This window comes from Roseomonas genomospecies 6, from assembly GCF_008365375.1.
Taxonomy (GTDB): Bacteria; Pseudomonadota; Alphaproteobacteria; order Azospirillales; family Azospirillaceae; genus Azospirillum.
In genome coordinates this window covers 1-57,671 of record NZ_QOKW01000026.1, presented here as the reverse complement: position 1 = coordinate 57,671, position 57,671 = coordinate 1, and the positions used below count along the sequence as shown (strand labels likewise).

The window sequence follows — 57,671 nt, the reverse complement described above, 5'->3', positions numbered from 1 at the left end:
TTGAAGCCCCGTACGAGCGGGAAGCGGGACGATGTTGTTTCGCTCTTCCCGGGCGGAAACGCCCGGGCCTCATTGAAGCAGGCTGTCGGCCAGCCCCTCGACGGAAAGGCCGAGCTTCTCCTCTTCCCGGGCGGAAACGCCCGGGCCTCATTGAAGCTCGCCGCCCTGAACGCCGCCCCACCCGCCGCCAGGGCCTACTCTTCCCGGGCGGAAACGCCCGGGCCTCATTGAAGCTCCGCCACCGGGTTCGGCTCGAACCGGACGTGGTTTCCCGCTCTTCCCGGGCGGAAACGCCCGGGCCTCATTGAAGCGACAGCATGGCGACAGCCATCCGAAGGTGCGCGACGGCGTGCTCCTGGCCGCCAGGGCCAAGGTGCTGGGCAACATCGAGGTGGGCCACCACGCCACCACGCCGCCCGCCGCCGGGCGCCGGGGAGTGGCGCGGCGATTGCCGGTCACGCCTTCCGTCGTCGCGGTCACGCGGCCCGCCGTTCGCCATCGGTCTCGCCGGCTTTCCGGCTGCCGCGGGCCAGCGCCGCGGCGATGCGGGCGTACTCCCGGCCGCAGTCCGCCGACCCGCGGTCGCGCGGATAGGGCAGATCGACCGTCAGATCCTCGCGGATGACGCCCGGCGCCCATCACCACCACCCGCTGGGCGAGGAAGACCGCCTCGTCGATGTTGTGGGTGACGAACAGGACCGACACCCCGGTCTCCCGCCACAGCCGCAGCAGGTCCTCCTGCAGGGTGGTGCGGGTCATGGCATCGACGGCGAAGGGCTCGTCCATCAGACCACCTCCGGCTCCACCACCAGGGCGCGGGCGACGGCGACGCGCTGGCGCAGCCGCCCGACAGCTCGTGCGGGTAGCGGTCGGCGGCGTGGCGCAGCCCGACCCGGTCCAGCGCCCGGCGGCGCCGGACGGGGGCGGAGACGCGCTGCATGCGCAGGCCGAACTCGACGTTCTGCCGCGCGGTCATCCTCGTCGACACGCTCGGACTGCTCCTGAACGTCGCCGTTCATCGTGCCGATGTCCAGGACCGCGACGGCACGGCCCTGGTTCCGGACAAAACCACGCGCTCCCGCTTCCCATTCCTCCAAGTCATCTTCGCCGACGGCGGCTACCAAGGGAACGTCGCGGCCACCAAGGTGAGGGACACCGGTGACTGGCGGTTGGAGATCGCGTCAAGCGCTCCGATCAGGCCAAGGGCTTCGTCGTCCTCCCCAAGCGGGGGCTCGTCAAGCGAACGCTGTCATGGCTCACCCGATGCCGTCGCTTGGTACGCCATTACGAATGGTGCGTGGCGACATCCGTCGCCTTCATCCGCATCGCCATGATCCGGGTGATGCTTCGGCGCCTCACGCGGAAATAATCTTTCAGGACAGACTCTCAGGTCTGAGGCGGCCTCACGATCATCCAAAGAGATGGATTGCAAGGAACAGAATCCCATATCCAATACAAAAATAAACATACAAATGAATATCATAAACGTCGCCGAGCATCATCAACACACAATAGCATGACAACCGGTAACATTATTCCAAAACCTGTTGACTGCTCGAATATTTCAGCGGTACCACCATACGAAGCTGAATGAATTTCCATTTCATGATAGCCGCGCAACACAGATGTATTGATTGACAAAAATGACGCATCGACACCGATCATCTTATTCGGATTGCCTTCCAATTTGGCAGGCCCCCAGAATCCATAAAGATTTTTGGTTGTTTCCCGCCTACCGCGCGGACCGTGTTTTCCTGGCGGTTCCCCGTTCCGTGGAGCTTGCCAGCCGCGCGGACCAGTCGCCCGATTTCTTCCTGGAGTTCTTTTCAGACGAGAACGCGCCCGATGACGATCAGTCCTTGTCGGCAAGCCTGCACATGGGCCTCGTTCGTGGCGGCGACCACGCCAGCCTCCGGGACGATCCTTCTCTCTTTCCGACCGGTTCCGCGCCCAATTCCGCGCACGGCCCCGTGGTGTTCCCCGCTTCGCTGGCTCCCGGCGCCACCTGGTATTTCGAGTGCGGCGCCCATCGCGCCAGCGCCCCGGCCACCTGGGACGGCGCGCAGCGCGCGGCGCTGGACGTGCGGCTTCCGGCAAAAACGGCGGACCTTCTCTACGCCCAGCTCGCGCAAGGCACGCTCGTTTCGGCGCGCATGGCCTTGGAATGCGCGGTCGCGGGCTTTCTGCCGATGGTCGCAGCGACGGCCACATTCGATCCCGGCGTCCTGATCGCGCATCTGCGCGCGCTCCATCACGACGCTCCCAGCCTCCCCTTCGGCGATCTGGTCGCGGCCCTGGAGAGGCCAGCCGGCCTTGTCGGTTTCGAAGCGGCGGAGCCCGGAATTCCCACCCGCGACCGCGCCCTGGCGCTTGCCGGACGGCTGCTGCGCCACTTCGGCGGTCCGGCGCCCTGCCCGCGCGTTTCCGACGGCCCGCATGTGGCGTTGCGCCCTCCCCCGGAGGGCACCGGCCCGCTTCGCTGGGATTTGCGCACGCCCTTCCTGATGGAGATGCCGCAGCTTCTGGCGCTCGACCCGTTCGCGCCGATCGTCGCGGCCGGCGGACGCGACCGCGTGACCGCCTTCACCCGCGTCGGCCCCTTGCCGGAGGACCGGCTGACGATGCGGGTGGCGGTCGCCTCGGGGTTCCCGGCGAACATCCGCAACTGCGACGCCATCGACGTCACGCTGCGCGTCGACAAGTCGCTGTCCCGCTCCGGGATGACGACGGCGCAGGCGGTGACGCTCGATCCGGGCGACCGGCGGAGCCAGACCGTCGCGCTCGCCTTCCGAAAGGGCACGGGACAGGCCTACAGCGCCCGCCTCACCCTCGTCGTCGATGGGGAGGTGCTGGAATTTCCATGGTTCGACGGTCCCGGAGGCTATCTCCATCTCGGACCCGCCGACAGTCCCCTGGACATTCTGACGGTCCGGGCGGCGCCGGCGCTGCTGGCCCAGGCGGACATCGCCGTTGCCGTGACCGGCACGCCCCACACGGCCGGACTGACGCCGGACCAGCCATCGGCGAGCGTCCTCCTCCGACCCGGCGGCGATCACCGCCTCGCCGTGACGGCGCGCGACCGGAGGGGAAAGCGGCCTCCCATTCACCTCGACCTTCCCGGCCAGTCCGTCAGCAGCCGCCCGGTCGAACTCGACCTCTGGAGCTTTCCCGGCTACGGCCCGCAGACCGTCCGCGTCCACGTCGCCTTCTCCCCCGGCGTGCGCGAGGCCCGGTTCGAGTTCCGCCGCGAAGCCGCGCCCGACGACGCCGACGGGTCGGTCATCCTCGACGTCACGCCCGAGCAGCCGACCGCCAGCGTCCATTACGTCTCCGATCACCTCTTCGACAACCGCTACCGCCACCGCCGCCTGCTGGACGGGGGCGGCGCGACCGCATGGTCCGACGGCCTGCCGCCGGGCGAGGACCTGGAACTGGCCGCCACCGAGACGCACGACACAGGGAGAACGCAGAATGTCCGAAACGCCTGATCTGCCACAGGGATTCCTGGCCGGGGGCCTCTACTGCTACCCGACCGGGGACTCGGACGCGGGGATCTTCGAATATGTTCCCGGCCTCCCCCGCATCGATCGGGAGGACGGGCGGCTCCGGGCCACGCTGATGCAGCTTCCCTCCGGCGCCGTCTTCGCCTGCGAAACCGTCTGGGCGGCGACGGAGGAGGAGGTCGCGGCGGCGGTGGAGGCGATCCGGGCGGCGCGCCCGGATCTGGACTACATCAACCTGCAGATCGCCGACCTCGGCGAAACCACCGCCACGCTGGTCATCACCCCGGACGACGGCGACCCCGCGACGCTCGGGCCGAGCACGAGCAGCGGCTGGACGTCCTACCGCACCGTGTTCCAGGAGACGCTGAGCGCCGCCCAGGCCGAGGCCGTGGCGGCGGCGCTGGAGGGCAAGGCGGGCGTCCTGACCCTCGAATACAGCGGATCTCTGGAATTGCGGGAGACGGCGGCGGTGGAGATCGCCGGCGATCTCGCTCCTCTGTTGCGGGCCCTGGCGACCAAGCCGCCGCCCGCCCCCGACGCCTTCGCCACGGCGGTGGACCGGGCGCTGGCGGACGGAACCCTGACCCTGACCCTCCTGAGCGGCGCCGGCATCCCCGAGGCGCGGCTGCGGACCCTCCACGCCAAGGCGCGCGCCGCGATCGCCCAGGATCTGCGCGACCGGCTTCCGGGCTTCCAGACCGCGCCCCAGGCGGCGGGCGGCTTCATGGTCAGGCGGAAGTTCTCCGAACGGGTTCGGGTCGACTTCGACATCCGGCGGACGGCGGACCTGGGCGCCGCCTGACGCCCGCCTCCGGACCGCCGCATCCCTCAAAACTCAGCCACCCATCTGAACAGTTCGGAGAACATCATGCTCAAGATCTCTCCCGCCATATCGGTCAACAACGTCCCCGTTGGGAGCAGCAAGAACAATTACACCCTGTTCCCCGATGACGAAGATCAGAATCTCTATTATGCCATGGCGGAGCGCCCGGATTTCTTTCTCAATTCGGAAGGGAAGCCGAGCTTCAACATGACCTGGTATTTCGGCGGCGGCGCCACGCCGGGCGGCATCTGCACGATGACCCTCGCGCTTCCGATGCCGGACATGAACGTTCAGGGGGTTCGCGACCAGCTCGCGGCGGCGGTGAACAACAACCCCACGATGAGGAAGATCGCCCAGCTCACCTTTCAGCTCTGTCAGGCGATGGTGGCGGGCGAGACCGAGCGCGTGACGCAGTTGAAGGGCGAACTCGGCTACACCGACGAGGTCGCGGCGTCCAAGAAGGCGGGCTTCGACCCGAACCGCGACTGGGCACAGTTCCTTCCGAACCGCGACGCCATCGACATCCGTCCGATCCCCTTCACCAAGGGAAGCGTCACGGTCAAGGCCTTCGCCGGCGAGCAGAACTACATCGAAAACAAGCCCGAGGTGTCGAGCGGCGAGCTGAAGACGACCCCCTCCCTGGTCAACAGCAACGCCGCGGTCGTCACCTTCAACCTCAAGGAAATCGGCGCGAACCTCTTCTGGCACGGTCTGGGCGGCCCCAAGCTGGACAAGGGCTCGCAACCGGACGGCTACGACGCCCAGAAGGGCGGCGACAGCATCATCTCCGTCGTCTACAACGTCAGCTTCGAAGGTCTGCTGCCCCACGCCAAGGCGGTCGTGACGCTCGACAAGGCGATCTATGCCAAGCTCGAGGTCGGATACAACATCCGCCGGGGAACCTGGGGAACCCACTACCAGGCGGTGAAGCGCGGCGAAACCTACAACAACTTCAGCGACGGCACGATCGACATCACGCTGCCGTCGGTGGCCTCCAAGGACGACAAGAAGAGCGTCGAGGAGATCCTCACCACATGGGCCGCGAGCCAGCTCGAGAACATGGTCCAGACGCAGATCCCGGACGTCAAGCTCGAGGATCTGACCATCGAAGGGCTGCACAAGCTCGAACGCGGCAGCAAGCAGACCCGCACCTACAAGCTGACCAAGGCCATCGAGGTCGCCAAGACCCCGCAGGGACAGCTCGCCAAGCTGGAGAAGCTGGTTCCGCAAGCCGAGCTGACCAACTACTTCCACCTCATCGACCTGAACAAGACTCCCTACTTCCACGCCGACGTGACGGTCAACCCGCCCAGCTTCGGGCGTATGGCCAACCAGAAGGTCGAGCGCTTCGTCGTCACCCAGCTCTCCTACGCCAATGAACGGCTGCGCGACGAGTCCGGCAAGGAAGTCACCATCCTCGAATACGTGACGCCCACCCCCCAGAAGGCGCAGGGCAGCCAGCCCCTGGCGCCGAAGCTGAAGGGAACCTTCAGCAAGCAGTCCCCGAACAAGGATATGGAGTACGAGTATCTCATCACCTATTCCGACGGAACCCGCTCCCTTCAGGCGTCCGGGGCGGTGCGGAACAACGGCGACGACAGCAGAAACCGGAATTACCTCAATCTTTCCGACGTCGATCTGGGCGTTCTCAGCGTCAAGCTGGACAGCACCGATCTGCCCTGGGACATCATCGGCAGCGCGTACGTCACCCTCAGCTACGGCGATTGGGAAAAGCGCGTCACGCTCGTGAGGAACGAGGTGATTTCCATCGTCCAGCCGTTCGGCAAGGCGATGGAGGGGATGGTGGGCCACCAGCTCACGCTCAACCTGAACACCGGCGCCCCGTTCGTCGACATCCCGCGGCAGAGGAGGCTGAAGGACGGCAACGCCGAGATCATCCTGGTCAACCCGCTGGGCGACGCGACCTACGAGGTTCACGTCGCCCTCGATCCGGGCGTGACCAAAGCCCAACTGCGCATGGAGTACGTCTTCAAGAGCACCGGACCGGATCGGACCTTCGTCCACACGGTCACGCTCGACGCCGCCACCATGAAGCCCAACGAGCCGGTGTGGAAGGTGCCCGGCTTCCGCGACATCCCGTCGTCGTTCCGGGTGACCAGGGCTCGCGTCACCACCAGCGCGGGGGCGACCGATCTGAAGGACCTGAGCGGCGGCACGATCGGAGATGTCAACGCCGGCTTCGAGATCACCGTCTCCAAGGACTCGCTCTCCAACTTCTGACCGGCGGGGCGGGCATGCTGACCGACGACCACATCATCGAACTCGCCGGTGCCGAGGGGCTCCTTCTCTATGGGGACTCCGCCGTGCCCGAGCAGTTCTATTACGCGGCGACCCGGCCACGCATCGCCCGCGACGCGGACGGACACCGCTTCACCCTGGTGCGTTACGACCGGCCGCGGGACGGACAGGCGGGCATGCTGTCCTTCGTGGTCGATCTGGCGCCCGACCCGGCGGAACTCGCCACCGCGCTCGGGACGCTGCGGCGCCGGACCCCCGGCGCCCAGCTCAGCCCCGTGCCCTGGCTGTCCGGCACGGTCACGGCGGCGATCATCGGGGGCGATCCGGTCCACACGGTGCCGTCCCTTCTCAACGACAACAGCGCGGTCGTCTGCCTGGGCCTGACGACGGAGCAGTATCTGCTCCTGAAGCATTCCCTGGACGACCCGTTGTCGGTGCCGATCTCGGTCGTCTACGATCTGAGGTTCGAGGCCCTGCGTCCGGCCTACAGCTTCTCCATCCGGTTCGACGAGGAACGCTTCCGCGACTGGCTCCAGAAGAAGAAGAAGGCCGGCCTGCTCTTCTTCAGCGTCGAGAAGATCGAAACCTTCGAGGAATTGCGCCACAGCGGCGCGATCGAGATCATCTTCATCGACGAGCGCGAGGAGGAACCGCCCACGGCGCTGAAGCGGGCTTTCCTGCAAAGCCTGAAGGCCCTGCTGACGCCGTTGCCGGCCTTCACCCGCCCGACCGGGGACGACGACGGCGGCTGGGAGATCGGCTATTCCTCCAGCACGCTGCATGAGATCCAGACCTACACGCGGAAGCTGGACCTCAACATGACCATGCGTGCCGCCGTCGCCCGTTCGATCCACGTCCAGGGCGCGCTGACCGATCTGGCCGACGCGCTGAGCAGCAGGCCGGTGGTCGAGTTGCCGACGTCGGGAAGCTTCCTGCAGGACGTCACGATCCGCTGCCACGGGCCGTTCGACGGCGACCCGCTGGAGGCGCTCAGTCTCTCCGTCACTCCCGCCGCCATCCAGCCCTCGGCCCGCGTGTTCGGCGCGCGGGGCGGCGGGGAGTGGCGGGTCAGCCTGCCCCACAACCCCTACCGGCCGGTCGAATACTCCTGCAGCTGCGACCTGGACTTCGTGGGGGAAGGCCGGGCATCGGCCACCGGCGCCGCCGCCATCCGGCGCGACCAGGCCTTCGTCGACATCCTGCCGTCGGCCTTCTACACGTTCCGCCGCTACCACGTCACCGTGGCCGACGATTTCCCCTGGCGCCTGATCCGGTCCGTCACCGTCCGTCTTTGCGGGATCGACGGGATCGATGGGATCGACGTGTCTCCGGCCACGCTGATCCTGAACGGGGCGCGGCCTTCCGGGACGATGGAGCTGTTCGCGCCGGCGCCGGTCGATCTGGACGAGGTGTGGTTCGAGGCGGTCCACAAGGCCGTCAACGGAATGCTCCACACGGAAGGCGGCTTTCCCTCGGGCACGGCCATCTTCCTGAACCCCTTGCGGCAGCGCCGCGTCACCTTCGCGGCGTCGCCCAGCGTGGACTGGGGGCGCTGCCGGACGATCGCCGTGACCCCCAGGGGCGGGCGCGCCTTCCAGATCTGGGACCCGTCCCAGAAGATCGCCCTGACCGCGGCCGCTCCACGGGCGGCCTTCACCTACTGGTTCACGGACGACGGCACGCTCTCCTGCCGCACGACCCTGGTCCTGACGGCCGGCGGCACCGCCCCCGGCCCCACCATCGCCGGCGCCGGCCCCCGCATCGCGGTGTCGGACCGCAACGAACTCCCGGAAGAGGAAACCTGACATGCTGCTGATCGGCTCCACGAAGTACACCGTCGACGGCGTCGACGTCTATCCGGACCACGCGTCTCCCTTCCAGTACTGGTACATCCCGGGCCGGGTGCGTCTGGCCGAGCGGGACCGGCGCAAGGTCCTGTCCTACCTCTGGTACACCGACTCCGCCGCCGACGCGGAGGGGACCGGCTTCCTCAACTTCGAGGTCAACACGGCCGTGCCGCCCGCGACCCTGGAGAAGATCCGCGGCGAGATCGCCGGGCGCACCGGAATCAGCGCCTCCAAGATCAATCTGGCGACCGTTCCCTACAAATCCGGCGCGGTGAACTTCTCGGTCCTCGGGCCGCTCGCCACGCAGGCCGCCGGTGCCAGCGAGGCGAACCCCTCGGTGCTCTACCAGAGCACGGAACAGGTCGTGTGGTCGGCGGGCTCCTCGTCGCTGGTCGGCGACAACGCCGCCGTCTGCTCCGTCAAGTTCACCAAGGAAGGCCGGCTCGCCGCGGCGATGAAGGAGGCGATCCTCAGCCGCTCCAACATGATCGCCGCGCTCTACCGCCTGGAATTCCTCTCCATGCGGCCGTCGGTGACGTTCCGGGCCACCGGGTCGTTCGAGAAGGTGGTTTCCGATTTCCAGATCAGCATCGGCGGCCAGATTCCGCTGCAGGCCCTGCTGCTCGACGTCGGCGTCAACGGGCACCTGCAACGCATCATGCAGGACGCCGGCATCAACATCGAGGTCATCAACTTCACCGGCGAGGAGGAGGAGGGCCAGAAGTGGGCGATGCAGTTCCTGATCGACTATTTCATCGCCAACTTCTTCCAGGTGCAGCTCGACAACAGCAGCGACTGGAAGCCGGTGTCGGAGGCCCCGCAGGTGGCCGAGGCCATCGAAACCACCCGCGCGATTGAGGACGCCGCCGCCGAGCAGGCCGAAAGCGAGGGCCTGCAAGGGGAAGAGGCCGACAGCGCGGGCAAGGAACTCGTCAAGACCGCGACCTTCCTCATTCCCAAGGTCAGCATCCGCGCCGCCATCTACCATGGGCAGCAGGTCAACACGATCGACTTCTACTACTCGGAGATGAAGGCGCGGCCCACCGTCGTCCTGCCCCAGTCCCTGGTGCTGGAAGGTTTGGATAATCCCGCCAGCCACGTCACGCAGGTCAACCGTTCCCAGGACCCCTTCGGGCGGCCCTACAACGTGACGGTGGCCCTGCCCCCGGCCGCCGACCTGACCGACGCCGGCCTGCAGGCGATCAACGTGCACGCCCGCTACCCCGCCGACGCGCCGCCGAACAAGCAGACCACCTGCACCATCACCCTCGACGACGGCAAGGTGAGCGGCGCCAACCCGCTGCCCTTCCAGTACGACGCGCGCGGCTCGGCGGACGTTGCCTACACCGTCGATTACGTCTTCAAGCCGGGTGGCGACTGGAGCGCCGAGACCCACCAGTATTCGGTCAGCGGCCGGCAGGACCGCGGCCTGATCCCCGCGATGCCGGAAGCCGTCGTCGAATTCCTTCGGCTCGACGTCCTGCTCGACAGCGATTTCGTGTGGGAGGACGCCAACCAAGTGGTGGTCACGCTGACCAGCCGGAGGTGGACGGGCGAGAAGCGCGTCGTCTTCCTGAGCGGCAAGGACACGGCCCAGACGCTGAAGATCCGCAACGACGCCGCCTTCCGGAACGAGCCCATCCAGTACAAGGTCGAACTGCGCAAGGGCACCCGGGTGCTTCACGCCCGCGGCCCGGAAACCGCCTTGGACAAACGGCAGATCGTCATCTACGACCGCTTCGCCGGCCATGTCCCCGTCGCCTTCAAGGCCGGCTTCGCCGAGGAGAGCGCCGATGTCGTGCTCTTCTACCAGGACGGCGACTTCCAATGGGAGGACGCCTTCACCCTGGAGAACAGGCAGACGGTGACGCGCATCGTGCCGACGCTGAAGCCGCTGCGGGCGAGCCAGCTCAAGTTCAGCTACGAGGTGACTCCGATGGACGGGGAGACCTACAGCGTCCCGTCCGCGTCGGGCGGCAGGACGGTCAGCGTCAAGTCGGCCCTGTGACATGACGAGGACCCCGGCCCTGGATGACGGCTTGCCGACGGAAGCCGCCGGCGCGATCCGCGCGATCCGCGCCGGCGCGCCGGACGTGGCGCCGGAGGCCGCGCGGACGCTGGCCGTCCTGTTCGACGGCCACGTCCCGGTTCCACCCTCCGAGGCGGCGCCCCTGAACATGGGCGGCGGACCGGTGGAGTTTTCCTGCTCCGGCGCCGATCTCCGCTACACGGTGGACATCGGCGGGCCGGTGGAGACCCGGCTCGCGCGCATCCGGGACCGCATCCGCGTCCTGGACCCCGCATGGGCCTGCCCGGCGCTCGACGGATGGGAGCCGGGCGGCCCCCTGCGCTGGGGCGCATGGCTGGGCGTCCGCCATCGCGCGGGCCGCCCGCCGGGCTTCAAGATCTACGTCGAGACGCCCCCCGGCGCCGCATCGGGGGCGTCGGGCGGTTGGACCGTGCCATGGCCCGGCGGCGGCGACCGGCGCCTGTCCCCGACGCTTGCCGGATTCGAAGGCACCCATATCGAGGGCAGCGGCGAGGGCGGCCGTCGCGAGGTCTACTTCGAGATGCCGCGCCACGGCATGCCGGCCGCGTGGCTGGAGCGGATCATGGCGGAGGTCGGCCTGGAGCGGCGCGCGGCGGAGCTGATCGCGCTGGTCGACGCGTTCGAGTTCCGCCATCCCGGCGGGGCGCTGCCCGACGCCCGGCTCGGCTTCAGCTACCGCCTGGACCGGCATGGACGGGCGCCGGTCTTCTCGCTGTTCGCCTTCGCCGCCGATCTGGTCGGCGACGACCGGGCGATCCGGCGGCAGATCCTCCGGCGCGCCGCCGTCCGGAACATCGACCTCGGGCCTTACGAGGCGCTGACGGCACCCCTGGCCGAAGGGCCACCAGACGCCGACGCCCACACCGACGTCCACAACATCATCGCCTTCGTCATCGACGGGGCCGCCGCCCCGACCCTCCAGATCACCTTCCGCCCTCCCGGAACGCCGGGTGAAGGAGCACGCCATGATTAGACCAGTCGTCAGAGTGATACGATCCCGCGCGCGCCGGCACGAACTCGGCAGCGCCCTCATAACGCCCCTGCCATCCCTGACGAACGCGGCGGTGCTCGAAAGCGCCGCCGGGGGCCGCTACTATCTGCCCGCCTTCCAGACCGCGGTGCAGACGGCGGGCGGCCGGGAGACCTTCCGGACCGACCTGTCGGACGACGGGACGCTGACCCTGTATCTGAGCGCCGAACCCCCCACCGGGCTCGCCGGCACGGTCGGCACCGCCAGCCCTTATTTCGACGGCCTCGGTTTCACGCTTCTGCTCGACGCGAGCGGCGGCGGCACGCGCATCCCGATGGCGGCGACGCGTGAAGGCGGCAACCTGTGGCGCCTGACCACGGTCCTGTCCGGCACCGACCTGAAGCGGGCGCGCGAGGCCCTGTTCGACAGCACGCCCAACGTCGCGCTGGACATCACCCAGCGCCTGCACCTCGCCGCGCAGCAGACCCAGGCCTTCATCGACGAGAACTGGTCCGACGCGGCGATCCGCCAGGGCCTGCTCGACGCCTTCGGTGGCATCCCGATCGATTCGCCGGGAACCTTCTTTTCGATGGTCTCCTCCGGCGATCCGGAGTACCCGCAGCAGTTCACCGTCCTCGACGGCACCTACACCGCCCGGATTCCGGTGCCGCCGCTTCCCGGCTACCGGCAATGGCAGGTCGATTGGAAGGGCCGCGCCTACAACTACTACCAGGACAACCAGGACCCGGCGCGCGTCTTCTACGCGCCGGAGGGTTTCGAGCTGGCGAAGGGTCCGGCCGGCGTGCCGACGGTGTCGCTGCTGCAATTCTCGCTGCCGGACGGCGACGCCCCGGTCGATCAGGCGCGGGCCACCTTCCGGGTCTACGGCCTGCCGGTGGTGGACTTCGCCCGCATCGAGAACGCGGCCCAGGCCCTGAAGGGCAGGCTGGGCGTGACGCCGCGGATGGTGTCGCTCCAGGACGCCCACACCGTGAGGACCAGCTTCACGCTGTATTTCCCGAACGCCCAGGCGACCGCGAGCAGCCCGCTCGTGCAGCCCGACGCGGCGATCGACCTCGGTGCCGGCCTGCGCAACGAAATCTCCCTCAATTTCACGCAGTTCCGCGCCCTGTGGGCGGCGATCTTCAGCACCGCGCCGGAGAACCCGCTGTTCCGCGGCTGGGTCGACGTCGACCTGCTCGACGGCCGGTACAAGGAGCGCATCGACTTCAACGGGCGCCTGCCCAAGGATCTGGAGGCGGCCTTCTTCGACGACATCCTCGACACGGTCACCGACAGCACCTACCCGGCGCGGTTTTCCGTGCGCACGGTGCCGAAGGCCTTCGCCGGTCCGCCGGAGATCCTCGAACTGGACGTCATCTTTCCCGGCAAGGCGGTCACGCTCACGCCGTCCAACCCGCGGGTGGACGTCGTCATCGAGCGGTCGATCCGCGACATCGTGATCGGCAAGCAGAACCCCGAGGATTACCCGTACCGGCTGCGCGTCGTGCACGAGGACGGGTCGGTGACCTGCTGCACCGGCACCGCGCGCAGCGACACCCCGAACCTGTGGCTGTCGGTCGATCAGGTCGCCGGCTGCACGGGCGCATGCGCGTGACCTGAAATCCACATCGAGAGCTTCGGCGGCGGCATCACACTGGGAGACGAGCATGGCAGGCAGAAAGCTGTTCACCAACCACAGCCCTTACGGAATGACCGTGACGCTCATCGTCCGGGCCAGCGACGACCCGCGCAACCAGGCGGGCACCAAGGAGTTCTATCTCGGTCCGAGCCAGTCCCAATGGCAGGAATACGGGAACCACATCGACATCTACCTGAACGGAATCCGCCTCGCCGCCGTGTACAACGGGCAGATGATCGGCCAGCAGTATGTGGTCATCATCCGCGGCTCGTCCCTGGACGACGCCCTGAACCGGAACAACGGTGTCGATTTCAACGTGCAGGGGCTCAATTTCAGCCTTTCCACTCGACAAGTGTCGTGAGCGGGCCACAGGAGAGGAACACACCGATGCAGACGAAGACGCTGATCAACAAGACCGGGCATCCGCTGACGGTCACCCTGACGGTCCGGATGGGCGACCATCCGACCCGCTCGTCCGGCGAGGTCACGATCGACCTGGAGGCGGGCGACACGCAATCTCCCGGCTTGCGGGAGGTCACCTACGGCGACGAGGACGACGTCCACCTCAACGCCATCACCGCCGAGGCGTTCGCCGACGGCGCCACGCTGTGCAAGCGCAGCGTCACGGTGGAGCGCGGGTCCGGTCTCGACCGCGCGGTCTACGGGAAGGACGCCATCGAGTTCCTGTTCGACGGCGACACGATCCTGATCTCCTGCGTCGATCCCGAACCCCCGTCCTTCTCCTTCATGCCGGACAACGGCGACGCGGCGTGATCGACGTTTGGTCCTTGATAGCGGGTGAGACCGCCGCCACCGGAACCCGCGGACCCGTTACAGGGTGACGAACTGGCCAGCCTGTGAGGCCGGGCTGCGCCAGCGTGGCTCCTTGACCATCTGGTTTTCGCAAGAGGCCATCGCGGCGTGGACCGGCTGCCCAGCCCGCGTCTGGTCCACTGCCGCTGTCAGGCCACGGCCCGCAAAACCTTCAGTCCGTTGACCGAACTGCCCTCGGCGGCATGATACAGCTCGCCATGGCAAGCCTGCTGCTTCGCCACGTCCGTCGCTGAACAGTTTGCCGCGCAGATCCTTAGGAATGGAAGTAATCGATAAGATTTCTCACTTTCGTGCGCCACTATGATGACAAAATGCCGCGATTTTAGCCTTATGTTGCGATGGACTTGGTCACTTTACCTGCCCATCATAAACGAACATGAGCAAATTATTTTGTATGCCAATCATCTCATGGGGCAATATGCGATATTTCGTTGCTCCGTATGGAATTTATTTTAACGACACAATGGAATACGGGACACATCTTTTCATAATCAACTTCAAATCCCAATGCCATGACCGTAAATATTTCTATTTTCGGTCAGACCCCGATGGCGTTGACCTCCGGAAGTCGGATTTAGAAAATATCGTGCTGCTTATGCACGAGGGTTATTGCAAGAACCTTGCACCTGCGGGACTCGGCGAAAGGCTCGCGATCTTCATGAGCATCGGGGAGATCGCCAGGTCCACGGTGCTGCTTTGCTTCCGCGTCGTGCGGGAGGACGGAACCCCCATCTCCTGCGGATACCAGCGGATCACCGTCATCGACAGGTCCGGCACGGAAATGCTTCGAACTGGAATTTGCGGAGCCGTCGCCGCGGAGCTTTCCGCACCCCCGATGATCGGCACCGAAGAGTTGATGGCCACTGTGCGCGAGGTCTTCGCGGAGACGACGCGCTACCCCATCGACATCCTGGAGCCGGACGCCGGCCTGGAGAGTGACCTGGACATCGATTCGGTGAAGCCCGGGGAGATCCTGGGCGCCCTGCGGACCCGCTTCGCCGTCACCGCCAAGGTCGAGCCCGATCGTCCCCGCGCATCAATCCGCCGAGGTGCAATGTGCAGTCGTTCGTTGAATTCGTGATCAGGAACCGCATCACGGTGTTGGTGCTGACGGCCCTGGTGACGCTGGCGCTGCTCACCCAGCTCAGGAATCTTTCGGTGATCATCGATCCCGACGAAACCCTGCCGCAGGGCCACCCGTTCGTGGCCGCCACCAACCGGGTCGAGGCGCTGTTCGGCAGCAAGTACACCGTGGTCATCGCCGTCTCCCCGCGCAGCGGGGACGTGTTCCAGGAGCCGGTGCTGGCCAAGGTCAGGGGAATCACCGCCGATCTTCTCGCCGCGCCCGGCGTCGTGACGTCGAGCGTGGCGAGTCTGGCGGCCCGCCGGGCGAAGAGCATCACCGGCGCGGACGACGGCCTGTCGGTGCGGCCACTGATGGACAAGGTGCCGCGATCGGCGGCCGATCTGGAGGCGCTGCGCCGCCGTCTGGACGCCAATCCGGTGTTCGCCGACATGATCGTGTCCGGCGACGGCGCCACGGCCGCCATCATCGTCGAGTTCCGCAAGGCCGACGACGGCTTCACCGGGATCGAGAGGACGGTGCGCGGCCTCGTGGCCCCCTACGCGGACGAGACGGTCGACATCGCCGTCGCCGGTCAGCCGCTCTTCCTGGCGTTGCTGGAGCGCTATTCCGGCCGCATGGTGTTCCTCGTCCCGCTGTCGATCCTGATCATCGGCCTGATCCATTTCGAGGCGTTCCGGACGCTCCAAGGGCTGGTCCTGCCGCTGGTCACCGCGCTGTTCGCGCTGATCTGGGCGCTGGGGCTGATGAGCATCGCCCGCGTGCCGCTGGACGCCTTCAACGCGACGACGCCGATCCTCATCCTGGCGATCGCCGCCGGCCATGCGGTGCAGATCCTGAAACGCTACTACGAGGAATACGCGATCCTGCGGCGTGACACGGCGCTCGACCCGGTCGAGGCGAACCGGCTCGCCGTCTTGCGGTCCATCGGCAGGATCGGCCCGGTCATGATGGCGGCCTGCCTGGTGGCCGCGGGCAGCTTCATGTCGCTGGTCGCCTTCGACATCAAGACCATCCGGACATTCGGCGTCTTCAGCGGTGTCGGGGTCGTCAGCATCCTGATCATCGAACTGACCTTCATCCCCGCCCTGCGATCGCTCCTGCCGCCGCCGGGACTGCGCGAGACCGAACGGCAGGGCGCGCAGACGCCCTGGGATCGGCTCGCCTTGCGGATGGCGGGCTGGATGGCTCCGGCGGGACGGCGCCGGATACTGCTGTTCGCCGCCGTCTTCACCGCGGCTGCGGCGGGGCTGGGCAGTCAGGTCGGCATCGACAACGCCCTGCGCACGAACTTCTTCGCGGGCCTGGACACGCGGCAGGAGGACGTGCGGGTGAACGCCCGCCTTGCCGGAACCAACACGCTGTACGTCCTGATCGAAGGGGCGGCGGACGACGCCATCAAGGCCCCCCGCGTCCTCAAGGCGATGGACGCGACCCAGCGCTTCCTCGCCGACGACCCGAAGGTGGGCAAGAGCGTGTCGATCGCCGACCATGTCCGGCGCATCAACCGCGCCATGAACGGCGACGATCCGTCCTTCGACACCATCCCGGACTCCGGCGATCTGATCTCCCAGTACCTCCTGCTGTACGCCATGTCGGGGGAGCCGGGAGACTTCGACTCCTACGTCGATTACGGCTATCGCAACGCGGTGATCGCCGTCTACGTCAAGGACGAGGATTCGGCCTATGTGGAGGGGCTGATCGGGCGCCTGCGGGCTTTCGTCGGCGACCGCTTCGGCCCCGACGTCCGGGTGAGCATCGGCGGCAACGTCACCGCCATGATCGCGCTGACCGAGGTCATGGTGCGCGGACAGATCGAGAAGATCGCCGTCATCGCCTCGATCGTCTTCCTCATCTCCTCCATCCTGTTCAGGTCGCTGTGGATCGGGCTGCTGATCCTGGTGCCGCTGGTCATGACGGTGCTCGCCAGCCTGGGGCTCATGCAAGTGGCCGGCATCCCGCTCAACGTCGCGACGTCCGTGACGCTGGCCCTGGCGGTCGGCATCGGGGCCGACTACGCCATCTATCTGACCTACCGGCTGCGCGAGCATCTCGCCCAGGGCGAGTCCGAGGACGAGGCCGTGCGGAACACCTTCGTCTCCGCCGGCAAGGCCATCCTGTTCGTGGCGACCGCGGTGAGCGGGGGGTACGCCGTGCTGCTGGGCTCCTACGGCTTCCACATCCACATCTGGATCGCCGTCCTGATCGGCACCGCCATGCTGATCAGTTCGCTCAGCGCCATGACGGTCTTCCCGGCTCTGCTGCTGACGGTCCGTCCCGGGTTCGTCTTCGGCGGGGCGAAGGCGTCGGTCCGCCCGGCGACGCTCGGGGTTCTGATGCTTGCCGCCGGGCTGTCGGTCATGGCGCCGCCCGCCCGGGCCGAGGCTCCCACCGCCGAAACCATCGCGAGGATGAACTTCGCCGTCGGCCGCGTCCTCGACAGCGGCTTCACCGCGACGTTCCGGCTGATCAACGGCAGCGGCCAGGAGCGCCTGCGGGAAACCCGCGGCCAGACGAAGCTTCGGGACAACGGGGTCGACTCCATGCGCCTGACCCGGTTCCTGGCGCCCGCCGATGTGAAGGACACCACCATCCTGATGATCGAGAACTCGGATGGCGAGGACGACATCTGGATCTACCTGCCGGCCTTGAAGAAGGTGCGCCGCCTGGCGGCGGCCAACAAGCGCGACGCCTTCGTCGGCACCGACTTCTCGTTCGGCGACATCATCGGGCACAAGGTCCAGGACTGGACGCACCGGGTCGTCAGGGAGGAGGCGGTCGACGGGCAGCCCTGCTTCGTCATGGAATCCGTGCCCGTGACCGCCGACGTGCAAAGCAGCAGCGGCTATTCCCGGCGGATCGGGTGGATACGCAAAGACAACCACGTCACCATCAAGGCGCAGTTCTTCGATGAGGCCGGCCAGCTTCTGAAGACGTTCGGGGCGTCGGACGTCCAACTCGTGGATGCCGAACGGCAGCGCTGGCAACCCATGCGCATGGAAAGCCGGAACGAGCAGACCGGGCATCGGACGATCATCGAGATGCGCGACTTCAAGGCCAGCCAAGGCATCGACCCCGCCGTCTTCAGCCTGCGCTCGCTGGAGCGGCTTCAATGAGGCTGCGGTGGACGGCGCGGGTCTTCGCGGTGGCTGTCTGTGCGGGCGCCACCCTTGCCCAGGCGACGGAGCCCGCCGAGGCCCCCCTTGCCTCGGCCACCCTGGACACGTCGTTGCGGGCGGGCTTCTGGAGTTCGAGCCGCAGCCTCGACGAGCGGCGCGGGATCGGCACCGCGAACGTCTGGCTGCGCACCGCGGCGGATCTTTCGGAGTCCGTGCGCGTCAAGGCCGAGGGGTGGGCCGCCACGCCCCGCATCGCGGGCGACGACCGGTGGAAGGGCGAGTTGCGCGAGGCCCACGTCACATGGAGCGGCGCCGACCTCGACCTGCGCGCCGGCCGCCAGATCGTCGTGTGGGGGCGCGCCGACCAGATCAACCCCACGTCCCATCTTGCATCGCGCGATTACACGCTGCTGTTCGCCGAAGACGACGACCAGCGGCGCGGGGTGGCGATGCTGCGGGCCAACCGCTATCACGGTGACTGGACCTTCGGCGCCTACTGGGTGCCGGAGTTCCGTCCGAACGTCTTTCCGAGGCCGCTCCTGCCGGCCGGGGTTTCGTACGCGGACGACGACCAGCCGGACGGCGTCCGGCAATTCGGGGTCAAGCTCGACCGCAGCGGAGGCGCCGTGGACTGGTCCGTATCGGTCTTCGACGGGTGGGACGACAATCCCGATACGGCCGTCGTCAGCGCCGGGCCGGGCGGCGTGGTGCTTCAGAGGCGCCATCACCGCATCCGCTCCCTCGGCGCGGACGCGGCCACCACGGTCGGCAGCTACGGTCTCCGCGCCGAGGCGGCGTACGTCTTCACCGAGAACGCCGGCGGCACCGACCCGTTCGTGCGGCCGCCGTCCTTCGGCCTCGTGGTCGGGGGCGACCGCAACCTGTTCGGCAACACGAACGTCAGCATCCAGTATGTGCTCCTCCACACCCGGAACTTCCGCGATCCGCGATCCGAGCCCATTCCCTACGTCCGCGCCGCGGCGGTCCAGACGGCCCTGGACGGGAACCAGATCAACCGGACGCAAATGGGTGCGACGCTCAAGCTCACGTCGAAGTGGCTGAACGACACCCTCGAAGGCGATGTCACCGGCGTCCTGTACAAGCCGGACGGCGACTGGCTGCTGTCCACCCGATTGCGCTATGCGTTTTCCGATGCGTGGAAGGGGATCGTCGGTGCCGAGTGGCACGGCGGGCAGCCGGACAGCTATTTCGGCCGGCTGAGGGAAAACAACCTCGTGTTCGTTGAGGTGAGGCGCGGCTTCTGAGGCGCGGCCTCCGAGGCGCAGGATGTCCGCGCCGCATCCACGACGATGTTTGGAATTCCACATGGAACAGATCAGAAGGCTTCACCGGAACGCGATCTCTTCGACCGACGCGGTCCCCCAGGCGATGGAACTGGTCGATGCGCGTCTGAGCGCGCGTCCTGCACCGCGAGGGGGAACAGGCGGCGGCCGATGCCCGTGTCGCTGAAAAAGCATGGTTCCAAAGGTAGAGCTTCGATCCCACCGCATAGGAAGCAGGAGAGCCGTGATGCATAAAAAGAGACTGGGGCTGGCGGCGTTGATGCTGGTGGGTGGATTCTCATCCGCCAGCGCGGGAGATTTGTGTGTGACCATAAGGAAGGTGATCCCGCAAGGGGGCACGCTCATGGTTGCTCTGTATGACAGTGCACAGTCTTACAAGGCAGAGAAGTATATGATGGGGCAGCAAGTGGCGCCGAGTACCAAGGAGGTGAACACCTGCTTCAAGGATCTGCCATCCGGAAACTATGCGATTGCCGCGTTTCAGGATATCAATGGAAATGGGGTTCTTGAAAAGACGCTCTTTGGCGAGCCAACAGAACCGTACGGTTTCAGTCGTGACGCCAGGGCCCTGTTCGGACCACCGGATTTCGACAATGCCGCAGTTTCTCTTGGTACCGGGCGAGTGGACACTGTTTTGACACTCAAGAACTGAGACGGACTTTGAGCCTGTCCACGAATTTGTTGACGCACGATGGGTACGGGATCGGGCGGGATCGGGCCAAGTCCGCACGCACGTTGTTTCTGCACCACCGTCGCGGCTCATCGCTGTTGCCGCGCCAGTGGAACGCCGGCTTTGGATGTGGACGGATAGGCGCGCCCCCGCCACTCCGCCGGACGGCCCCGGCGAGCGCGCAGCAGCGCCGACCATTGGACCGCCAGCAGGACCACGATGCCCACGGGATGCAGCAGCGCGCCGACAAGGCTCTGACGGAAGCGGACGGCCAGCAGCAGCCGGAACGACACCCCCGCCGCCACAGCCAGCGCCGCCATGACGACCGCCGCACCCGGCAGCGGGGCCAGCGCCGCCCATCCCAGCAGCAGCCAGGGCAGGACATGGCCGCCGAACAGCAGCAGGGTCCAGACCGGCAAGGCGACCGGAGTCGCCATCCCTTCCGTCGCGTTCTTCGAGAATCCGGACCAGACCTCCCGCCAGCCGCGATACATCCGGCAGCGGGCGAGGTCCGTCGCGTCGAACAGGTCGGTCCCCTGCCTGGCCCGTCGGAAGGCGCGCGGCAACGCCACCCCGTCGTGCAGCGACGCCGCGATGGCCGCGTGGCCGCCGGCCTTCCCGTAGGCGTCGCGCCGGACCGCGATCAACTGGCCGCAAGCGGCACCGAAGCTCGGGCTGAGCGACCACCGCATTCCCACCATCGGCAGATAGCCCAGCAGCAGCACATGGATCAGCGGGATCACCAGCGCCTCGGCCAGGGTGCCTGTCTCCTGGCGCGGGAAGCCGCTGACGAGCCCCGCCCGCCCCGCCAGCAGCGCGCCGCAAGCACGCCGGGCGGCGTCCGGAGCCAGCCGCACGTCGGCGTCCTGGAACAGCAGCACCGGGTGCCGCGCCAGCGTGGCGAGCGTCCGGCAGGCGTGCTGCTTGCCCGACCAGCCCGGCGGCAGCGGCGGGGCCTCCTCCAGCCGCAGGCGGGGGTCGTGGACGGCGAGGGAGCGGACGATCTCCGCCGTGCGGTCGGTGGAGTGGTCGTCCAGAACCACCACCTCCACCGTCACCCCGCGGCTGCCCAGCGCCGCCTGCACCGCGGCGGCGATGTTGGCTTCCTCGTTGCGGGCGGGGATCAGGATGCTGACGGCGGCGCCCGGCGGCGGTTCGGCCTTCGGGCGGCGGTAAAGGCACAGGTTGACGAGGCCCAACCCCAGCGGCAGCAGGGCGAGGCACAGCGACAGCGCGGCCAGCAGCGTATCGGCGCTCATGGGCGAGGCGCCCCTCCGTTGTCCGGCGCGTCGCCATGGTGCGGGGTGAAGCGCCGCCCGCCGGCCCAGAGGCGCGCCCGGCGCCACAGGTCGTAGACGCCGCCCACCCCCGCCCTGCCCTCGGCCAGAGTCAGGAACCGCTCCGGGTCGCGGCTCTGCGCGTCGAGCGCCAGCGCGTCCATCGTCGCCTCCAAGTGTCCTTCAAGCGCGGCGGCGATATCCGGCACCGGCTGGCCGGCGAAGGTGGATGCCTCGATGGGGGTACCGAATTTGGCGAGGGCCTCCGGAGTGCTCTCGTTCCAAAAGGGGTACTCCAAAGAGAGAGGCACCACCAGCGCCGAGGGCGCGCGCCGGACCAGATGGGCGATGCCCGGACGCAGGCGGACCGGGCGGCGGCGCGGATCGGTGAAGGCGCCCTCCGCCGTGATCCACAGCATCGAACGCGGGTCCTCCAGAATGCGCAGCCCGGTGCGCAGGAAGGCGGCGGCCCCCGCCCGGCCCGGCTCGATCCCGAACAGCCCGATGCGCGCCATGAAGCGGTAGCGGCGCAGCATCGCCGCGTCGATCGGGCCGTAGCTGGGCCGGTCGCGGTAGCGGGTGGTCCCCATCACGATCAGAAAGGCGGGGTCCCACCAGGACGGGTGGTTCAGACAGACGATCGCCGGGCGGTCGGGCGGCAGAACCGGCCAGCCGGGCCGGGCCAGCCGCACCGCGTGGAAGTCGCGCCGCATGCGCCGCGCCATGATGGCGCCGAAGACGCGGTAGAGCAGCGGCGAGCGCAGCGCGACCGGATCGTCCTGCAAACCATCGTCCCGCATGCCGTCATCCCGTATGGCCCGCCCACCCATCAGGCGACGGCGCGCAGATCGCCGTCGCGCGCTCCGCTCCTGAGGTCGCGGTCCAGGCTGTCGGCGGCGATCCAGCCCGACATCAGCACCATCGGCATGCCCGGCCCCGGATGGGCGGCCCCGCCGGCCAGATACAGCCCCTCCACGTCGCGCGAACGGTTGCCGGGTTTGAAGGCGCCCAGGAAGCGGCCATGGCTGGCCAGCCCATAGATGGCGCCGTTCAGCACGCGGTAGCGGTCGTGGATGTCCTGCGGGGTCAGGACGCGCTCGACCCGGATGCGGTCCTCCAGGTCGGGCATGCCCGCAGTGCGCTTCAGCTTGTCGAACACGATCCGGCGGTAGTCCGGCAGCATGCGCGTCCAGTCATGGTGCGGGCGCAGATAGGGGGTGTGGACCAGCACATAGAGCGCCTCGCCCCCCGGCGGCGCGACGCCGGGTTCGGTGCGCGCGGGGGCGGCGATGTAGCAGGTCGGGTCGGGCGCCGGTTTGCCGCGGCGGTAGATCCAGTCGAACTCCTCCGCCGGGTCGCGGGAGAAGACGAAGTCATGGTGCAGCAGATGGTCATAGGCCCGGTCGAGCCCCAGATAGAAGACCACGCCCGAGCAGGCGGCCTCGTAACTCCGGCGCTTGCGGAATCGCTTGGCCGGCTCGCCGCCCACCAGCTCGTCGTAGGTGCGGATGGAATCCATGTTGGACACCACCGCCGCCACCGGGATGCGCTCCCCGCCATCGGTCTCGACGGCGGCGACGCGCCCGCCCGCCACCTCCAGCCGGCGGACCCCGGTGCCGGTGCGGATCTCGACGCCGAGGCGCCGCGCCACCCGCTCCAGCGCCACCGGCACGGCGCGGGTGCCGCCCATCGGGTACCAGACGCCGTCGTTGGTCTGCATGTGCGCGATGGCGCAGAGCACCGCCGGGGACCCGTAGGGCGAGGAGCCGACATACTGGGTGAAATGGTCCAGCATCTGGGCGGCCCGCGCGTCGGGGACGTGGCTGCGGATGGTGCCGGCCACCGTGCTGCCCATGCGCAGGGCCAGCACGTCCGACAGGGTGCGGGCGTTCAGGCTGTCGCGGACCTTCAGCGTGTCGCCCAGGTCCTCCACCGACTTCCAGAAGAAGAAGCGTTCGGAGATGCCGTGCAACCGTTCCGACAGGGCCTGGAAGCGGCGGTAGCCCTCCCCGGCGCCGCGGCCGGGCGACAGCCGGTCCAGGTCCGCCGCCATCCTGCCGATGTCCTCCGACAGGTCCAGCACCGTGCCGTCGTCGAAGAAGCAGCGCCATTGCGGCTCCAGCCGGACCATCTCCAATTCGCGGTCCAGGTCGCAGCCGGCCTCCGCCAGGATGCGGCGCAGGACCCGCGGCACCGTCAGGATGGTCGGCCCCATGTCGAAGCGGAAGCCGCCTTCCTCCAGAACCGCCGCCTTGCCGCCGACCCAGCCGTTCTTCTCCAGCAGGACCACCTTGTGGCCGCGCGCCGCCAGAACCACCGCCGACGCGAGCCCGCCCAGCCCGCCGCCGACCACCGCGATCCGATCCGTCATGCCATTCCCCCCGCAACGGCCCGCTTCGGCAGGCCGGATAGTCCCATGGCCTCGCTGCGCCAGGGCGTCGGCAGCCCCAATTCCTGGGCCAGCAGCCGCGACGTGATGCGCGCGCCTTCGAAGATCACCGGCAGGCCGCTGCCGGGATGGGTGCCGCCGCCCACCAGATAGACACCGTCCAGATCCTCGAACCGGTTGCGCGGGCGGCGGTGAAGCATCTGGTCCAAACTGTGCGCCAGATTGAATGTGGCGCCGCGATGCACCGCGAACTGGCTTTCCCACTCGGCGGGAGTCACCACCCGCTCCACCCGGATGCGGCGTTCCAGATCGGTCAGGCCGAACCCGGCCAGCCGGTCGAGCACGAGACGGCGGTAGCGCGGCGCCTCCGCCCGCCAGTCGATGTGGCCGCGCTGGTGGCCGACCGGAACCAGGATGTAGAGGGTGCTGCCCCCCGGCGGAGCCAGAGCCGGGTCGGTGACGCAGGCGTTCTGGACATAGATCGAGGGGCGGCGCGGCAGCTCGCGGCATTCCTCGATCTCCGCGAGGTTGCGGGCGTAATCCTCCGCCAGATAGACGGTGTGATGGTCCAGCCCGTCCACCCGGCCCTCGATCCCCAGATAGAGCATGAAGGTGGAGCAGGAGAATTTCTTGGTGGCGATGCGGGCGTCGCTCCAGCGGCGGCGCAGATCGTCGGGCACCAGCGTCGTCATCGCGCGGGCGAAGTCGGCGTTGATGACCAGCGCGTCGGCGGGATAGTCGCCGGCCTCCGTCCGCACCCCCACCGCGCGCCGGCCCTGGAAGCGGATGTGGCGCACCGTCTCGTTCAGGCGCACGGTGACGCCGAGCGATTCGGCCACCCGCCGCATCGCCTCCATCACCGACTCGGTGCCGCCGCGCGGGTGGAAGACGCCGTGCTCATGCTCCAGGAAGGAAAGGATGGTGAACAGGCTGGGGCAGCGGAAGGGCGACATGCCCAGATACTTGCTCTGGAACGAGAAGGCGAGACGGATGCGCGGGTCCTGGAAATGGCGGGACAGGTCGCTGTCGACCGAACGGTGCGGCGCGAGCTTCCCCAGCGCCTTCAGCATCGGCAGCGACGCCAGCGCCCAGGGATTGGAGTAATCGGCCTCCAGAACCGGGAGGAAGCGCTCCATCTTCGCCCGGTTGTCGGCCAGGAAGTGCGGCAGCCCCTCGGCGTCGCGCGGGCTGAGGCGCGCGATCTCCGCCATCAGCGCCTTCATCTGGGCGTGGACCCGAAGCTCGTCTCCGCCCTCGAACACCAGCCGGTAGAGCGGGTCGAGCCGGATCAGATCGACCTCGTCCGACAGGCGGCGCCCGCAAGCCTCGAAGATCTCCTCCAGGATGCGGGGGTAAAGGAAGAAGGTCGGGCCGCTGTCGAACCGGTACCCGTCGAGCGCGAACCCGGCCGACCGGCCGCCGATGCGGTCCTGCCGCTCCAACACGGTGACCTTCGCCCCGGTGAGCGCCAGCAGCATCGCGGATGCCAATCCGCCCGGCCCGGCGCCAATGATGACGACTTGTCGTTCCATGCGCTTGTCAAATGCCCCCGAGCTGCCGACTTGTGTGAAGGCAGTTACGAGCATGGGCTGGAAATGGATCACAGCAACAGTCCCACCACTCAAGGCGTAACCCCTTGGATGAGCGGGAGCGACGATCCATTTTCAATGGCTCGCAGCGCGTGGGCCGCGTGCAATACAGCCCGAAGACTGTCCATCGTCCGGAGACTCCGCCAGCGGATCGCGGCGGATGCCGAGGAACTCGTGCGCGCCTTGGCGACCCGCCCCGGACGCGGCATGGCCGAGAGTTTGAGCGCGGAGATCCTGCCGCTGGCCGAAGCCTGCCGCTTCCTGGAACGCGAGGCCGCCGCTCTGCTGGCGCCCCGGCGCCTGGGGCGGCGCGGCCGTCCGGTCTGGCTCTTCGGGGTCGCGGCGGAGGTGCGGCGGGAGCCGTTCGGCAACGTTCTGATCGTCGGCCCGTCCAACTACCCGCTGCTTCTGCCGGGGGTGCAGGCGCTTCAGGCTCTCGCCGCCGGAAACGCGGTGCTGGTCAAGCCCGCGCCCGGCTGTTCCGCGCCGATGGAGCGGCTGGGGGACTGGCTGGAAGAGGCCGGGCTTCCCGCCGGCCTGTTCCAGGTGCTGCACGAGTCTCCCGGCGCGGTGACGGACGCCGTCGCCGCCGGCATCGACAAGCTGGTGCTGACCGGATCGGCGGACACAGGCCGGGCGGTGGCCCGCCAACTCGCCGCCGCGCTGGTGCCCTCCACCATGGAATTGTCGGGGAACGACGCGGTGTTCGTCCTGCCGGGCGCCGACATCGGCACGGTCGCCCGCGCGCTCGCCTTCGGCCTGCGCTTCAACGGCTCCGCCACCTGCATCGCGCCGCGCCGGGTCTTCGTGCCGCAGGCCCAGGCGGCGGCGCTGGAGGACGCCTTGACGCGCAGCGTGGCGGCGATCCCGCCGGCGGCGGTGCCCTTGCCGGTGCGGCGCCGGCTGGACGGGCTGGTCCGCGCGGCGGTGGCGGAGGGCGCCCGCCCGCTCGGCGTACTGCCTGAAGACGCGGACCCGGCGATGGCGCCGCTGATCCTGGCCGACGCGCGGCCCGGCATGGCGCTGCTGCGCGAGGAACTGTTCGCCCCCATCCTGTCGCTGGTGCCCGTGCGCGACATGGATGAGGCGCTGGACGCCGCCGCGCAAAGCCCCTACGCGCTCGGCGCCTCGGTCTTCGGACCGGAGGAGGACGCCTATGCGCTGGCCGGGCGGCTGGACGCGGGGACGGTGACGGTCAACGACCTGATCGTGCCGACCGCCGACCCCCGCCTGCCCTTCGGCGGACGCCGCTCCAGCGGCTGGGGGGTCACACGCGGGGCCGAAGGGCTGCTGGAGATGACGCGGGTGAAAACCGTCTCGGTGCGGCGCGGCCAACGGCTTCCGCATCTCGACCCGCCGCGTGACGGCGACGCGGCGTTGATGCTGGCGGCGCTCCGCCTGCTCCATGGCGGGCACGGCATCCGCATCGGAGCGCTCCGGCGGCTGGCGCAGGCCCTTCTCGGGCGCCGGAACGACTGATGCGGAGACCGTCCCGATGATCGCCCTGCTCCTCGCCTTCCTGATCGGCGCCGTCGCCGGCTCGCGCACCTTGATCGCACCGGCGGCGGTCGCCTGGGCCGCCTATGGCGGCTGGCTCGACCTGTCGGGAAGCTGGCTGTTCTTCCTGGGCCATCCGGTTTCGCCCTGGGTCTTCACCGCGATGGCGGCGGTCGAACTCGTCACCGACAAACTGCCGGGCACCCCCAGCCGCAAGCGTCCCTTCCCTTTCGCCAGCCGCATCGCGGGCGGGGCCATCGCCGGGGCCGCCATCGGGGCGGATGCGGGGGTCTGGATCGTCGGCCTGATCGCGGGCGGGCTCGGCGCGGTCGCCGGCACGCTCCTGGGTTATGCGGCGCGCCGGCGCATGGCTGCCGCCTTCGGCCGCGACCGCCCGGCCGCGCTTCTGGAGGACGCGGTGGCGCTGACCGTCGCTCTGCTGGTCATCGCGGCGGCGTGAGCGGGCAGAGGCGCTGAAGGGTCGAAGCCTTCGCAATCTGTTGCGGTATGCCGCCCGGCGGTTTGGAGAGATGGACCCCTTCCGCTGTTGTTACAGGGAAATGGGAGGGCAGAGGTTTGGTCATGGTCAAACCGCCTTGGCCGCTCAACGAACTTGCGCGGCTCGATGCGCTGAAAAGTTACGGCGTACTCGACACGCCGGCTGAGGACGTGTTCGACCGGATCACGAGTCTCGCAGCCCGCCACTTCGACATGCCCATCGCACTCGTCAGTTTGGTGGACGAGACCCGGCAGTGGTTCAAGTCCCACCATGGACTGGGGATATCCTGCACGGAACGCCGTCTGGCCTTCTGTGCCTACACCATTTTGGAAGAGCGGGTGATGGTGGTGCCCGACGCAACGCTCGACGAGCGTTTCGCCGACAACGATCTCGTGACCGGAGCGCCCCGGATTCGCTTTTATGCCGGCGCTCCGCTCGTCACGCAGGGCGGACATCTGCTCGGCACCTTCACCGTGATCGACCAGCGCCCCCATCAGGATTTCGGCCCCGATCAGCAACGCGACCTCGTCGACTTCGCCCGGTTGGTCATGCACGAACTGGAGCGACGCCGCGCCTTGGTCCAAGCCCAAGCCGCCAAGGCCGAGGCCGAGGCCGCGCGGTTCGAGGCGCAACGGGCCAACAGCGCAAAGACGCGCTTCCTCGCCGCGGCCAGCCACGATCTGCGCCAGCCTTTCCAGGCGATGGAACTGCTCTCCGGCGTGCTCGCCCAGCGTCTGCGGGATCAGGCGGACAACCTGGCGCTGCTCGAACGCGTGCAGGAGGCACTCCATTCCGGTCAGGGCCTGCTCCATGGTCTGCTCGACATCGCCACGCTGGAGGCCGGTACGGTGGAGCCGACCATCTCGGACTTCCGGATGTGCGGCGTGGTCGAACGGCTGGTTCGCGAGATGTCGGCTTTGGCGGAGCGTAAGGGGCTCGATTTGGAAGTCGCCGATTGCCGCCGGTTGGTGCGCAGCGACCCGCTGCTTCTGGAACGCATCCTGCGCAACCTGATCAGCAACGCCGTCGCCCACACGGAGCGGGGACGCGTGCTGGTCGGCTGCCGGCCGTCCGGCCCGAGGCTGCGGGTGGAGGTCTGGGACACCGGTCCAGGCATTCCGCCGGACCAGATCGATCTCATCTTCGAAGAGTTCTACCAGATCGGCAATCCGGAGCGGAACCGCCGCAAAGGCCTTGGCCTCGGCCTCGCCATCGTCCGCAAGACGGCCGAGTTGCTGGGGCATCGCGTCGGCGTGAAGTCCACCGTCGGTAAGGGAACGACCTTCTTCATCGAGGTGCCGCTGGCGCAGAGCGGGGCCGAGCCGGCCGCAGTCCCGGAGGCGTGGACGCAAACCGATTTTTCCGGGCGCACCGTCCTGGTGGTCGAGGATGAGGAGCAGCAGCGTGGCGCGCTCGCCATGTTCCTGGAAACCCTGGGTTGCCGAACCATCGTCTCCGGCTCCGTCGCGGAGGCGGTCTCCCGTGTGAAGGTGGAAGGGTCTCCGCCCGATGTGGTGGTAAGCGACTTCCGCCTTGCCGGGCAAACCACCGGGCTGCAAGCCGTTGCCGCCGTCCGCCAAGCGGTCGGGCGGCGGGTGCCGGCGGTGCTGGTTACCGGCGATACCGCCCCCGAGCGGCTGCGCCAAGCCAAGCGAGCCGGTTACACATTGCTGCACAAGCCCTATCTCCCGGAAGACCTGAAGCGAGCCCTGGCAGAAGCCTTCACCAGTCCCAGCGGGCGGACCCGGACGCCCCATTGATCCCGGTGCGCGGATCGACCGCGTCCCCAGCCCGACAAGAGGCACAAAGCGACGACGATTCAGCTCAAGCAAGGCAGATGAGTCATGAACGCAGGATCGCCCCAGCATGACGGAGACCGCGCGGAGCGGTCCGCCGCCCCACCGACCTACCCGCCGCCATCCCCCGGCTTGAGCGGCGTGCTCGAACGGAACATCCAGGCGTTGCACCAACGCAGCGTGCGGGAGGAGGTCGAGGCGACCGCGGAAGAACGGATCGCCGACGCGATCACCCGCTTCACCGGCAGCATGACCTTCGTCTATCTGCACCTGGCCTTCTTCGGTTGCTGGATCGTCGCCAACCTGGGATGGGTGCCCGGCGTTCCGCGCTGGGACCCCTCCTTCGTCGTCCTGGCCATGATCGCGTCCGTGGAAGCCATCTTCCTGTCCACCTTCGTGCTCATCAGCCAAAACCGCATGTCCAAGGTCGCCAGCAAGCGAGCCGATCTGGATCTGCAAATCAGCCTGCTGACGGAGCACGAAATCACCAAACTGGCCGCTCTGGTATCGTCCATCGCCGATCACATGGGGGTGAAGACGGAGGTCGACTCCGATCTGGACATCATCAAGCAGGACATCGCTCCCGAAGCGGTGCTCGACCAGATCGAGGCCGGGAAATCTCCGGGCAAGCCCGCCGACCGGCCGCAGTGACGGACCGCTTGCAACCCGAGGGCGTTCATCGACGGTTCGGCGCGCCGTCACCATGCGCCGGACTGATCAGGAGCAGAAGGTCTCCAGGTTGAATGATGTGGCGGTGGCGGTCCGTGAAGGGAATGGTGCGGCCATTGCTGTGAATCTGCACAACCACGCCGGCGGTCGTCTCCGCCATGGTCTTGCCGATCTCGTCCCGCGCCGCCGGGCGCTCGGTCAGCACCATCTGACCGCCCACCGACATCAGGTCGCACAGGAACGGGGTTGCATGGTCGGTTTCGACGGCATCGGCCATGAGATAGCCGCCGATCTTGGGCGGCGACACCACCAAATCGGCGCCGCTCAGCTTGGCCAGCTTGATGTTCTCCTCCTGCTTGATGCTGCCGACGATCTTGGTGCCGGCGGACAGATGGCGGACGGTCAGGATCACCAGAATGCTGGTGTCGTCCCGGCCCGAACTGACGATCACCGCCTTGGCGCTTCCCACACAGGCCCGGGTCAGCATGTCCTCGCTGGTGGCGTCGCCGAGCAACCCGATGAACCCCGCCTCTGCCGCCAGCCGGATGCGCTCCTCCGATTGATCGATCACGACGATCCGTTCGCCGGGGTGCCCCTTGGCGATGGTCTCCTGCGCGGCGATGAAGCCGCTGTGCCCGAAGCCGCACAGCACGATATGGCCTTGCAGTTGCTTTTGAATTCGGCTCATTCGGAAATCCTCGATGATCCGCTGCACAACGAATTCGTAGGCAGTTCCCAGGAAGATGAACCAGATGAAGATGCGAATGGGCGTGACCGCGAAGGCGTCGATCAGCCGCGCGGTCTGGCTGACCGGAACGATGTCGCCGTAGCCGACGGTGGTGACGGTGATCATCGCGAAGTAAAGGATGTCGGGAAAGCTGACATGCCCGTCGATCTGGTCCTTCAATCCATCGCGGTCGAACCAAAACACCGCAATGACCAGGGAGATCAGGCCGAAGACGAGCCCGACACGAAGGCCGAGGGTCTTTTCCGCCGACATCCTGGAGCGGACATGAAGGATACGGCCACGTCGAAGCGGAGATTTGATCCGCCACGTCTCACTGCCGTTTCGTTCGCCGAGCTTCGGCATGGGCCATCCATCGGATCAGACACTCTCGGCCACTATAACGGCGATGTCCCGCCCTTCGCTCCACAAGCCGCCTTGAGACGGGTGTCGGTGACTGCGGTATAGATCTCCGTGGTGAAGATGCTCTGGTGGCGGAGAAGGCGTTGGACGAAGCGGATGTCCAGCTCGTTTTCCAGCAGGCGCGTCGCCGCCGTTTCACGCAGGAGGGACCGGACGAACTGCGTCGTGCGGGGGGCACCGCAGGGCAACGAGGTCAGGTTGATTTCTGTCCCAAAGGCATCGAATAACCCTCTCCCCCCTGGGGAGAGGGTGGCCCGAAGGGCCGGTGAGGGGGGAACGTTGCTCCATGCAGGGCTTTTCCGGCCTTCGGCCGCCCCCTCATCCCGACCTTCTCCCCAGAGGGGAGAAGGAGTGGGCGTCGCTCTGACTGAACCTATTAACCTGACCTCGTTGCCCTGGGGACACCGAAGGCCGCCGCTCAGACCGGTGCACAACAACACCTCCAGCACGACGCGCTTGCGGACAACCGCCTTGAAAGATCCGGGAAGGTTCGCCGGGTCGAACCCGCTACCGGCTGCCGATGGCCTTCACCACATGGAAATCGGCGGTTACTGGCGGCGGCGACGGACGCAGGGTCACGCCCTCCTCGTCGATGCTGACGTCCGCTTCCGGATAGACGGCCAAGGCATCCTTGAGCGCAGAGGTCAGCATCGGCCGGAACATGCGCGGATTGCTGATGGGGCCGCCGCCGAACTGCTCCTGAAGCAGGGACCAGCGCAGCTTGGTCGGCTTGTCGACCGATCGGAGCCGGTATGCCAGCCATGTGTATGCGTCCAAAGCCCAGCTCGACCCTTTCAGCTTGCCGATCGCGTCTTCACGGAGAAGCACCTTGTTGTCGAGCAGATGCTCGTAGAACTCCGCCGTCAGTTCGATCTCGCGGACCCAGTTGAATTTACGCCGCCGTTTGGGGGGCGGAGCGTCGCCATCGAACAGGGGAATCTGTTGCGGGCCGGTGTCCTCGTCGTCGTCCTGAGCGAACAATTCCAGGCCCTGGACCAGATTCTGATCGCGCACCCGGCTTGCTTTCCCGTTGGCGCTTTCCTCGATGAATGTAAACGCGCAGCGGGCGATGCGCTGGGCCTGTTCCTGAACCGCGTTGATCGTCCCCTTCCCGCCCCCGGTCACCTGCAGGCCGAGTCGGCGGAACCATTCGCTCATCGAATCCCCGAGCACGACGCGGCGGGTCCGGTGCCGGTAGGCGTAGGTCTGCATGTACATCAGAATCAGGCGGGCCTTCGGACCGTAAGGAAGCCCGCTGTACTCGACCTCGTTGGTTCCCTCCTTCGTCCCGATGGGGGCTGGACGGAGGATCAGCGTAAACCGGCCGTTCTTCAGCACATGCTCCGCGGTCGCCGTCTTCGGCTTGCTGTGGGGCAAGGCGACCATGCAGAGTCCGGCGTGGAGGTACCAGCGTTTCGGGTTCTCGACGCCCATGACGGACGCGGCCCATTCGACACGGCGCCGGTCGTCGTCGCCGTCGAAGAGCTGCAGCGTCTGTTCCCGGCCGATGCGGCCGATCAGGTCGTGAATCTCCGCCATCGCACGGCTCCCGTCTCTCGCTTCGCCGACCTTAGCAGACACAACGGCCGATGCACGGGGTCGGAAGGCGTCCTGTCGAAAATAAAACGCAGAATCGTTTACGCGGTTTTTCCTGAGGTTTTTGAATAGGGATTCTCTTTAGGTTTGGTAAGCGATCCTGCGTGGATAGGCCCGAGTCGCGTAAATCATCCTGCGCGGGAGTGCCGAGTCGCCGTAAATGACTCTGCGTGAACGAGTAAAGCTTTCTGCGTGGACGAATCATTTCGTAAACGATCCTGCGTGGAGAAACCGGGCCACGGCATGTAAACGATTCTGCGTAAATCCGGCTCGGCTGGCCTGTCGCGTAAACGATCCTGCGCAATCGAAGCCGAATCGGAGACGTCCGGACGGCATGAACGGCTCCGCACACCCCTGTCAACGGCATGGGTCCGCGGGCTGCGCAGGATCGTTTACGTCAACCTGGGGGAGCCGCGTCCTACGCGCCAACTTGCTTCCCAAGGAATGAAGGACGTTTCGGAAGCGCACCCACTGTAGAAAAGCCGTCTTTCCCGCGAAGGCGGGGAACCGGGAACTCCGCAAACAAGTGCCTGAACGGACTGTATTCCCGCCTCTCGCGCGGGCAAAGCCGGCACTAACTGTGTCGGGCGGATCGGAGATCCGCCGAAGGCCTTCGGGAATGACGATGAACAGGGTCTTGAGGTTTCCGCACTCCCATATTCCAAGACGTTAATATCAGCGCAAATGGGGAGCAGCCCCCGGGGTTGGAGCGACCTTGCGCAGAATCGTTTACGCGCCCTCCCCTCCCCCGCTCGCTTCGCTCGTCCACTCCGGCCTGTTGCGCAGAATCGCTTACGTCGATGCGGCGGCTGTTCGGAGGCCCGGTTCCGGCAACTGCGCGGGCGTCCGTTGACAAAGTTCCGGCAACTTGCGCAGAATCGCCGAAACCGAATGAAGGGGATGCCGATGCCGCCGCTTGGTGGGGACGACATGCGCCAACTGCGCGAGCGCCGTGGGGAAAACCAGACGCAATTCGCCGATTGGCTCAACGATCAGCTTGGCCGCAGCTATACGAAGGCGAAGATCAGCCGCTGGGAGGGCGGGGCAGAGCGAATCCCCCAGCAGGTGCAGGATTTCCTGGCCGACCAGACCACGGAAGACCGGCCGCGCTCGGCCACCTTCCTGGCGATCGCCAACCAGAAGGGGGGCGTGGGCAAGACCGCCACGGCGGTCAACCTCGCCTATGCCCTGACGGAAGGGGGCGCGCGGGTGCTGCTGATCGACTGCGATTCCCAGAGCAACGCGACGGTCCATGTCGGCGTCGGCAACGCGGCCATCGTCGATCTGGAACAGCGGCGCAAGACGCTCTACTTCGTGCTCCGTTCCGACGAACCGATCTCGTCGGTCATCGTTCCGACCGGCGAGCGCGGTCTCGACCTCGTTCCGGCCGGCCTTTCGCTGGCGGATGCCGATGTCGAACTGGCCGCCGATTCCACCGGTGGGCTCGTGCTTCGTGAAAAGCTCGACGAGGTGCGCAGCACTTACGACTTCGTGGTCATGGACTGCGCGCCGAACCTGGGGCTGGTGACGGCCAACGCGCTGTCGGCCGCGGAACTGGTCGTCGTGCCGGTTCAGACGGAAGCGCTGTCTCTGCTGGGTGTGAAGCGGCTGGTGGACACCATCACCCGCATCCGGCGCCGCGTGAACCCGCGGCTGAAGATCGCCGGAATCATTCCCACCATGTACAACGAGCGTCTGACGCAGGACCGCGCGACCCTGCTGGAGCTGCGCGAATCCTACGCCGATCAGGTTCCGGTGTTCCCGCCGATTCCCCGCGCCACCGTCTATGGCAAGGCCGCCGCCGCCGGCATGATCACCTTGGCCGGCGACCCGGGCGCCCCGGGTGCCGAGACGTTCCGCGAGGTGGCGCGCCAGATCCGCGCCTACGCCACGCAGCGGGAGACGACCCATGTCGCGTAAGTTCGAGCGCAAGACGAAGGAGTTGCTGGGCGGTTCCCCCACGCTCTCGGTCGGTACCGACAGGCTGTTCGGGACCTCGGCGGGCTTTCCGCATGTGGTCGAGCTGGACATCGACCGCGTCCATCGCAACCCCGACCAGCCGCGCCGCCATTTCGACGAGGCGGAACTGCGCAGTCTGGCCGCGTCCATCGACCGCTATGGATTGCAGAACCCGATCCTCGTCCGCCCTCTTCCTCAGGGCGACTATCTGCTGATCGGCGGAGAGCGCCGGATACGCGCCCATGAAATCCTTGGCCGCAAGACGGTCTTCGCCATTCTCACGTCCGGCGATCCGGACGAGATCGGGCTGATCGACAACGTCCAGCGCGTCGATCTCAACGCCGTGGAGTATGCCGCCGCCCTCGCCCGGCTGGTGGAGAAGCACGGCTACACCCACGACGAACTGGGTGCGGTCGTCGGCAAGGACCGCTCCGACATCACCAAGCTTCTGGCCATCCTGTCGTTGCCGGCCCATGTGCTGGAGGAGTATGCGGCGTCCTGCACGCATGTGTCGCGGTCGGTGCTGATCGAGATCGCGGCGGCACCGGACGAATTGCGGCCGGCGCTGTGGGCGCAGGCAAAGGAGGGCGCCTCGGTCAAGGCTGTCCGCCAGGCCAAGCGCGACCACGCGCAAGGCGCTTCCGCCCGCGAAGCCGGGCCGCACGATCCCGAACGGACGCTTCAAGCGAGCGTCAAGCGCATCATCCGCGATGTCGCCGTCGTTCGCGAACAACGCCATCTTCTCGATCCGGCGCATCGTGAAAGCCTGCTCCAACTGCGCGCGGAAATCGACGCGATCCTCGAAGGCGCCGGTTGAAGGGCCCGAAGCGTATATGTGGGACGTCCCACATCGACGGATCGGAGCCCTCGCACATCCGGCGGCGCGCATGTGGGACGTCCCACATGCGCGGTATCCCGCCGCGTTGGAAAGGCTGTCGTTCGAGTTCCTGTTCGAGATCTCAGGAGTGCCGTCCATATGATCGATCCACAGTCGTTGCGCCGCTTCTTCGATCATGGTTCCTTCGAACGTGGCCAGCGCTATGAGCATGAAGGGCGCGTGCGGGCGCTCGAGGTGGTGGTGCGCAGAAGGGGCACCGTTCTGATCACCGCGGAGGTCCAGGGCTCCGAGCGCTATCCCTACACGCAGGAGGTCGAGATCGCCCTGAGGAACGGTGCGGTCAGCGGCGTGTACGGCGACTGCGACTGTCCAATCGGAGAGAACTGCAAGCATGTCGCCGCTGCGGTGATCGCCTGGGTGCGGCGGGAGGAGACGGAGGAGCGGACCGTTGAACCTCTGCCCATTTCGGCGCCCTGGGTCCAGCCTCCCACCGCTCCGCCGGTCATGGCCTCGCCTCCGCCGGTGTTCTCTCCCTCTCTTCAGACGCTGCTCCTGCGGCTGAACGAAGCGGCGGAGCGGGACGCCGGGGACCATTATCCCGAGACGGTGCGCAAGCGCCTGCTCTACGTCCTGGGGCTGGAGGACGAGGCGGACGGTGGCCGGCGGGTGGCGCTGCGCGTTCTGTCGGTCTCGCTGCGCAAGGGCGGCGGGTTCGCCAATGACGAAAAGGTTTACGTCGGCCATCAGCTCGCCAACATGCCGACGGCGAAATTCATCACCCCGGCGGATCACGCCATCGCGTCCGCCGTAGTGCAGGGATCGCACCGTCTTTCCTCCGGCGCCTTCGGCCTGAAGGCGGATTGGGCGCCCTGGCTGATCGAGCGGATGCTCCGCACCGGGCGCCTCTATTGGGGCGATTTCCATGATGGAGTGCCCCTGCGCTCGGGTCCGGCGCTTCTGGGGACGCCGCGCTGGGACCGTGACGGTGTCGGGCGGCAGCGCTTCACCGTCGCACTGGACACACCCTCGGCTGTCGCTCTGCCGACCGTGCCGCTTCTCTATGTCGACCCGGGCAGCGGAACCTGCGGCCCCATCGAGACGGGCATGGCGCCCCATGTCGCCGCGACGCTTCTGGAAGCGCCGCCGCTGGCGCCGGGGGAGGTCGCCACCTTCCGCGCGTCGGTGGAGCGGATCGGCGACCGGCTGCCGGTCCTGCCGGAGTCGCCCGCCCGCACCGAAACGCGAACGGTGAAGCCGCGACCGATCCTGCGCCTGCGGCTTGCCCGCCGAATGCCGATCTACGGGTACGGCTATGGCTTCAATTATGGAGCCGGCGCGCCCGTCGATGTTCCCGCGGCGGAACTGGCCTTCGAGTATGGCAGCGCCCGCGTCGCTCCGGGCGATCCGGCGGGGCCTCTGCAATGGATGGAGGACGGCGTGCTGGTCACCGCCTCCCGCCAGCCGAAGGACGAGACGAAGGCCGCCAATCGCCTGCGCAAGGCCGGCCTGGCCCTCAACGCCCAGGCGATGAGCGTCGCCGGGGGGCCGCCGCTGCTGAGGGCCTTTCATGTCGTGCCCGACAACGCGCCGTCGGATGAACGTTCCGTCTGGCTGGAGCTGTGCCACACCCTCCTGCCCGCCCTGCGGGCCGAGGGCTGGGGCATCGAGACCGACCCGGACTTTCCCTTCCAGATCCTGGATGCCCCCACGAACTGGTCCCTGGAGGTCGGCGACGGCACGGGGATCGACTGGTTCGGCCTGTCGCTGGGCGTCGAGGTGGAGGGCGAGCGCATCGACCTGCTGCCCGTGCTGCGGGCGGTGATCGACGCGATGGGCCGTGTCGCCTTCCATGGTCCGGATATGGAACTCGACCTGTTGCTGGATGCGATGGCGCCGCAGGGCGTCATGTTCGTCCGGCTGGACGAGACCCGCTTCCTGCCGCTGCCGGTGGAGCGCCTGCGCCCGCTGATCGGCGTGCTGATGGAACTGTTTGGGCTTCAGCCGGGCGATGCCGGCGGATTGCGCATCGGGCGGACCCATCTGGGCGACCTGAGCGCGCTGGAGGACGCCGCGTCCGCCGCGGGCATCCCGCTGCTGGGCGCCGACGCGGTGCGCGGCATGGCGCGGGCGCTGCGCGAGGCCGGCGGGGTGCCCGCGGCGGTGGTGCCGGCGGGCTTGCGGGCGACCCTGCGCCCCTACCAGAAGACGGGGTTGGACTGGATGCAGTTCCTGGCCGCGCACGGGTTCGGCGGCATCCTCGCCGACGACATGGGGCTGGGAAAAACGGTGCAGGCGCTGGCGCACCTGTTGTCGGAGAAGGAGGCGGGGCGGCTCGACCGGCCCAGCCTTCTGGTGGCGCCGACCAGCGTGCTGGGCAACTGGCGGGCGGAGGTGCAGCGCTTCGCGCCGGAACTCCGGACGCTGGTGCTGCACGGACCGCAGCGCAAGGCGGCGCATGGATCGCTTGCCGAACACGACCTCGTGGTTACCTCCTACGCCCTGCTGCCGCGCGACCGCGAGGCGCTGGAGGCGCAGCCCTGGCATCTGGCGATCTTCGACGAGGCGCAGTATCTGAAGAACCCCACCGCCCAGGCGGCGAAGGCGGCCCAGGCGCTGGAGGCGCGGCAGAGGCTCTGCCTGACCGGCACGCCGGTGGAGAACAATCTGGACGAGCTGTGGGCGCTCTTCGCCCAGGCCGTGCCGTCGCTGCTGGGCGACCGCACGGGCTTCCGCCGCCAGTTCCGCACCCCGGTGGAGAAGCACGGCGACGCCGAGCGGCAGCGGGTGCTGGCCCGGCGGGTCCGCCCCTTCCTGCTGCGCCGGACCAAGGAGGAGGTGGCCGCCGACCTGCCGCCCAAGACCGAGATCGTCGAGACGGTGGAGCCGCAGGAGGCGCAGCGTGACCTATACGAGACGATCCGCCTTGCCATGGACCAGCGGGTGCGGGAGGAGTTGGCCCGCAAGGGGTTGGCGCGCAGCCACATCACCATCCTGGACGCTCTGCTGAAGCTGCGGCAGGTGTGCTGCGATCCGCGGCTGGTGAAGCTGGAAAGCGCGCGCAAGAAGGTGGCGAAGGGGGCGGCGTCGGCGAAGCTGGAGCGGCTCCTGGAGATGCTGCCCGAACTGCTGGCCGACGGGCGCCGCATCCTGCTGTTCTCGCAGTTCACCTCGATGCTCGACCTCATCAAGCCGGAGCTGGAGACGCGGGACATCCCGTTCGTGGAACTGACCGGCGACACGCGCGACCGCGACACCCCGGTGCGGCGGTTCCAGGCCGGGGAGGTGCCGCTGTTCCTGATCAGCCTGAAGGCCGGCGGCACGGGGCTGAACCTGACGGCGGCGGACACGGTGATCCACTATGACCCCTGGTGGAACCCGGCGGTGGAGGATCAGGCGACCGACCGCGCCCACCGCATCGGCCAGGACAAGCCGGTCTTCGTCTACAAGCTGGTGACCATGGGCACGGTGGAGGAGCGCATGGTCCAGCTTCAGGAGCGCAAGCGCCAACTGGGCGAGGCCGTCTATGACGAGGCGGGCGGCGCGGAGGGCCTGCTGACCGCCGAGGACGTGGACTTCCTGCTGGCGCCCATCGACGCCTGACGGCTCGGCAAGACGACCAAGGCCCGCCTTGAGAGGGCGGGCCTTGGCGAGGCGGCAGCGTTCAGGGACGATCAGTCGTCGCCCGATCAGTCATCGCCGTGCCCGTGGGCGAGCGCCCCGTTGGACGGCACCGCCGCCGCGGTCTTCCCCGCCCCGGCCATCATGCGCAGCAGGACGTAGAAGACCGGCGTCAGCACCAGACCGAATAGGGTGACGCCGATCATGCCGGAGAACACCGCCACGCCCATCGCGTGGCGCATCTCCGCCCCGGCCCCGGTCGAGGTCACCAGAGGCACCACGCCCATGATGAAGGCGATGGAGGTCATCAGGATGGGCCGCAGCCGCAGGCGGCTGGCTTCCACGGCGGCCTGTACCACGCTGCGCCCCTGGTGCTCCAGCTCACGGGCGAACTCGACGATCAGGATGGCGTTCTTCGCCGACAGGCCGACCAGAACCATGAAGCCGATCTGGGTGAAGATGTTGTTGTCGCCCCCCGTCAGCCACACCCCGGCCAGCGCCGACATCAGGCTCATCGGCACGATCAGCAGGATGGCCAGCGGCAGGGTCAGGCTCTCGTACTGGGCGGCCAGCACCAGGAAGACGAGAAGGATGCTGATGGGGAAGATCCACAGCGCCGCGTTGCCGGCCAGGATCTCCTGATAGGTCAGGTCGGTCCATTCGAACCGCACCCCGCGCGGCAGGGTCTCCTGCGCGACGCGCTCCGCCGCGGCCTGCGCCTGTCCGGAGGAATAGCCGGGGGCCGGGCCGCCGTTGATGTCGGCGGCGGTGTAGCCGTTGTAGCGCACGACCATCTCCGGCCCGTAGCTCTGCTTCACCGTGACCAGGGAGGAGAGCGGCACCATGTCGCCCTGGGCGTTGCGGGTCTTCAGAAGGCCGATGTCGGCGGATTCGGCGCGGAAGGGCGCGTCGGCCTGGACGCGGACTTGGTAGACGCGCCCGAAGCTGTTGAAGTCGTTCACATAGAGCGAGCCCAGATAGATCTGCATGGTGTCGAACACCTCACCGATGGGAACGCCCTGCTGCTTGGCCTTCACGCGGTCGAGATCGACGTCGAGCTGCGGCACGTTGATCTGGTAGCTGGAGAAGCTCGGCCCCAACTCCGGCGTTTCCATGGCCTTCTTCAGGAAGGCGCCGACCGCCGCGTTCAGCGCCTCGTAGCCCAGCGCGCCGCGGTCCTCGATCTGCATCTTGAAGCCGCCCAGCGTGCCCAGACCCATCACCGGGGGCGGCGGGAAGATGGCGACGAAGGCCTCCTTCAGCCCGGCGTAGCGCTTCTGCAAATCACCGGCGATGGCGGCGGCGGACAGCGACGGGTCCTTGCGCTCGGCGAAGGGCTTCAGCGTGACGAAGACGATGCCGGCGCTGGAGCTGTTGGTGAAGCCGTTGACCGACAGGCCGGGGAAGGCGACGGCGCTCTGCACGCCGGGGCGGGCCAGCGCGATGTCGGTCATCTCGCGGATCACCGCCTCCGTCCGGTCGAGCGAGGCGCCGTTGGGAAGCTGGGCGAAGCTGATCAGGTATTCCTTGTCCTGCGCCGGGACGAAGCCCATCGGCACGGTGCGGCCCAGCAGCACGGTGACGCCGAGCAGCCCGACATAGACGAGCATCATCAGCCCCTTGTGCCGCACCACCCCGCCGACGCCGCGGCCATAGCCGGTTGAGGCCCGGTGGAAGACGCGGTTGAACAGCCGGAAGAAGCCGCCGAAGACCGTGTTCATCGCGCGGGTCAGCCAATCCTGCGGCTGGTCATGACCGCGCAGCAACACCGCCGCCAGGGCTGGCGAGAGCGTCAGCGAGTTGAAGGCGGAGATGACGGTGGAGATCGCGATGGTCATCGCGAACTGCTTGTAGAACTCGCCGGTCAGGCCGCTCATGGCCGCCAGCGGGACGAAGACGGCGACCAGCGTCAGCGCGATGGCGATGATCGGGCCGCTGACCTCCTGCATGGCTCGGTAGGTCGCTTCCTTGGCCGACAGGCCGTTCTCGATGTTGCGCTCGACGTTTTCCACGACGACGATGGCGTCGTCCACGACGATGCCGATGGCCAGCACCATGCCGAACAGCGACAGCGCGTTGATCGAATAGCCCAGCGCCAGCATCAGCGAGAAGGTGCCGACGATGGACACCGGAACCGCCAGCAGCGGGATGATCGAGGCGCGCCAAGTCTGAAGGAAGACGATGACCACCAGAACGACCAGCGCGACCGCCTCCAGCAGCGTGTGGATCACCGCGTCGATGCTGGAACGGACGAACTGCGTCGGGTCGTAGACGATGCTGTAATCGACGCCGTCCGGCATGTCGGCCTTCAGGTCGGCCATCGCCGCGCGGATGGCGTCGGAGATGGCAAGCGCGTTGGCGCCCGGCGACTGGTTGATGCCCAGCGCCACCGCCGGCTTGTTGTCCAGAAGCGACCGCAACCCGTACTGCGCCGCCGCCAGCTCCACGCGGGCGACGTCCCGCAGCAGGGTGACGCCGCCCTGCTCACCGGTCTTCAGGATGATCGCGCCGAACTCCTCCGGCGTCGTCAGGCGGCCTTGCGCGTTGATCGAGAGCTGCAACGGCGTGTCGGGCAACGACGGCGAGGCGCCGATGACGCCCGCCGCGACCTGCACGTTCTGCTCGCGGATCGCCGCCACCACGTCGGACGCGGTCAGGCCGCGCTGGGCGACCTTGTTGGGGTCGAGCCAGACGCGCATGGAATAGTCGCCGGCCCCCCACACCTGCACCTCGCCGACGCCGCTGATCCGGCTCAGCCGGTCCTTGACGTTCAGGATGGCGTAGTTGCGCAGGTAGGTCATGTCGTAGCGGTCGTTGGGCGACAGCAGATGCACGACCATGGTCAGGGTGGGCGAGCTTTTGACCGTCGTCACGCCCAGCCGCTGCACGTCGGACGGCAGGCGCGGCAACGCCTGCGACACCCGGTTCTGCACGAGCTGCTGCGCCTTGTCCGGGTCGGTGCCCAGCCGGAAGGTCACGGTCAGCGCCATGTTGCCGTCGCTGTTGGCCTGCGACTGCATGTACAGCATGTTCTCGACGCCGTTGATCTGCTCCTCCAGCGGGGAGGCGACCGTTTCGGCGATGACCTTGGGGTTGGCGCCCGGGAACTGGGCGCGGACGACGACCGACGGCGGAACGACCTCCGGATATTCGGAAATGGGCAACTGGAACAGCGAGATCGCTCCCGCCAGGAACAGCGCCACCGACAGCACGCCCGCGAAGATCGGGCGGTCGATGAAGAATTTCGAGATGTTCATGATGGCTCTCCCGGCGGGGCCTCTCTCATGGTCCGAGGATCAGGGAGCGTTGGACGCGGTTTCGACGGTATCCGCCGGCGTGCCCATCGCCACGGTCTTCGGGCTGATGCGGGCGCCGGGGCGGGCGTGCTGGATGCCGTTGACGACGATGCGCTCCCCGGCCTTGAGCCCGCTCTTCACCACCCGCAGCCCGTTCTGGGCCGCGCCGGGGACGATCTCGCGGTATTGCACGGTGTCGTCGCCACCGACCACCAGAACGAATTTCTTGTCCTGGTCGGTGTTGATGGCGCGGTCCTCGACCATCAGCGCGTCGTGCGGGGTGCTGCCGCCGACCTTGACGCGGGCGTAGAGGCCGGGGACCAGCATCCCGTCGGGATTGTCGAACCTGGCGCGCACGCGGATGGTGCCGGAGACGGAGTCCAGCCGGTTGTCCACATGCTCCACCGTGCCGCCGCGCGAATAGCCGTTCTCATTGGCGAGGCCGAGCTGGACCGGCACGTCGGCGGCGTCCTTCACGCTGGCGATGTGGCGCAGGTAGGTCTGCTCGTCCACGTCGAAGGACGCGTAGATCGGCGAAACCGACACCAGGGTCGTCAGCGGAGCGGCGGAGGCGCCGGACGCCACGACGTTGCCGACCGTCACTTCGGCGCGCGAGACGCGACCCGAGATGGGAGCGGTCACCTGGGTGTGTTCCAGGTCGATGCGGGCGAGGTCGAGTGCCGCCTGCGCCGCCTTCAGGTTGGCGACGGCCTCGCGGGCAGCGTTTTCCTTCTCGTCCAGCGTCTGGCGCGAGACGGTGTTGTTCTGAACCAGCCGCTGGGCGCGGTCAAGGTCGGCGGCGGTGAAACGCACCGATGCCTGCGCGGCGGTGACCTGGGCCTCGGCGCGGGCAACCTCGGCGACGTGGGGGCGCGGGTCGATGGTGAAGAGCGGATCGCCCTTCTTGACCAGGGCGCCGTTGCGGAAATGAACGGCGGTGATGGCGCCGGACACTTGCGGGCGCACCTCCACCCGGTCCACCGCCTCCAGGCGGCCCGAATAGGACTGCCAGTCGGTGATCTTGCGGGCGACGACCGGCGCCACGTCCACCTCGGGCGGCGGCGGGGCGGCGGTGGCCGCGGGGGCGTCGGCGTGGCCCTGGGTGGCGACGACTCCGGCCACACCAGCGGTCGCGGCGCCAACGGCGAGAAGAAGGGCGAGCTTCGAAGGAGACAACGACATGGGACCAATCTCCTGGGGAGTCAGACGGGGGCGCCGCTGCCGTCCGCGGGGGACAGGCGTCGGCGGAGGAAATCGGCGACCGCCAACAGCGCCGGGCGGTGGCCCGGCAGGGCGGCGTGCGAAATGGCGGGGAAACGGGTGACCTCGGTGGGCACGCCGGCTGCGATCAGGTTGGCGGCGTACTGCTCCGCCTCGATGCGCAGAACGTCCCGCTGCGCGGTGACGATCAGCGTGGGCGGCAACCCGGCCAGCCGGCGGGAATCCAGCGGTGCCGCGTAGGGGTGCAGCCGCTGCGCCGCGTCTGGCAGATAGGCGCGGTAGCAGCGGGCGTAGGCGGTCGCGGGAATGTCGGACTGCATCGCCTGCGCGTCCCCCGCTCGTGTCATGCTGGGGTCCAGCATGGGGCCGAGCAGGGCCTGCGCGCGGATGTCCACGTCGCCCTGGTCGCGGGCCAGAAAGGTCAGCGAGGCGGCGACGTGGCCGCCGGCATCGTGCCCGGCCACGCCCAGCCCGCTCTTGGCGATGTTCAGCTCGCGGGCCGCATCCAGGGTCCACAGGGCGGCGCGGTGGGCGTCGTGGGCCGCGGTGGGGAAGCAGTGGGCGGGGGCCAGCGAATAGCCGACCGAGACGACCAGGGCCGGTACGCTCTCCGCGATGGCGGCGGCGGCGGTGTCCGCCTCCTCCAGCGAGCCGGAGGTGAAGCCGCCGCCGTGCAGGTACAGCAGGGCCGGGACGGTCAGCCCGATCAGAGGCCGGTAGAGCCGCAGCCGGATGTCCTGGGCGTGGCCGGCGATGGTCCGGTCATCGACCGACAACGGGCACGGCGGCGCCCCGGTTTTGCGTGTCTTCGACTGTTCCGATGACCGGCCCATGATCCGACGGTGCCCCGGCACCCCTCCCGCATTGCAACAGGAGGGAGTGTGGGCGCCCGGCGAACCGGAATAAATACGCGGTCAACGGCAACACAATTCGGATCGGACGAACAATCGGCGTCACACGACGCAGAGGCGCGCACCCTCCGACTCGACGGCGGGAGCCGGCGCGGTCTTCTCCCGCTCCGGGCACTCGTAGCCCTTGATCTCCTCGCCCTGCATCAGTGGGCAGCCCTCGAACAGCTCGGCGACCCAATCGACGAAGGCGCGGACCTTGGGCGACAGGTGGCGGTTGTGCGGGTAGAGCGCGGAGATCGGCATCAGGGCCGGGCGCCACTCCTTCAGGATCTCGACCAGCGCCCCGCTGCGCAGATGGGGCAGCGCCATGAAGCGGGCCGTCTGCCCGATGCCCAGCCCTTCCAGCGCGCAGGTCACGTAGGCGTCGGCGTCGTTGACCGAGACGGGGCCGTTCAGCCTCACCTCGTGGATCACGCCGTCCCGCTCGAAGCTCATCTCGTGCATCTTGCCGGTGCGGGTGAAGTAGTTGACGGCGGTGTGCCCTTCCAATTCCTCGATGGTCCGGGGCGTGCCGTGGCGGGCGAGATAGGCGGGGCTGGCGACGGTCACCGGGCGGAAGGCGCCGACCCGGCGGGCGATCAGGCTGGAATCCGCCAGATCGCCGACCCGCAGCACGCAGTCCACCCCCTCCTGGATCAGGTCGATGGGGCGGTCGCTCATCCCGATCATGATCTCGATGTCGGGGTAGCGGGCGTGGAATTCGTGGATGGTCGGGATGATGATCAGCCGCCCGACCGAGCCCGGCATGTCCACCCGCAGCCGCCCGCGCGGTGTCTTGCGGGCGCTGGTGAAGGAGGTCTCGATCTCCTCAAGGTCGGACAGGATGCGGGTGGCGCCTTCCAGATAGGCGGCGCCGTCGAGCGTCAGGCTCAGCTTGCGCGTCGTCCGCTGCAGCAGGCGCACGCCGAGCGCCGCTTCCAGATTCTGGATGGTCGTCGTCACCGAGGCGCGCGGCAGGCCCAGCGTGTCGGCCGCCTTGGTGAAGCTGTTGGCCTCGACGACGCGGACGAAGACGCGCATCGCGTGCAGTTTGTCCATGGTCGGTCCATCGACGCAGTGGGGCTGGCCTTCGCAAGCAAAGCGGGCCGGGCTGCGCCTATCTAAGCACAACCCGGCCCGGAGTCGATGGGGCTTTGGTGGGCGGCGATCACTGCACCGTCAGTCCGCCGTCGACGTTGATCGACTGGCCGGTGATGAAGGACGCCGCGTCGGAGCACAGCCAGACCACCGTGTCGGCGACCTCGCGCGGCTGTCCGACGCGCCCGACCGGGTGCAGCGGGCCGAGCGCCGCGTTCACCGCCTCTTCCCCGCCGAAGGAACCGGCGCTCATCGGTGTCTGGATGATGGCCGGGCAGACGGCGTTGACCCGCACGCCGGACTTGGCGACCTCGATGGCGACGCTGCGGGTCATGCCCTCCACCGCCGCCTTGGTGGCGGAGTAGACGCCATTGCCGGCCAGCCCGATTTGGCCCAGCACCGATCCGGTGGACACGATGGCGCCCTTGCCCTGCCGCAGCATGATCGGCAGCTCGTGCTTCAGGCATAGCCAGACGCCTTTGATGTTCACGGCAACCATGCGGTCGAAGTCGCTCTCCGTCGTCTCGGCCATCGAACGGTTGAAATGAATGCCCGCGTTGTTGAAGGCGTAGTCGAGCCGGCCATGGTCGCGCTCGATCCGGGCGAACAGGGCGGCCACCTCCTCGGCATCGGCCACGTCGGCCTGGACGAAGACGGCGCGCCCGCCCGTTTGACGGGCCAGTTCCACCGTTTCCAGCCCCTCCGCCTCGCGCCGCCCGGTGACGACCGCCGTGGCGCCCGCCTTGGCAAAGGCCAGCGCGGTCGCCCGCCCGATGCCCGAAGTGCCGCCGGTGACCAGGGCCACGCCGCCGCTCATGTCCGCCATTGTCCTCTCCATGTTCCGTAGTTTATGATGATGCCCATCATGAATGGAGTTATTGATGACGTCCATCATGTATAACGGCGGAAGCCCCCTCGGTGGAGGCGTGGCAGCCATGCGCAGGGTGAGGACGTGAAGGTTTCGAAGGAAAAGGCGGCGGAGAACCGCACCGCCATTGTGAAGGCGGCGGGACGCCTGTTCCGCGAACGCGGGTTCGACAAGGTCGGGGTGGCGGAGATCACCAAGGCCGCCGGGCTGACCCACGGCGGCTTCTACGGCCATTTCGCGTCGAAGGACGCTCTGGCCGCCGAGGCGTGCGAGGCCGCCTTCGCGGAAGCCCTCGACCGGCTGCCCGCCGTCGAGGAGTCTCCGGAAGGGGCGCTCGACTCCTTCCTGACGGGTTATCTGAGCGAACGGCACCGCGACCAGCCGGACGCCGGCTGTCCGATGGCGGCCTTCGCCGGCGACGTGGCGCGGCAGGACCCGGCGGTCCGGGAACGGTTCGGCGCCGGCGTCGTGCGCTTCTTCGACGTGATCGAGGCCCGTTTGCCGGATCGGGAAGGGGAGGGCGCCGCCGACCGCCGCGCCCGCGCCGTCGCCATCGTGTCGGCCCTGATCGGCGGCATGGCGCTGGCCCGCGCCACCGCGCAGGCCAACCCCGAATTGTCGGCGGAGATCCTGGAGTCCCTGCGCCGGCAACTCGGCGCCTCGGGCGGAACGAGCCGCTCGGGCCCGGAGCAATCCACCCGTGCTGGAACACGCCACCGGTGAGCATGTTACGCCTGGGCATCCTTGCTGCATCGGAGGCGTGCCGTGTTGCTGGTCCTGCTGTTGCTGCTGTCCATCCTGTTCATCGTGTTCGCCACCGCCCGGCTGAACCTGCACCCGTTCCTGGCGCTCCTCATGACCGCGTTCGGCTTCGGCATTCTGTCCGGCATGCCGCTGGCCGATGTCGTGAAATCGGTGAACGAGGGCTTCGGCGGCACCATCGGCTCGATCGGGATCGTCATCATCGCCGGCACCATCATCGGCGTCTTCCTGGAGAAATCCGGAGGCGCCTTCCGGCTGGCCACCAGCATTCTCCGCGTCACCGGGCAGAGGAACGCGCCGCTGGGCATGTCCATCATGGGCTATCTGGTCTCCATCCCGGTCTTCTGCGACTCCGGCTTCGTCATCCTGTCGTCCCTGAACAAGGCGGTGGCGCGCAAGGCCGGCATCAGCCTCGCCGCCACGGCGGTCGCGCTGGCGCTCGGGCTCTACGCGACCCACACCATGGTGCCGCCGACCCCGGGGCCGGTCGCCGCCGCCGGCATCCTCGGCGCCGACCTGGGGCTGGTCATCCTGTGGGGCATGGGCATCGGCGCCATCACCGCCGCCGCGGGCTGGCTGTTCGCCATCCTGATCGCGGCCCGCGTGCCCATCGAGCCGTACCGCCCGGACGAGGATTCCGCCCAGGCCGGACCGCAGGTCGATGCGGACGCGCCCTCGGCTGCCAAGTCGCTGGTCCCCATCGCGGTTCCCATCCTGCTCATCGTCCTGCGCTCCATCGCCGAACTGCCGGCCAAGCCCTTCGGCACCGGCGGCGTCGTGCCGCTCCTGTCCTTCCTGGGGCAGCCGGCCGTGGCGCTTCTGATCGGCGTCGGGCTGGCGCTGATGCTGCCGAAGCGGTTGAACCGGGAGATGCTCTCCACATCCGGCTGGGTGGGGCAGGCCGTCGTCGACGCGGCCATCATCATCACGATCACCGGGGCCGGCGGCGCCTTCGGCAAGGTGTTGCAGAACTCCGGGATCGCCAAGGTCATCGGCGACAGCCTGGCGAGCGCCAACCTCGGCATCTGGCTGCCGTTCCTGGTCGCGGCCGGCATCAAGACGGCGCAGGGCAGCAGCACCGTCGCGATCATCACCACCGCCGGACTGATGGCTCCGCTGCTGCCCGCGCTGGGGTTGGACGGCGAAACGGCCAAGGCGCTGGTCACCGTGGCCATCGGCGCCGGGGCGATGGTGGTTTCCCACGCCAACGACAGCTTCTTCTGGGTGGTCACGCAGTTTTCGAACATGACCACGCGCGAAGGCTACCGGCTTCAGACGCTCGGAACGCTGGTGCAGGGAACGGTCGGGGCGCTGGCGGTTTGGGCAGCCGGGGCGCTGGTGCTGTGACGGGCATGAGCGCCGACCACCGGAGCAGGCGGTAAACGCCCATCTGCCGTTCTTGCCGACGTTGGTGCACAAAGCCCGGGCTGATGCTGCGTCTGGCGTTCGGTCGGCCGTGGCGGCAGACCGCGGGTTTGCTGGGCTCGCTCATGCGCCTGCTCGGCCTCGACCTGCCGGTTCCGGATCACACGACCTTCTCCCGGGGCAGCGCCACTCTGGAGGTCGCGTCAGCGCTGGCTAGGACGGACGGGCTAGTCGGCGTGGTCATCGACGCCACCGGGCTGAAGGTGTTCGGCACGGGTGAGCGGCACCTGGAAAAGCATGGAGGCCAAGCGCGCCGGAGCTGGAGAAAGCTCCACTTGGCGGTCGATCCCGATACCGGCGAGATCCTCGCCTTGGAGCTGACGACCACGCAGGACGGCGATGCCTCGCTGGTCGGCCCGCTGCTCGACCAGATCGAGCGCCCGATCGGCACGGTGCTGGCGGACGGCGCCCATGACGGTGAGCCGGTCTACCGCGCCGTCGCCGCCCACACCCCCGACGCCGAGGTGATCATCCCGCCGCGCTCCACCGCGGTGCCGGGCGAGACCGCTGCAAGCGCGCCCACGCAGCGCGACCAGCACGTCCAGATGATCGCAGAACGCGGACGGCTCGGCTGGCAGCGGGCGGTCGGCTACGGACGCCGATCGCTGAGGGAGGTGGCCATGTTGCGGTGCAAGACCTTGATCGGGCGCAGCCTCCGCGCCCGGACTCCGCCTGCCCAGAAAGTCGAGGCGGCGGTCGGCTGCAAGGTCATGAACAGGATGACCAGCCTCGGCATGCCGGCCGCCCGCAAGGTCGCCTGAACGACAACTTTCCAGGGCGGAGTCCGTCAACGCGCCGAGTTCTGCACCAACGTCCCGCCCGCAGGCAAACTTTGCAACAGAGCCGTCAAAGAGTGTTGAGCGTCCGCATCCATTGCCGGAAAGTGCGGTCCATCGTCCCGTCGTGCTTCAGATTGGCAAGCCGATGGAGGCTCGCGGCGGCTTCCCGCGCTTCCCGAGGGGACATTCCGTAGGCGGCACGGAAAGCGCGGCTGAACGACGCTTCCGATCCGAAGCCCCAACGGAACGCGATGTCGGTCACCCGCTCACGGTGCTTCTGGGGCGAGACCAAGTCGGCCAGCGCACGGGACAGGCGCCGTTCACGCACATGGTTCGACACACCGCCCAGAGGCTCGAACAGGCGATAGAGGCTTGCACGCGACAAGCCGAATTCGCGGCAAATCAGGTCGCTGTCCAGTTCGGGACTTGCCAGCCGTTCGTCGATGAACCGCCTGATCCGGCGGATCAGCGCGCTGCGCAGCTCCGCCCCCGTCGTCTCACAGGCATCCAGTGCCGGGCCGGCGCAGGCGGCGACCAACCCGGCTGTGCCTCGGGCGACCTCGACCGCCTCATGGACCGTCAGGTTGGGAATCTGCCGGTGAAGCGACTTCAGATGATCGCCGAGCAGAGCGCCGGCTGCGGACGTGCCCGGCAGGATCAGGCCATGCAGGCAATCCGGAGACTTGACCAGCGGGGCCAAGCTTTCGCGCGGGATGACGACGGTTATATTCGCGAAATCGTTGGCCTGCGTCGCCAGCGGCTGCGTCATGTCGAGGATGCAGACATCCCCGCTCCGCATCTCGACCTCCCGCCGGCCGATGACCCCGCGATAGCCGCCGTCAAGGTAGATCTGGACCAGATAATGGTCGATGGAACTGCGCGCGATGGTCGCGCCGTCGCGGCGGAAACGCACGCCCGAACCGGACGTCCGGGAAATCAACGACCCGCCGAGGTGGTAGGTCGTCATTGATCCATCGAACTCCCGATCCTCTTCCCGGTGGGTCGGGTCCACGTCAAAGACGATGGACAGAAGATCGCGCCACGCCGTGAAACATTCGGCACCGGACAGTTCACCCCGTGCGAAGGAAATAACCGGAAGTTGCGGGGTATCTATAACCGTTCCGGTGTTTCGCATCTTACAATCCGCCCGCAAATAGTGCGTTCAATAACGACAGTATCGCCCATGGGGAAAGCGGGAGTTCTGTATGAAAATAAAGCCAGAGATAAGGGTGTAACGTCAAGCCTCTATAAGCGTCGAGATCGAGCGGACACCCCCATCGCACACTGTTGGCACCATAACATGGGGTGATCCACGCGAATGAGACGAAATGTCATGTTTTTGAGACGGGGCGGCGGGCGGGAAGGCCGGGCGATTCGCTACCCTTTGGCTTAATCCTCATGGGAGCATCCGCGATGCGGGTGCTGCATCAATGGGGCGGGGACGCCATAGGTCATCACAGAGTCCGGTGCGATGGGAAAGCGACAGTTTACCAAGGCGCGGTTGCATGCGACCGGGCGGATGATCGGACGCGGTGGGCTGGCCTTCGCATTGCTGAACGGAACGGCACTTACTCCGCTCCATTCCGCGGCCGCCGGCGAAACCCTGCCTGTGGGCGGGCACTTCACCGCGGGTTCCGGACGGATCGAGAATCAGCCGGGTGCCATGCGCATCGAGCAGACCTCGCGCACGGGCATCGTCGAATGGCAGGGCTTCTCCGTCGGCGCCGGCAAATCCGTGCATGTGGAGAACGGCGCCGGCGCCACCCTCAACCGTGTGACCGGCCCGCTGCCGTCGCGGATTGACGGCGCGCTGACGGCCACCGGATCGCTCTATCTGGTCAACCGGGCCGGCATTGTCGTCGGCAAGGAGGGGCGCGTCGACACCGGCGGCAGCTTCTACGCCTCCACCCACGACATCGCCGATTCCGCTTTCACCGCGCAAAAGGACCAGCTCTTCGCCGGGCAGTCCAAGGCCGCGGTCGTCAATATGGGCACCATCGCCTCACGGACCGGCGACGTGGCGCTGATCGCCCGATTCGTCCGCAACGAAGGCAAGATCGCCGCGCCGAAGGGCACGGCGGCGCTTCTGGCCGGCTACGAGGTGCTGGCGAAGGAAACGGCCGATGGCGACGGACGGTTCGCGGTTCGCGTCGGCGGGGCCGATACCGACGCTGTCAACACCGGCACCATCGACGCGGCCAATGCCGAGATGAGGGCGAATGGCGGCCACCTCTACGCGCTGGCCGGCAACACCGGCGGCGTGATCAAGGCGACCGGCGTCGCCCGGAAGGACGGCCGCGTTTTCCTGACGGCGGGCGAGAGCGGGTCGGTAACGGTCGAGGCGCCGGTGTCGGCGCAGCGCCGGAGCGATGAAAATGCCTCGCCCCCGGCCGGAAGAACCAAGTCCGAGCGGACGAAGGCGGATCGCACCCAGGCCGATGCGGCGCCGAAGGAGGCCGCGCGGCGAACGCCACCATCAACGCCAACGTCATCGGCAACGCCGACGCGCCGGCGGGAACGGTCGGGCGGCGACATCCGCATTTCCGGCGGGACGGTGACGGTCGGCGGATCGGTGAGCGCCGCGGGCCGGAATGGCGGCGCGGGCGGGACCCTGGTGGCCACCGGCGCATCGGTGGTGCTGACCGGCAAGGCGGCGCTCGATGTTTCGGGCGCGACGGGCGGCGCCCTGCTGGTCGGCGGCGATTTCCAGGGCGGGGGCAACCCGGCGACCCGCATCCTGGGCGAGAGCGTGGCGACGGCCCGGACCGTCACGGTGGCGGACGGCGCGCGCCTGTCCGCCGACGGCACCGACGGGCGGGGCGGCCGCATCGTCGTGTGGTCCGACGGCGACACTCGTTTCGCCGGCATGGTTTCGGCCCGTGGAACCACCACCGGCGGCGACGCGGAGGTGTCGGGCAAGGCCCGGCTGGCCTTCACCGGCAGGGTGGATCTGTCCGGCGGCGCAGGCGGCTTCGGCACGCTGCTGCTCGACCCCCACAACCTGACGATTTCCGATGCGGCGGATTCCGGGCTGTCCGGCTTCTCCGCCAACGCCGACGACAGCGTTCTGAACGTCACCACGCTGACGACGGCGCTGGCCACAGCGAATGTGGTGGTGACGACCGGCACCAACGGCACGCAGGCGGGCGACATCACGGTGGCGGCGCCGGTGTCCTGGACCTCCGGTTCGACGCTGATGCTGTCGGCGTCCCGCGACGTGGTGGTGAATGCGGCGCTGTCCGGAGGCGCCGGGGCGAAGGTGATCCTGCGGGCCGACAGCGGCGGCACCGGCACCGGCACCGTACGGATCGCCGACGGGGTGACCGCGACGGCGACGGGTGGCGTATCCGTCTTCTACAATCCCACCGCCTACACCTCGCCGGTCAGCTATGCCGCCCTGGCCGGGACGGGCACGGCGGTGACCGCCTACATGCTGGTCAATTCGGTAGAGAATCTCCAGGCAATCGGTGGCAACCTGGCGGGGACCTACGCCCTGGGGCGGGACATCGACGCCGGCTCCACCTTCCTGTGGAACCAGGGCGCCGGCTTCACGCCGCTGGGCAGCGCCGTCACGCCCTTCACCGGCCTGTTCGACGGCCAGGACCACAGCGTGACCGGGCTGGTGATCAACCGCCCGCAAAGCGACGATGTCGGGCTGTTCGGGGTCGTCGGCGCGGCGGGCACCGTGCGCGACGTGCGCCTGCTCGGCGGCACGGTGGTGGGGGCCAACCGGGTCGGCGCGCTGGCCGGCACCAGCGCCGGAACCATCAATTGGGCGTCCGCCACCGGGCCGGTGACCGGGCAGGGCAGCGCGGTCGGCGGGCTGATCGGCAAAAGCACCGGCACCGTCGGCCAGTCCTTTGCCACCGGTGCGGTGAGCGGCCAGGGTGACGGCGTGGGCGGCCTGATCGGCGAGAGCGGCGGGGCGGTCGCCCAGCTCTATGCCAGCGGTGCGGTGACCGGGCAGGGCAGCGCGGTCGGCGGTCTGATCGGGCGGATGACCGGCGGATCGCTCAGCCATGCCTATGCGCTGGGGGCGGTGACGGCGCAGGGCGGCAAGGCGGGTGGCCTTGCCGGCGAGGTGGCCGACACCGTCACGGTCACCCAGACCTATTCCACCGGTGCCGTGACGGGCGCCAGCGAGGCCGGCGGTCTGATCGGGGTCAACGGCGGCACGGTCACGCTGTCCTATTGGGACACCCAGACCAGTGGAAAGGCCGCGGGTGCGGGCAGCGGAAACGCATCCGGCATGACCGGCCTGACGACGCAGCAGGCCCGGAGATGGCGCACGGACAGCAATTTCGCTTACCAGGGGTGGGATTTCGACAGCACCTGGTCCAACGACTCCTGGATCATGATGAAGGAGAACAACAAGGTCGACATGCGCCCGATGGGCAAATGGGAGTCCGCCCGGACCGGCGTGGATGGCGTCGCCACCGTCACCAACCTCCACCAACTTCAGCTCATCGCCAACGAAACTTTGGCGGGGCGTCGCCGCGACGTCCGGCTGGGTGCCGACATCGATGCCAGTGAGACGGACGGTGCGTCAGCGGCGGGGATTTGGTCCACCGCCGGTTTCGCACCGTTGGGGACCGAAAGTCTTCCGTTCCGCAAGAATTTCGATGGTCAGGGCCATGTCATCCGGCAGCTTTTCATCAATCGCCCCGACCGGATGATCGGTGTCGGCCTGTTCGGCGTCACGTTTGCTTATAATGGACTCGAAAAAACCACGATCCGCGATGTCGGGGTCGTCGGCGGCAGGATAAAGGGCTATTACAGTGTCGGCGGGCTCGTCGGTACGGCCTACAATACGGACATCATCAATTCCTACGCCGCTGTCGATGTCGAAGGGCAGGCGGCCGTTGGCGGACTTGCTGGAGACATCAGCCAGTTTTCGTCCATCGTGCGATCCCACGCCACCGGCACTGTCACCAGTCTCATCCAGCAGGACAGCAGCGCTGTCGGCGGCCTCGTCGGCGTGATATACGGCGCGGTCCGCCAATCCTATGCCACCGGTGCCGTGACCGGCTGGTCCGACGTTGGCGGTCTGGTCGGGATTGCCGCATCGGAGTCCAGCATCGACCAGAGCTATGCGACCGGCACCGTGACCGCTCAGGGAGATCGGGTGGGCGGTCTTGCCGGGAGCCTCAACAGAGGGGGGAGCTTGGCAACCTCCATCGCCCGCTCCTACGCCACCGGCGCCGTGACCGGTCAGGGACAGTCCATCGGCGGTCTTGTCGGTGAGAGCAGCGTTTCGTTGGGCAACACCATCCCGCCGACCATCACGCACTCCTACGCCACCGGGAAGGTGACGGGCGCTGGAACCGCGGTTGGCGGGTTCATCGGCACGAGTGCCGGCGGCATCACCGATTCCTATTGGGACAGTGAAACCACCGCTCAGACGACGGGGGTCGGCAGCGGGCCGACCACGGGCGTCAGCGGCCTGACGACGGCCCAGGCGCGCCAGTCGGCGTCCTACAGCGGATGGGATTTCACCGCCGACTGGTATCAGACCGCCGATCTGCGGCCCGTCGGGCGCTGGGAAGCGGCGCAGGCCGGGGCGGACGGCGTCGCCACCATCACCAATGCCCGGCAGTTGCTGCTCGCCGGGGTGGCCCCGGCGGGCTCCTATCGGCTGGCCGCTGATCTCGACGCCGCGGCCACTGCCGGAACCGACACGGCGGGGATCTGGGGCAGCGGCGGCTTCGTTCCGTTGGGCAGCAGCGCAAACCCCTTCACCGGGCGGTTCGACGGGCGTGGCCATGCGGTCAAGGCGCTGACCGTGAACCGGCCGCTGGCCGACGATGTCGGCCTGTTCGGCGTCGTCGGCGCTGGGGGCGTGGTCAGCAACCTCGCCCTCACCGGCGGCTCCAGCCTGACCGGCGGCAACCGTGTCGGGGCAATCGCCGGCAGCAACGCCGGGACGATCACCCAGTCCTATTCCACCGCCGCCGTGACCGGCCAGGGGCAAAGCGTCGGCGGGTTGGCCGGTACGAACAGCGGCACCATCACCCAGAGTTATTCCGACGGCGCGGTGTCCGGCCAGGATCGCGCCGGCGGTCTGGTGGGAACCAACAGCGGCACCGTCCTTCAGACTTACGCCACCGGCGCCGTCACGGCCCAGGTCGGGGATGCCGGCGGGCTGGCCGGACGCAATGACGTTGGCGGCACCATCGGCCAGAGCCACGCTGGCGGTGCCGTGACCGCGCAGGGCAGTGCGGGCGGTTTGGTCGGCGACAATGCGGGCACGGTCACGGCCTCCTACTGGGACAGCGACGGCAGCGGACAGGCGGCGGCCACCGGCAGCGGCGCCGTCACCGGCATGACCGGGCTGACCGCCGCGCAGATGCGCGATGCGGCCAGTTTCGGCGGTTTCGACGCCACCGTTTGGGCGGCGGCCAACGGCACCGTCTCGCCCCGCCTGTTCGGCGTGTCGGGGGTGGTCGGCCTGGCCCACGGCATCCGGTATGGAGACGACCCGGAGGCAGCCCCCATCACCCTGCATGGCGCCTCGGTGTGGAACAGCGTCAGCGGCCTGGTTTCCAGCAGCATGGCCGCGACGATGAACGTGGGCGCTTATGCGAATGCCCTCGACACGTCGGGTATTGCCGGAACCTTCAGCGGCGCCGTCGCCGCGCGGGTGGTGAATCTGGGTGGGGCGGTGACCCCGGCCCCACTGACGGTGACCGCCGGTAACGGCACCATGGCCTATGGCTCTACCGTTCCGACCCTTGGCTATACCGTGTCCGGCTGGAAGAACGGGCAGGGCGACAGCCTGCTGACCGGCGTGGTGGTTTCGACCGATGCCACCGCTACTTCGAATGTCGGCAGCGGCTACGTTAGCACTGCGAGCGGCGGCACGCTGGGCGGCGCGGCGGCGAACAACTACACGCTGAGCTACGTCGCGGGCGCCTTTTCCGTGACCCCGGCCATCCTGACGGTGACGCCCAACGGCACGATGGTCTACGGCTCGACCAGCCCGAGCTACGCCTTCACCGCCAGCGGCTGGAAGAACGGGCAGAGCGACGCCAACCTGACCAGCCTGTCCTACGCCACCGACGCCACTGCGACCTCGAATGTCGGCAGCTACGCCAGCACGGCGAGCGGCGGCACGCTGGCGGGGGCGGCAGCCGGCAACTACACGCTGAGCTACGCCGCGGGCGGCTTCTCGGTCACCCCGGCCACCCTGACGGTGACCCCAAGCGGCACGATGACCTACGGTTCGACCAGCCCGAGCTTTGGCTTCACCGCCAGCGGCTGGAAGAACGGGCAGAGCGACGCCAACCTCACCGGCCTGAGCTACGCCACCGACGCCACCGCGACCTCCAACGTCGGCAGCGACTACAGCGCCACGGCGAGCGGCGGCACGCTGGGCGGCGCGGCGGCGGGCAACTACACGCTGAGCTACGCCGCGGGCGGCTTCGCGGTCACCCCGGCCGCGCTGACGGTGACCCCGAGCGGCACGATGGTCTACGGCTCGACCAGCCCGACCTACGCCTTTACCGCCAGTGGCTGGAAGAACGGGCAGGGCGACAGCCTGCTGACCGGCGTGGTGATTTCGACCGATGCCACGGCCACCTCCAACGTCGGCAGCTACAGCGCCACGGCGAGCGGCGGCACGCTGGGCGGTGCGGCAGCCGGCAACTACACGCTGAGCTACGCCGCGGGCGGCTTCGCGATCACCCCGGCCGCGCTGACGGTGACGCCCAACGGCACGATGACCTACGGCGCGACCAGCCCGAGCTACGCCTTCACCGCCAGCGGCTGGAAGAACGGCCAGGGCGACGCCAACCTGAGCGGCCTGTCCTACGCCACCGATGCCACGGCCACCTCCAACGTCGGCAGCTACGCCAGCACGGCGAGCGGCGGCACGCTGGGCGGCGCGGCGGCGGGCAACTACACGCTGAGCTACGCCGCGGGCGGCTTCTCGGTCACCCCGGCCGCGCTGACGGTGACCCCGAGCGGCACCATGACCTACGGCGCGACCAGCCCGAGCTTTGGCTTCACCGCCAGTGGCTGGAAGAACGGGCAGGGCGACAGCCTGCTGACGGGCCTGAGCTACGCCACCGACGCCACGGCCACCTCCAACGTCGGCAGCTACAGCGCCACGGCGAGCGGCGGCACGCTGGGCGGCGCGGCGGCGGGCAACTACACGCTGAGCTACGCCGCGGGCGGCTTCGCGATCACCCCGGCCGCGCTGACGGTGACCCCGAGCGGCACCATGACCTACGGCGCGACCAGCCCGAGCTTTGGCTTCATCGCCAGCGGCTGGAAGAACGGGCAGAGCGACGCCAACCTGAGCGGCCTGTCCTACGCCACCGACGCCACCGCGACCTCGAATGTCGGCAGCTAC

At 68.1% G+C, this 57,671-nt stretch carries 38 protein-coding genes, 1 pseudogene and 1 CRISPR repeat array (1 of these 40 running past the window's edge); of the genes and pseudogenes, 25 read left to right on the top strand and 14 right to left on the bottom strand.

Going from position 1 to position 57,671, the window contains the following annotated elements:
• Positions 1–311: direct repeats of the CRISPR family, unit length 37 nt; unit sequence CTCTTCCCGGGCGGAAACGCCCGGGCCTCATTGAAGC (it extends 257 nt beyond the left edge of the window).
• Between the two features lie 627 nt (positions 312–938).
• A complete protein-coding gene (locus DS843_RS31905; RefSeq protein ID WP_286192295.1) occupies positions 939–1,334 on the top strand; it encodes a transposase in 396 nt (131 codons plus the stop codon).
• Between the two features lie 145 nt (positions 1,335–1,479).
• On the opposite strand, the gene DS843_RS24615 is transcribed toward DS843_RS31905, so the two are convergent.
• Positions 1,480–1,665: a hypothetical protein gene (locus tag DS843_RS24615; RefSeq protein ID WP_149471475.1), complete on the bottom strand. Its 186-nt coding sequence runs from the start codon at positions 1,663–1,665 to the stop codon at positions 1,480–1,482.
• Positions 1,666–1,772: 107 nt separating this feature from the next.
• Between DS843_RS24615 and DS843_RS24610 the strand changes: the two genes are divergently transcribed.
• The 13 genes from DS843_RS24610 to DS843_RS24550 all read left to right on the top strand — a co-directional run bounded on the left by DS843_RS24610 (position 1,773) and on the right by DS843_RS24550 (position 20,087).
• Entirely contained in the window at positions 1,773–3,488 is a 1,716-nt protein-coding gene (locus tag DS843_RS24610) for a hypothetical protein (protein WP_149471474.1), read from the top strand.
• Entirely contained in the window at positions 3,472–4,305 is an 834-nt protein-coding gene (locus DS843_RS24605; RefSeq protein WP_149471473.1) for a hypothetical protein, read from the top strand. The genes DS843_RS24610 and DS843_RS24605 overlap by 17 nt, the downstream gene beginning before the upstream one ends.
• A gap of 66 nt (positions 4,306–4,371) precedes the next feature.
• A complete protein-coding gene (locus tag DS843_RS24600; protein WP_149471472.1) occupies positions 4,372–6,567 on the top strand; it encodes a hypothetical protein in 2,196 nt (731 codons plus the stop codon).
• Between the two features lie 14 nt (positions 6,568–6,581).
• Positions 6,582–8,390 carry a hypothetical protein gene (locus tag DS843_RS24595; RefSeq protein WP_149471471.1) on the top strand — a complete coding sequence of 603 codons (1,809 nt, stop codon included), beginning with the start codon at positions 6,582–6,584 and terminating at the stop codon, positions 8,388–8,390.
• Position 8,391: 1 nt separating this feature from the next.
• Positions 8,392–10,440 (top strand): hypothetical protein, encoded by a 2,049-nt coding sequence (locus DS843_RS24590; protein ID WP_149471470.1) that lies wholly within the window; start codon positions 8,392–8,394, stop codon positions 10,438–10,440.
• A gap of 1 nt (position 10,441) precedes the next feature.
• Entirely contained in the window at positions 10,442–11,455 is a 1,014-nt protein-coding gene (locus DS843_RS24585; protein ID WP_167525451.1) for a hypothetical protein, read from the top strand.
• Positions 11,448–13,070: a hypothetical protein gene (locus DS843_RS24580; protein ID WP_149471468.1), complete on the top strand. Its 1,623-nt coding sequence runs from the start codon at positions 11,448–11,450 to the stop codon at positions 13,068–13,070. Before DS843_RS24585 ends, DS843_RS24580 begins: the two co-directional genes overlap by 8 nt.
• Before the next feature lie 52 nt (positions 13,071–13,122).
• Positions 13,123–13,455, top strand: a complete 333-nt coding sequence (locus DS843_RS24575) for a hypothetical protein (protein WP_149471467.1) — start codon at positions 13,123–13,125, stop codon at positions 13,453–13,455.
• A gap of 26 nt (positions 13,456–13,481) precedes the next feature.
• Complete coding sequence (locus tag DS843_RS24570) at positions 13,482–13,868, top strand: hypothetical protein (RefSeq protein WP_149471466.1); 387 nt, start codon at positions 13,482–13,484, stop codon at positions 13,866–13,868.
• Between the two features lie 454 nt (positions 13,869–14,322).
• Entirely contained in the window at positions 14,323–15,009 is a 687-nt protein-coding gene (locus tag DS843_RS24565; protein ID WP_167525450.1) for a phosphopantetheine-binding protein, read from the top strand.
• Positions 14,985–18,128 (top strand): outer membrane lipoprotein-sorting protein, encoded by a 3,144-nt coding sequence (locus DS843_RS24560; protein ID WP_149471464.1) that lies wholly within the window; start codon positions 14,985–14,987, stop codon positions 18,126–18,128. The genes DS843_RS24565 and DS843_RS24560 overlap by 25 nt, the downstream gene beginning before the upstream one ends.
• Positions 18,125–19,396 carry a DUF1302 family protein gene (locus DS843_RS24555; RefSeq protein WP_149471463.1) on the top strand — a complete coding sequence of 424 codons (1,272 nt, stop codon included), beginning with the start codon at positions 18,125–18,127 and terminating at the stop codon, positions 19,394–19,396. The genes DS843_RS24560 and DS843_RS24555 overlap by 4 nt, the downstream gene beginning before the upstream one ends.
• Positions 19,397–19,661: 265 nt before the next feature.
• Complete coding sequence (locus DS843_RS24550; RefSeq protein WP_149471462.1) at positions 19,662–20,087, top strand: DUF2141 domain-containing protein; 426 nt, start codon at positions 19,662–19,664, stop codon at positions 20,085–20,087.
• A gap of 107 nt (positions 20,088–20,194) precedes the next feature.
• On the opposite strand, the gene DS843_RS24545 is transcribed toward DS843_RS24550, so the two are convergent.
• From DS843_RS24545 to crtI, 4 genes are read right to left on the bottom strand one after another with little or no spacing between them, the layout of a single operon-like run.
• A complete protein-coding gene (locus DS843_RS24545) occupies positions 20,195–21,364 on the bottom strand; it encodes a glycosyltransferase family 2 protein (RefSeq protein ID WP_149471461.1) in 1,170 nt (389 codons plus the stop codon).
• Positions 21,361–22,182, bottom strand: a complete 822-nt coding sequence (locus DS843_RS24540; protein WP_149471460.1) for a lysophospholipid acyltransferase family protein — start codon at positions 22,180–22,182, stop codon at positions 21,361–21,363. The genes DS843_RS24545 and DS843_RS24540 overlap by 4 nt, the downstream gene beginning before the upstream one ends.
• Before the next feature lie 29 nt (positions 22,183–22,211).
• Complete coding sequence (locus DS843_RS24535) at positions 22,212–23,753, bottom strand: phytoene desaturase family protein (RefSeq protein WP_149471459.1); 1,542 nt, start codon at positions 23,751–23,753, stop codon at positions 22,212–22,214.
• A complete protein-coding gene (gene crtI / locus DS843_RS24530; RefSeq protein ID WP_353618377.1) occupies positions 23,750–25,357 on the bottom strand; it encodes a phytoene desaturase family protein in 1,608 nt (535 codons plus the stop codon). The genes DS843_RS24535 and crtI overlap by 4 nt, the downstream gene beginning before the upstream one ends.
• Positions 25,358–25,366: 9 nt before the next feature.
• Between crtI and DS843_RS24525 the strand changes: the two genes are divergently transcribed.
• The 4 genes from DS843_RS24525 (at position 25,367) to DS843_RS24510 (ending at position 29,803) form a co-directional block, all read left to right on the top strand.
• Positions 25,367–26,839, top strand: a complete 1,473-nt coding sequence (locus DS843_RS24525) for an aldehyde dehydrogenase family protein (protein ID WP_353618376.1) — start codon at positions 25,367–25,369, stop codon at positions 26,837–26,839.
• 16 nt (positions 26,840–26,855) lie between these two features.
• Positions 26,856–27,317 (top strand): DUF4126 family protein, encoded by a 462-nt coding sequence (locus DS843_RS24520; RefSeq protein WP_208852309.1) that lies wholly within the window; start codon positions 26,856–26,858, stop codon positions 27,315–27,317.
• Between the two features lie 122 nt (positions 27,318–27,439).
• A complete protein-coding gene (locus DS843_RS24515; RefSeq protein ID WP_149471456.1) occupies positions 27,440–29,116 on the top strand; it encodes an ATP-binding protein in 1,677 nt (558 codons plus the stop codon).
• An 84-nt stretch (positions 29,117–29,200) separates the two neighbouring features.
• On the top strand, positions 29,201–29,803 hold the full coding sequence (locus DS843_RS24510; RefSeq protein ID WP_149471455.1) for a DUF1003 domain-containing protein: 603 nt from the start codon (positions 29,201–29,203) through the stop codon (positions 29,801–29,803).
• A 25-nt stretch (positions 29,804–29,828) separates the two neighbouring features.
• Here the strand turns inward: DS843_RS24510 and DS843_RS24505 are convergent, their stop codons facing one another.
• The 3 genes from DS843_RS24505 to DS843_RS24495 form a co-directional block, all read right to left on the bottom strand.
• Complete coding sequence (locus tag DS843_RS24505) at positions 29,829–30,911, bottom strand: potassium channel family protein (RefSeq protein ID WP_149471454.1); 1,083 nt, start codon at positions 30,909–30,911, stop codon at positions 29,829–29,831.
• A gap of 32 nt (positions 30,912–30,943) precedes the next feature.
• Positions 30,944–31,408 (bottom strand): tyrosine-type recombinase/integrase, encoded by a 465-nt coding sequence (locus DS843_RS32090; protein WP_353618378.1) that lies wholly within the window; start codon positions 31,406–31,408, stop codon positions 30,944–30,946.
• Positions 31,409–31,475: 67 nt separating this feature from the next.
• The gene (locus DS843_RS24495) at positions 31,476–32,507 is read right to left on the bottom strand and encodes a replication protein RepA (RefSeq protein ID WP_149471453.1); all 1,032 of its coding nucleotides are present in this window, start codon (positions 32,505–32,507) and stop codon (positions 31,476–31,478) included.
• Positions 32,508–33,470: 963 nt separating this feature from the next.
• On the opposite strand from DS843_RS24495, the gene DS843_RS24490 reads away from it, so the two are divergent.
• The 3 genes from DS843_RS24490 to DS843_RS24480 all read left to right on the top strand — a co-directional run bounded on the left by DS843_RS24490 (position 33,471) and on the right by DS843_RS24480 (position 38,961).
• Positions 33,471–34,484, top strand: coding sequence for an AAA family ATPase (locus tag DS843_RS24490; protein ID WP_149471452.1), 1,014 nt, complete (start codon positions 33,471–33,473; stop codon positions 34,482–34,484).
• Entirely contained in the window at positions 34,474–35,340 is an 867-nt protein-coding gene (locus DS843_RS24485; protein WP_149471451.1) for a ParB/RepB/Spo0J family partition protein, read from the top strand. The genes DS843_RS24490 and DS843_RS24485 overlap by 11 nt, the downstream gene beginning before the upstream one ends.
• A gap of 159 nt (positions 35,341–35,499) precedes the next feature.
• On the top strand, positions 35,500–38,961 hold the full coding sequence (locus DS843_RS24480) for a DEAD/DEAH box helicase (RefSeq protein WP_149471450.1): 3,462 nt from the start codon (positions 35,500–35,502) through the stop codon (positions 38,959–38,961).
• Between the two features lie 86 nt (positions 38,962–39,047).
• Here DS843_RS24480 and DS843_RS24475 read toward each other — a convergent pair whose 3' ends face one another.
• The 5 genes from DS843_RS24475 to DS843_RS24455 form a co-directional block, all read right to left on the bottom strand.
• Complete coding sequence (locus tag DS843_RS24475; protein ID WP_149471449.1) at positions 39,048–42,236, bottom strand: efflux RND transporter permease subunit; 3,189 nt, start codon at positions 42,234–42,236, stop codon at positions 39,048–39,050.
• A gap of 39 nt (positions 42,237–42,275) precedes the next feature.
• Positions 42,276–43,457 (bottom strand): efflux RND transporter periplasmic adaptor subunit, encoded by a 1,182-nt coding sequence (locus DS843_RS24470; protein WP_149471448.1) that lies wholly within the window; start codon positions 43,455–43,457, stop codon positions 42,276–42,278.
• A 20-nt stretch (positions 43,458–43,477) separates the two neighbouring features.
• The gene (locus tag DS843_RS24465) at positions 43,478–44,272 is read right to left on the bottom strand and encodes an alpha/beta hydrolase (protein WP_286192294.1); all 795 of its coding nucleotides are present in this window, start codon (positions 44,270–44,272) and stop codon (positions 43,478–43,480) included.
• A 177-nt stretch (positions 44,273–44,449) separates the two neighbouring features.
• Positions 44,450–45,445, bottom strand: a complete 996-nt coding sequence (locus DS843_RS24460; protein WP_149471446.1) for a LysR family transcriptional regulator — start codon at positions 45,443–45,445, stop codon at positions 44,450–44,452.
• A 109-nt stretch (positions 45,446–45,554) separates the two neighbouring features.
• The gene (locus DS843_RS24455; protein ID WP_149471445.1) at positions 45,555–46,310 is read right to left on the bottom strand and encodes an SDR family oxidoreductase; all 756 of its coding nucleotides are present in this window, start codon (positions 46,308–46,310) and stop codon (positions 45,555–45,557) included.
• Between the two features lie 126 nt (positions 46,311–46,436).
• Between DS843_RS24455 and DS843_RS24450 the strand changes: the two genes are divergently transcribed.
• From DS843_RS24450 to DS843_RS24440, 3 genes and pseudogenes are all read left to right on the top strand, one after another.
• The gene (locus DS843_RS24450; protein WP_149471444.1) at positions 46,437–47,075 is read left to right on the top strand and encodes a TetR/AcrR family transcriptional regulator; all 639 of its coding nucleotides are present in this window, start codon (positions 46,437–46,439) and stop codon (positions 47,073–47,075) included.
• Between the two features lie 42 nt (positions 47,076–47,117).
• On the top strand, positions 47,118–48,461 hold the full coding sequence (locus tag DS843_RS24445) for a GntP family permease (protein WP_149471443.1): 1,344 nt from the start codon (positions 47,118–47,120) through the stop codon (positions 48,459–48,461).
• Between the two features lie 77 nt (positions 48,462–48,538).
• A pseudogene (locus DS843_RS24440) lies at positions 48,539–49,300 on the top strand (IS5 family transposase); the annotation flags it as partial.
• Positions 49,301–49,385: 85 nt separating this feature from the next.
• On the opposite strand, the gene DS843_RS24435 reads toward DS843_RS24440, so the two are convergent.
• Positions 49,386–50,453 (bottom strand): AraC-like ligand-binding domain-containing protein, encoded by a 1,068-nt coding sequence (locus DS843_RS24435; protein WP_149471442.1) that lies wholly within the window; start codon positions 50,451–50,453, stop codon positions 49,386–49,388.
• Between the two features lie 384 nt (positions 50,454–50,837).
• Between DS843_RS24435 and DS843_RS24430 the strand changes: the two genes are divergently transcribed.
• A partial coding sequence (locus DS843_RS24430; RefSeq protein ID WP_167525449.1) for an MBG domain-containing protein occupies positions 50,838–57,671 on the top strand: 6,834 nt, incomplete at its 3' end.

Excerpts from the sequence above, each read along its gene's own strand:
- DS843_RS24535 (WP_149471459.1), bottom strand. The coding sequence starts at position 23,753 with ATGACGGATCGGATCGCGGTGGTCGGCGGCGGGCTGGGCGGGCTCGCG.
- DS843_RS24600 (WP_149471472.1), top strand. The coding sequence starts at position 4,372 with ATGCTCAAGATCTCTCCCGCCATATCGGTCAACAACGTCCCCGTTGGG.
- DS843_RS24525 (WP_353618376.1), top strand. The coding sequence starts at position 25,367 with ATGGATCACAGCAACAGTCCCACCACTCAAGGCGTAACCCCTTGGATG.
- DS843_RS24565 (WP_167525450.1), top strand. The coding sequence starts at position 14,323 with ATGCCAATCATCTCATGGGGCAATATGCGATATTTCGTTGCTCCGTAT.
- DS843_RS24575 (WP_149471467.1), top strand. The coding sequence starts at position 13,123 with ATGGCAGGCAGAAAGCTGTTCACCAACCACAGCCCTTACGGAATGACC.
- DS843_RS24490 (WP_149471452.1), top strand. The coding sequence starts at position 33,471 with ATGCCGCCGCTTGGTGGGGACGACATGCGCCAACTGCGCGAGCGCCGT.
- DS843_RS24555 (WP_149471463.1), top strand. The coding sequence starts at position 18,125 with ATGAGGCTGCGGTGGACGGCGCGGGTCTTCGCGGTGGCTGTCTGTGCG.
- DS843_RS24580 (WP_149471468.1), top strand. The coding sequence starts at position 11,448 with ATGATTAGACCAGTCGTCAGAGTGATACGATCCCGCGCGCGCCGGCAC.
- DS843_RS24550 (WP_149471462.1), top strand. The coding sequence starts at position 19,662 with ATGCATAAAAAGAGACTGGGGCTGGCGGCGTTGATGCTGGTGGGTGGA.
- DS843_RS24515 (WP_149471456.1), top strand. The coding sequence starts at position 27,440 with ATGGTCAAACCGCCTTGGCCGCTCAACGAACTTGCGCGGCTCGATGCG.
- DS843_RS24615 (WP_149471475.1), bottom strand. The coding sequence starts at position 1,665 with ATGATCGGTGTCGATGCGTCATTTTTGTCAATCAATACATCTGTGTTG.
- DS843_RS24470 (WP_149471448.1), bottom strand. The coding sequence starts at position 43,457 with ATGTCGTTGTCTCCTTCGAAGCTCGCCCTTCTTCTCGCCGTTGGCGCC.
- DS843_RS24455 (WP_149471445.1), bottom strand. The coding sequence starts at position 46,310 with ATGGCGGACATGAGCGGCGGCGTGGCCCTGGTCACCGGCGGCACTTCG.
- DS843_RS24590 (WP_149471470.1), top strand. The coding sequence starts at position 8,392 with ATGCTGCTGATCGGCTCCACGAAGTACACCGTCGACGGCGTCGACGTC.
- DS843_RS24540 (WP_149471460.1), bottom strand. The coding sequence starts at position 22,182 with ATGCGGGACGATGGTTTGCAGGACGATCCGGTCGCGCTGCGCTCGCCG.
- DS843_RS24545 (WP_149471461.1), bottom strand. The coding sequence starts at position 21,364 with ATGAGCGCCGATACGCTGCTGGCCGCGCTGTCGCTGTGCCTCGCCCTG.
- DS843_RS24510 (WP_149471455.1), top strand. The coding sequence starts at position 29,201 with ATGAACGCAGGATCGCCCCAGCATGACGGAGACCGCGCGGAGCGGTCC.
- DS843_RS24475 (WP_149471449.1), bottom strand. The coding sequence starts at position 42,236 with ATGAACATCTCGAAATTCTTCATCGACCGCCCGATCTTCGCGGGCGTG.
- crtI (WP_353618377.1), bottom strand. The coding sequence starts at position 25,357 with ATGCTCGTAACTGCCTTCACACAAGTCGGCAGCTCGGGGGCATTTGAC.
- DS843_RS24480 (WP_149471450.1), top strand. The coding sequence starts at position 35,500 with ATGATCGATCCACAGTCGTTGCGCCGCTTCTTCGATCATGGTTCCTTC.
- DS843_RS24520 (WP_208852309.1), top strand. The coding sequence starts at position 26,856 with ATGATCGCCCTGCTCCTCGCCTTCCTGATCGGCGCCGTCGCCGGCTCG.
- DS843_RS24485 (WP_149471451.1), top strand. The coding sequence starts at position 34,474 with ATGTCGCGTAAGTTCGAGCGCAAGACGAAGGAGTTGCTGGGCGGTTCC.
- DS843_RS24585 (WP_167525451.1), top strand. The coding sequence starts at position 10,442 with ATGACGAGGACCCCGGCCCTGGATGACGGCTTGCCGACGGAAGCCGCC.
- DS843_RS24505 (WP_149471454.1), bottom strand. The coding sequence starts at position 30,911 with ATGCCGAAGCTCGGCGAACGAAACGGCAGTGAGACGTGGCGGATCAAA.
- DS843_RS24605 (WP_149471473.1), top strand. The coding sequence starts at position 3,472 with ATGTCCGAAACGCCTGATCTGCCACAGGGATTCCTGGCCGGGGGCCTC.
- DS843_RS24595 (WP_149471471.1), top strand. The coding sequence starts at position 6,582 with ATGCTGACCGACGACCACATCATCGAACTCGCCGGTGCCGAGGGGCTC.
- DS843_RS24435 (WP_149471442.1), bottom strand. The coding sequence starts at position 50,453 with ATGCGAAACACCGGAACGGTTATAGATACCCCGCAACTTCCGGTTATT.
- DS843_RS31905 (WP_286192295.1), top strand. The coding sequence starts at position 939 with ATGCGCAGGCCGAACTCGACGTTCTGCCGCGCGGTCATCCTCGTCGAC.
- DS843_RS24570 (WP_149471466.1), top strand. The coding sequence starts at position 13,482 with ATGCAGACGAAGACGCTGATCAACAAGACCGGGCATCCGCTGACGGTC.
- DS843_RS24495 (WP_149471453.1), bottom strand. The coding sequence starts at position 32,507 with ATGGCGGAGATTCACGACCTGATCGGCCGCATCGGCCGGGAACAGACG.
- DS843_RS24460 (WP_149471446.1), bottom strand. The coding sequence starts at position 45,445 with ATGGACAAACTGCACGCGATGCGCGTCTTCGTCCGCGTCGTCGAGGCC.